The sequence below is a fragment of the Prevotella ihumii genome, assembly GCF_900155655.1.
GTDB lineage: Bacteria > Bacteroidota > Bacteroidia > Bacteroidales > Bacteroidaceae > Prevotella > Prevotella ihumii.
In genome coordinates, this window is record NZ_LT706987.1 from 1,141,836 (window position 1) to 1,199,506 (window position 57,671).

Annotated in this window: 43 protein-coding genes and 1 tRNA gene (1 of these 44 only partly in view); 29 read left to right on the forward strand and 15 right to left on the reverse strand. The window is 40.1% G+C overall.

Going from position 1 to position 57,671, the window contains the following annotated elements; all coding sequences use genetic code 11:
* Both CZ367_RS05435 and CZ367_RS05440 read left to right on the forward strand, forming a co-directional pair.
* Positions 1-14, forward strand: partial view of a 1-acyl-sn-glycerol-3-phosphate acyltransferase gene (locus tag CZ367_RS05435; protein WP_077195946.1) — the end only. The gene continues 547 nt to the left of window position 1, outside the view; only the last 14 of its 561 coding nucleotides appear in the window; its start codon lies beyond the left edge, outside the window; its stop codon occupies positions 12-14.
* Between the two features lie 293 nt (positions 15-307).
* Positions 308-2,596, forward strand: a complete 2,289-nt coding sequence (locus CZ367_RS05440) for a golvesin C-terminal-like domain-containing protein (protein ID WP_449421165.1) — start codon at positions 308-310, stop codon at positions 2,594-2,596.
* Between the two features lie 209 nt (positions 2,597-2,805).
* Here the strand turns inward: CZ367_RS05440 and CZ367_RS05450 are convergent, their stop codons facing one another.
* Positions 2,806-4,107 carry an IS1380 family transposase gene (locus CZ367_RS05450; protein WP_077195397.1) on the reverse strand — a complete coding sequence of 434 codons (1,302 nt, stop codon included), beginning with the start codon at positions 4,105-4,107 and terminating at the stop codon, positions 2,806-2,808.
* A 152-nt stretch (positions 4,108-4,259) separates the two neighbouring features.
* On the opposite strand from CZ367_RS05450, the gene CZ367_RS05460 reads away from it, so the two are divergent.
* The 3 genes from CZ367_RS05460 to CZ367_RS05470 all read left to right on the forward strand — a co-directional run bounded on the left by CZ367_RS05460 (position 4,260) and on the right by CZ367_RS05470 (position 7,209).
* Complete coding sequence (locus tag CZ367_RS05460; RefSeq protein ID WP_077197373.1) at positions 4,260-4,583, forward strand: hypothetical protein; 324 nt, start codon at positions 4,260-4,262, stop codon at positions 4,581-4,583.
* A gap of 201 nt (positions 4,584-4,784) precedes the next feature.
* The gene (locus tag CZ367_RS05465; protein ID WP_394334156.1) at positions 4,785-6,689 is read left to right on the forward strand and encodes a YgiQ family radical SAM protein; all 1,905 of its coding nucleotides are present in this window, start codon (positions 4,785-4,787) and stop codon (positions 6,687-6,689) included.
* Between the two features lie 136 nt (positions 6,690-6,825).
* Positions 6,826-7,209, forward strand: a complete 384-nt coding sequence (locus CZ367_RS05470) for a DUF1573 domain-containing protein (protein ID WP_077195949.1) — start codon at positions 6,826-6,828, stop codon at positions 7,207-7,209.
* Between the two features lie 84 nt (positions 7,210-7,293).
* Here the strand turns inward: CZ367_RS05470 and CZ367_RS05475 are convergent, their stop codons facing one another.
* Positions 7,294-7,626, reverse strand: coding sequence for a cupin domain-containing protein (locus tag CZ367_RS05475; protein ID WP_077195950.1), 333 nt, complete (start codon positions 7,624-7,626; stop codon positions 7,294-7,296).
* Positions 7,627-7,721: 95 nt separating this feature from the next.
* Positions 7,722-10,979 (reverse strand): TonB-dependent receptor, encoded by a 3,258-nt coding sequence (locus CZ367_RS05480; RefSeq protein ID WP_077195951.1) that lies wholly within the window; start codon positions 10,977-10,979, stop codon positions 7,722-7,724.
* Between the two features lie 581 nt (positions 10,980-11,560).
* On the opposite strand from CZ367_RS05480, the gene CZ367_RS05485 reads away from it, so the two are divergent.
* The 3 genes from CZ367_RS05485 to CZ367_RS05495 are packed head-to-tail and all read left to right on the forward strand — an operon-like array spanning position 11,561 to position 15,485.
* Entirely contained in the window at positions 11,561-13,348 is a 1,788-nt protein-coding gene (locus tag CZ367_RS05485) for a bifunctional metallophosphatase/5'-nucleotidase (RefSeq protein ID WP_077195952.1), read from the forward strand.
* 9 nt (positions 13,349-13,357) lie between these two features.
* Entirely contained in the window at positions 13,358-14,140 is a 783-nt protein-coding gene (gene nudC / locus CZ367_RS05490) for an NAD(+) diphosphatase (protein ID WP_077195953.1), read from the forward strand.
* Positions 14,141-14,183: 43 nt separating this feature from the next.
* Entirely contained in the window at positions 14,184-15,485 is a 1,302-nt protein-coding gene (locus tag CZ367_RS05495; protein ID WP_077195954.1) for an NCS2 family permease, read from the forward strand.
* A 333-nt stretch (positions 15,486-15,818) separates the two neighbouring features.
* Here the strand turns inward: CZ367_RS05495 and CZ367_RS05500 are convergent, their stop codons facing one another.
* Positions 15,819-17,363, reverse strand: coding sequence for a RapZ C-terminal domain-containing protein (locus CZ367_RS05500; RefSeq protein WP_077195955.1), 1,545 nt, complete (start codon positions 17,361-17,363; stop codon positions 15,819-15,821).
* Positions 17,364-17,383: 20 nt separating this feature from the next.
* A complete protein-coding gene (locus tag CZ367_RS05505; RefSeq protein ID WP_077195956.1) occupies positions 17,384-17,614 on the reverse strand; it encodes a hypothetical protein in 231 nt (76 codons plus the stop codon).
* A 558-nt stretch (positions 17,615-18,172) separates the two neighbouring features.
* Between CZ367_RS05505 and sppA the strand changes: the two genes are divergently transcribed.
* The 9 genes from sppA (at position 18,173) to CZ367_RS05550 (ending at position 29,576) form a co-directional block, all read left to right on the forward strand.
* The gene (sppA, locus tag CZ367_RS05510) at positions 18,173-19,945 is read left to right on the forward strand and encodes a signal peptide peptidase SppA (protein WP_077197374.1); all 1,773 of its coding nucleotides are present in this window, start codon (positions 18,173-18,175) and stop codon (positions 19,943-19,945) included.
* 51 nt (positions 19,946-19,996) lie between these two features.
* Positions 19,997-21,184: a tetraacyldisaccharide 4'-kinase gene (gene lpxK / locus CZ367_RS05515; RefSeq protein ID WP_077195957.1), complete on the forward strand. Its 1,188-nt coding sequence runs from the start codon at positions 19,997-19,999 to the stop codon at positions 21,182-21,184.
* Positions 21,069-21,878 carry a purine-nucleoside phosphorylase gene (locus CZ367_RS05520; protein WP_077195958.1) on the forward strand — a complete coding sequence of 270 codons (810 nt, stop codon included), beginning with the start codon at positions 21,069-21,071 and terminating at the stop codon, positions 21,876-21,878. Before lpxK ends, CZ367_RS05520 begins: the two co-directional genes overlap by 116 nt.
* A 128-nt stretch (positions 21,879-22,006) precedes the next feature.
* Complete coding sequence (locus tag CZ367_RS05525) at positions 22,007-23,113, forward strand: thiamine-phosphate kinase (RefSeq protein WP_077195959.1); 1,107 nt, start codon at positions 22,007-22,009, stop codon at positions 23,111-23,113.
* Positions 23,114-23,348: 235 nt separating this feature from the next.
* Positions 23,349-23,421 (forward strand) — tRNA-Phe (locus CZ367_RS05530).
* A gap of 468 nt (positions 23,422-23,889) precedes the next feature.
* Complete coding sequence (locus CZ367_RS05535; protein ID WP_077195960.1) at positions 23,890-25,467, forward strand: NAD(P)/FAD-dependent oxidoreductase; 1,578 nt, start codon at positions 23,890-23,892, stop codon at positions 25,465-25,467.
* Positions 25,468-25,827: 360 nt separating this feature from the next.
* Entirely contained in the window at positions 25,828-27,549 is a 1,722-nt protein-coding gene (locus CZ367_RS05540) for a glutamine--tRNA ligase/YqeY domain fusion protein (RefSeq protein ID WP_077195961.1), read from the forward strand.
* A 51-nt stretch (positions 27,550-27,600) separates the two neighbouring features.
* Positions 27,601-28,839, forward strand: coding sequence for a tetratricopeptide repeat protein (locus CZ367_RS05545; RefSeq protein ID WP_077195962.1), 1,239 nt, complete (start codon positions 27,601-27,603; stop codon positions 28,837-28,839).
* A 47-nt stretch (positions 28,840-28,886) separates the two neighbouring features.
* On the forward strand, positions 28,887-29,576 hold the full coding sequence (locus tag CZ367_RS05550) for a sigma-70 family RNA polymerase sigma factor (RefSeq protein ID WP_077195963.1): 690 nt from the start codon (positions 28,887-28,889) through the stop codon (positions 29,574-29,576).
* Positions 29,577-29,842: 266 nt separating this feature from the next.
* On the opposite strand, the gene rprY is transcribed toward CZ367_RS05550, so the two are convergent.
* The 3 genes from rprY to CZ367_RS05565 all read right to left on the reverse strand — a co-directional run bounded on the left by rprY (position 29,843) and on the right by CZ367_RS05565 (position 33,515).
* Complete coding sequence (gene rprY / locus CZ367_RS05555; RefSeq protein WP_077195964.1) at positions 29,843-30,550, reverse strand: response regulator transcription factor RprY; 708 nt, start codon at positions 30,548-30,550, stop codon at positions 29,843-29,845.
* Positions 30,551-30,598: 48 nt separating this feature from the next.
* Positions 30,599-32,143, reverse strand: coding sequence for a sensor histidine kinase (locus CZ367_RS05560; RefSeq protein ID WP_077195965.1), 1,545 nt, complete (start codon positions 32,141-32,143; stop codon positions 30,599-30,601).
* Positions 32,144-32,489: 346 nt separating this feature from the next.
* On the reverse strand, positions 32,490-33,515 hold the full coding sequence (locus tag CZ367_RS05565) for an IS110 family RNA-guided transposase (protein WP_077195509.1): 1,026 nt from the start codon (positions 33,513-33,515) through the stop codon (positions 32,490-32,492).
* Between the two features lie 963 nt (positions 33,516-34,478).
* On the opposite strand from CZ367_RS05565, the gene CZ367_RS05570 reads away from it, so the two are divergent.
* Genes CZ367_RS05570 through CZ367_RS05590 form a run of 5 tightly spaced genes read left to right on the forward strand, consistent with a single transcriptional unit; the run spans position 34,479 to position 41,058 of the window.
* Complete coding sequence (locus CZ367_RS05570; protein WP_077195966.1) at positions 34,479-35,258, forward strand: cell division ATP-binding protein FtsE; 780 nt, start codon at positions 34,479-34,481, stop codon at positions 35,256-35,258.
* An 18-nt stretch (positions 35,259-35,276) separates the two neighbouring features.
* Complete coding sequence (locus CZ367_RS05575; RefSeq protein ID WP_077195967.1) at positions 35,277-36,593, forward strand: aspartate kinase; 1,317 nt, start codon at positions 35,277-35,279, stop codon at positions 36,591-36,593.
* A gap of 36 nt (positions 36,594-36,629) precedes the next feature.
* Positions 36,630-37,847, forward strand: coding sequence for a glycosyltransferase (locus CZ367_RS05580; RefSeq protein WP_077195968.1), 1,218 nt, complete (start codon positions 36,630-36,632; stop codon positions 37,845-37,847).
* Positions 37,848-39,014 carry a glycosyltransferase gene (locus tag CZ367_RS05585; protein WP_077195969.1) on the forward strand — a complete coding sequence of 389 codons (1,167 nt, stop codon included), beginning with the start codon at positions 37,848-37,850 and terminating at the stop codon, positions 39,012-39,014.
* A gap of 28 nt (positions 39,015-39,042) precedes the next feature.
* Complete coding sequence (locus CZ367_RS05590) at positions 39,043-41,058, forward strand: fructose-1,6-bisphosphatase (RefSeq protein ID WP_077195970.1); 2,016 nt, start codon at positions 39,043-39,045, stop codon at positions 41,056-41,058.
* Between the two features lie 340 nt (positions 41,059-41,398).
* On the opposite strand, the gene CZ367_RS05595 is transcribed toward CZ367_RS05590, so the two are convergent.
* Positions 41,399-41,797 (reverse strand): DUF3127 domain-containing protein, encoded by a 399-nt coding sequence (locus tag CZ367_RS05595; protein WP_077195971.1) that lies wholly within the window; start codon positions 41,795-41,797, stop codon positions 41,399-41,401.
* A 217-nt stretch (positions 41,798-42,014) separates the two neighbouring features.
* Here CZ367_RS05595 and dnaN point away from each other — a divergent pair, with 217 nt between their 5' ends.
* The 6 genes from dnaN to CZ367_RS05625 all read left to right on the forward strand — a co-directional run bounded on the left by dnaN (position 42,015) and on the right by CZ367_RS05625 (position 49,542).
* A complete protein-coding gene (gene dnaN / locus CZ367_RS05600) occupies positions 42,015-43,139 on the forward strand; it encodes a DNA polymerase III subunit beta (RefSeq protein ID WP_077195972.1) in 1,125 nt (374 codons plus the stop codon).
* 125 nt (positions 43,140-43,264) lie between these two features.
* Positions 43,265-44,119, forward strand: a complete 855-nt coding sequence (locus CZ367_RS05605) for a 3'-5' exonuclease (protein WP_077195973.1) — start codon at positions 43,265-43,267, stop codon at positions 44,117-44,119.
* Between the two features lie 4 nt (positions 44,120-44,123).
* Positions 44,124-45,326, forward strand: coding sequence for a bifunctional phosphopantothenoylcysteine decarboxylase/phosphopantothenate--cysteine ligase CoaBC (gene coaBC / locus CZ367_RS05610; protein WP_077195974.1), 1,203 nt, complete (start codon positions 44,124-44,126; stop codon positions 45,324-45,326).
* Positions 45,304-46,188, forward strand: a complete 885-nt coding sequence (porD, locus tag CZ367_RS05615; protein WP_077195975.1) for a type IX secretion system protein PorD — start codon at positions 45,304-45,306, stop codon at positions 46,186-46,188. Before coaBC ends, porD begins: the two co-directional genes overlap by 23 nt.
* Positions 46,189-46,191: 3 nt before the next feature.
* Positions 46,192-47,850 (forward strand): DNA repair protein RecN, encoded by a 1,659-nt coding sequence (recN, locus tag CZ367_RS05620; protein ID WP_077195976.1) that lies wholly within the window; start codon positions 46,192-46,194, stop codon positions 47,848-47,850.
* Positions 47,851-47,877: 27 nt separating this feature from the next.
* Positions 47,878-49,542 (forward strand): tetratricopeptide repeat protein, encoded by a 1,665-nt coding sequence (locus CZ367_RS05625; RefSeq protein ID WP_077195977.1) that lies wholly within the window; start codon positions 47,878-47,880, stop codon positions 49,540-49,542.
* 402 nt (positions 49,543-49,944) lie between these two features.
* Here the strand turns inward: CZ367_RS05625 and CZ367_RS05630 are convergent, their stop codons facing one another.
* The gene (locus tag CZ367_RS05630) at positions 49,945-52,107 is read right to left on the reverse strand and encodes an elongation factor G (protein ID WP_077195978.1); all 2,163 of its coding nucleotides are present in this window, start codon (positions 52,105-52,107) and stop codon (positions 49,945-49,947) included.
* A gap of 208 nt (positions 52,108-52,315) precedes the next feature.
* Between CZ367_RS05630 and hemW the strand changes: the two genes are divergently transcribed.
* Complete coding sequence (hemW, locus tag CZ367_RS05635) at positions 52,316-53,506, forward strand: radical SAM family heme chaperone HemW (protein ID WP_077195979.1); 1,191 nt, start codon at positions 52,316-52,318, stop codon at positions 53,504-53,506.
* Between the two features lie 23 nt (positions 53,507-53,529).
* Here the strand turns inward: hemW and CZ367_RS15350 are convergent, their stop codons facing one another.
* From CZ367_RS15350 to dinB, 5 genes are all read right to left on the reverse strand, one after another.
* Complete coding sequence (locus CZ367_RS15350; protein WP_154669292.1) at positions 53,530-53,688, reverse strand: hypothetical protein; 159 nt, start codon at positions 53,686-53,688, stop codon at positions 53,530-53,532.
* Positions 53,689-53,735: 47 nt separating this feature from the next.
* On the reverse strand, positions 53,736-55,184 hold the full coding sequence (gene pyk / locus CZ367_RS05640; protein ID WP_077195980.1) for a pyruvate kinase: 1,449 nt from the start codon (positions 55,182-55,184) through the stop codon (positions 53,736-53,738).
* A 16-nt stretch (positions 55,185-55,200) separates the two neighbouring features.
* On the reverse strand, positions 55,201-55,500 hold the full coding sequence (locus tag CZ367_RS05645) for a hypothetical protein (protein WP_077195981.1): 300 nt from the start codon (positions 55,498-55,500) through the stop codon (positions 55,201-55,203).
* Between the two features lie 6 nt (positions 55,501-55,506).
* Positions 55,507-56,241, reverse strand: a complete 735-nt coding sequence (locus tag CZ367_RS05650; protein WP_077195982.1) for a hypothetical protein — start codon at positions 56,239-56,241, stop codon at positions 55,507-55,509.
* A 323-nt stretch (positions 56,242-56,564) separates the two neighbouring features.
* Positions 56,565-57,641, reverse strand: coding sequence for a DNA polymerase IV (dinB, locus tag CZ367_RS05655; RefSeq protein ID WP_077195983.1), 1,077 nt, complete (start codon positions 57,639-57,641; stop codon positions 56,565-56,567).
* Positions 57,642-57,671 lie beyond the last annotated feature (30 nt).

Consider the following 57,671-nt stretch of genomic DNA (forward strand, 5'->3'; position numbering starts at 1 on the left):
AGATTGAAGAATGACAAAAAAAATATGGACTTTTCTCTTAGCAAGCATCATTGTTGGCAACACGAGCGCACAAAAGAATAACTACTCGTGGGGAAAAGCAGAATATAAAGGAAAGGTGTGGGTGGAGAATACATCACGCCCCAATACTATATCAAACGGACTAAATGGTAGGCACTTATCTATTTGGGCATCGCACGGAAGATTTTATGACATTAATAAAGGAACGTGGAGATGGCAGCGACCAAACTTGTTTGGAACTACCGAAGATTTATTCACACAAACGATAGTTATACCCTACTTGTTTCCAATGTTGGAAAACGCAGGGGCTGTAGTGGTTTCACCACGAGAAAGAGATTGGCAAAAGAATGAAGTAATTGTCGATAATGATAATGCTAAAACATATTATAAAGAAACAAACGATAAGAAAAAATGGGAAAAAGCTGATGCGATAGGCTTTGCTTATCATAACGGCAACTATCAAGATGGTGAAAACCCATTCTCTGCAGGTACTACTCGAAAAATTAAAAGCAGAAAAAAAAGAAGCCGACTGAGTTTCATTTCTTATCAACCTGTTATACTTGAAGATGGTTCGTATGCAGTATATGTAAGCTATCCAACCGTGAAAAAGAGCGTAGACGATGCTGAATACATCGTCTTTCATAAAGGACAAGAAACACATTTTAGGGTAAATCAACAAATGGGAGGTGGAACTTGGGTTTACTTAGGTACATTTGAGTTCGACCGTGGGTGTAACATCTTCAACCGTGTAATCTTAACCAATCATAGCAAAAAGAAAGGTTTTGTTACCGCAGATGCTGTGCGTTTTGGCGGAGGAATGGGAAACATTGTGCGAGGCGGACGCAATAGTGGATTGCCAAGAACGCTTGAAGGCGCACGATACTATACGCAATGGGCTGGTGCACCTACAGAGGTGGTAAGCAAAAGCAATGGCACTAACGACTATAACGACGACATCAATACGCGCTCGCTCTATACCAATTGGCTTGCAGGTGGATCGTCTTACATTCCAAATAAAGATGGTAAGCGTGTACCTATCGAGCTTTCGATTGGTGTACATAGCGATGCTGGAGTAAAAAATGATGATTCCATAGTGGGAACATTGACTATTTGCACCACACAAAATGGAAATCCAACGCTCGGAACAGGACTTCCACGCTCGGTCTCATACACTTTTGCAAGTCAAATTTTGGCAAATGTGAAGCGAGACATCGAAAATACATTCAGAAAAGAATGGAATACGCGTGGTGTAAAAGACGCTAATTATAGCGAAACACGACTTCCTGAAGTGCCATCTGCCATTATAGAAACGCTTTCGCATCAAAACTTTGGCGATTTAAGATTAGCGCAAGACCCTAATTTCAAGTTTACGCTCGCTCGTTCTATCTATAAAAGTGTTTTACGCTTTACAGCTTTGATGCACAAGACATCATACTGTGTACAGCCATTAGCACCCAACAACTTTAGAATAGAATACATCTCAAAGGATAAAATACGATTAAAATGGAATGCTGTAAACGACCCATTAGAGTCCACAGCTAAACCTTCATCGTACAATGTATATATGGCGACGGGCACAAGTGGCTTTGACAATGGCACAAACGTGTCAAGCAACAAGTTTGAAATTACGTTAGAACCTAATGTTATTTACAATTTCAAAATTACAGCTTGCAACAGTGGTGGAGAAAGTTTCCCTACTGAAGTACTCTCAGCATATCGCAGCGAAGGCGCAAAACAAACCCTTCTTATCGCAAATGGCTTCCACCGCCTTACCTCACCTGAGATTATCAACAATATAAGTGAGCAAGGTTTCAATCTTGAGGCTGACCCAGGGATTAGCTATGGTGCAACTGCTGGTTGGTGTGGTAGACAGAGTAACTTTGATAAAACACAAGCGGGCAAAGAAGGACCTACAGCTTTGGGGTATTCGGGCGATGAATTGATAGGTAAATTTATAGCAGGAAACAACTTCAACTACGTAACAACACACGCTGAAGCATTAATTTCGTCAGGTAGATATAATGTTGTAAGCTGCTCAAGTGAAGCTATTGAAAATTCGCTCATCGACCTATCAAAGTATGCAATGGTAGACTTGGCACTTGGATTAGAGAAGAATGATGGCAGAAGTCTTGTTTATTACAAAGCTTTACGCCCACAAATGCAAAATAAACTTGCATCTTATCTTCGCAAAAATGGACGTCTTCTCATCTCAGGAGCCTACGTCGCATCTGATATGAACACAGAACAAGAACGTCAATGGCTATCAACCAACCTTAAAATAAAAGGTTTGGGAAGCAATCAAAACAACTATAGCTCGGTAATAACAGGCTTAGGGCTAAATTTTGATGTATATCGCACCATTAACGAACAACATTATGGAGCTTATTCACCTGATATGATACATCCTGTAGGTAGTGCTTTCAGTGCTATGACATACAGCGATAAATCGTGTGCTGCCGTGGCATACAAAGGTACAGACAATAGAACATTTACAATGGCTATACCTTTTGAATGTATAAAAGACAAGGCTTTGCAAAAGAAAATTATGAGGGGTATAGTATCATTCTTGCTCAAATAAGTCCAAAAGTTGTGAATATTACATTACAGAAATAGAAATACCTTAATTCCGCAGTATTTTTTCTTGTGAGAAAATTTTATATGTTGAGATGTCTTTTTGGGGCTCTATATGTTGATATGAGGTGCTTCGGTGTTTTTGGGGTCTTTTCTAAGCATAAAATCCCCCACCCAAACCAATGGGGAAGTATGAAAAACCACAAAAAATGATGTTTATTCAATAAAGACCTCAGCGTAGTAGTTTTTATTTGTATATAGGTTCAGAACGTTCTGCCTTCCAGTGCGCACCCATTTTGCTGGTACGTTGACAAAATGGAGGATAAAGGCTTTCAGCCTGCTTGTCTTTTTCAACGGCTTGACCTTATCGCTGATATGACGGACGAGATAGAGATAGAAGTTCTTCAGCATGGCGGTAACCATCATAAAAACCATATTCTCAGCCATAAAGGAAAAGGGCAGATGTGACCATCCGAAGTCATTGTTCTGTATGTCGAAGTTCTTTTCGCTTGCTCCACGCTCATTATAAAATGTAATGATGTCTTTCTCGGTAGACATCCAGTTATTGGTGAGGATACAGCGGTATGTGTATATTACTCCGAACATATCTGTCTGTTGCTTGCCATCCTTGTCTTTCAAAGGACTACGCTGTACGACAAGCCTGTATGACTTTCCTTCTATTAAGTTGTCTATGCTGACGGAGGTGACATCGCATCTCTCATAATCAACCTCAACACTCTTCCATTCTTTCAGCTGGCGGAAGTCCTCGTGTCGGCTGCCGCAGTTGGCAGCACGTATATAGAACGTGTTGCAGCGCTGCTCTACGGTTTGGATAATTTCCTTTGAGAACGATCCGCAATCAGCACGGAAACGCTCTATTACCACACCAAGTTCTGAGGTTACACGGTCCATAATGCGACGGAGCGTGTCTTCTTGATGGAATCTCACATTGGTGTTTCCGTCACGATTCTCACCTCCGACTATGATTCCCCCAATGGAAGCCCAACCAGGGAAATAGCCAAAATCCTGCTTGTAAGAATATTTTGCATCGAACTTGTGGGCTGGAATAAACTGGTGATCAAAGTCTAAGTCAACATGACTGCCCACCTTTATAAGCCCCATTCTTCGTATCATCCGTAAAAGTAAGGTATTCAACTTTTCTGCTGTGTTGAAACTATACGACTTGTCGGAGGTCTTGCTCTTATAGACAATATTTTTCTCGGTAAGCTCCTTTAGTCCGCGCCCCACAGTGTCGGCACCGGGTAACAGCGTATCAGGTCTTTGCTTGAACTGCCCAATAAGCGCATTGATGTCCTCAAGGCATTCTCCACCACAAAGGTAACTGAAGAAGAGAGATCCAAAAATACTTCCATAACAGAATGCTTTGCCGCTACTTCCACGTTTGCCCAATACAGATTCGGTAAGTTTTTCAAAGCCCAACTTTGAGAAAACGTCCATAATATGATAAATTCCACCGAAAGAAGTGATATTCTCGTTTTTAATTGCTACCTTTGCCATATCAGTTTTTTTTGCTTACTTGTTATGTTTACAGCACCAAGATAGGTGAAATTTCTGACATATCCAAGTGTTTTGAGAACTTTGTTTCTCAGGCACTTGGAGTTCTTACAAGAATTTATGCTGCGGAATTAAGGAAATATAAGGAGGTAGATATGTATAAAATTCAAGCAAACGCTTCAGGAACAAGAAGTATAAACATAACAAGTGAACATCTTGAAACCATCAAGAAATATGCTTTACTTACAAATCTTGAAAACTCAACAGGAGTTATTGACGAAGAAGTATTGCTCAAATTGAAACTCACCATACGTAGTTTACTTGAAACAGAGGCAGGAAGAGACAAAGCTCTCTTAGACCTTTGCTTGGATGTGGTATATCATCAAGATATGAAAGCTTTAGGATTGAAAAATCTTATCACACTCTATAAAGAGTATGCTCAAAATCATAACACAACAGAAGATGCTGAGTTGGAGTAACTTAACAATAAAATCTGAAGAAGAAAATTGAACTACAATAATAAAAAAGATAAGCGAACAGAGAATAAAAATCGTACATCTCAAACCAAAAACTCTCAACCAAGAGAGAAAAAAACAGGAGAAAAAAGACAAGAAAGACCCAATACTCAATCGGTATCACGATATAAACTCACCGACTTCTTACCAACTACAAAGAAAGAAGTGGAACTTAGAAAATGGGATGAGCTCGATATTATCCTATTTTCAGGTGATGCGTATATCGACCACCCCGCATTTGGAGCAGCTGTAATAGGGCGAACACTCGAAGCAGCGGGTTATAAAGTAGCTATCGTACCACAACCCGACTGGCACGGAGACTATAGAGATTTCAAGAAGTTGGGCAAACCCCGACTTTATTTTGGTATAGCTCCTGGCGCAATGGACTCGATGGTAAACAAATATACTGCCAATCGTCGTTTGCGTTCAGAAGATGCTTACTCCCCTGACGGTCGACACGACCTTCGACCAGAATACCCTACCATTGTTTATTCACAGATTTTGCGCAAGCTTTATCCCGATGTACCAATTGTCTTAGGAGGTATTGAGGCGTCATTACGTCGACTTACCCATTACGACTATTGGAAGGATAGCTTGCGCAAAAGTATTTTATGCGATTCAGGTGCCGACCTCATCATCTACGGAATGGGCGAAAAGCAAATCGTAGCTATTGCACAAGAACTTGAAAATGGAAAGAGTATAAAAGACATCAAAGATGTGCCACAAACGGTTTATCTATGCAAGGAAGCTGATATTCCCAACGGCATAACCGAAAACGATATAGTGTTGCACTCGCACGAGGAATGTTTGCATAACAAGAAAGCACAATCGGAGAATTTCAAGCACATCGAAGAGGAGTCAAACAAGAAGCACGCACAGCGCATACTTCAAGCAGTAGACAATGTGTACACTGTTGTAAATCCTCCCTACCCCACAATGAGCACCGCCGAAGTTGATGCTACATACGATTTACCTTACACACGTGAGCCTCATCCCAAATACAACGGAAAAGTGATACCTGCATACGAGATGATAAAGTTCAGCGTAAATATCCATCGCGGTTGCTTTGGTGGTTGCGCTTTTTGTACTATTTCGGCTCATCAAGGCAAGTTTATTGCTAGTCGTTCTAAGGAAAGTATTATAAAAGAAGTAAAACAAGTTACGCAAATGCCTGGCTTTAAGGGCTATTTATCCGACCTTGGCGGTCCATCTGCAAATATGTATGGTATGGAAGGACGAAATCTCAAAGCCTGCGAACGCTGCAAACGCCCAAGCTGTATCAATCCTGATATATGCCCCAACCTCAACACCGACCATTCTAAACTACTCGATATATACAGAAGTGTAGACGCATTGCCTGGAATAAAAAAGAGTTTTATAGGCTCTGGTGTGCGTTACGACTTACTATTGCATAAGAGTAAAGACGAAAAAGCAAACCAATCTACTCAAGAGTACACCCACGAACTGATAAAAAACCACGTAAGTGGACGCCTTAAGATAGCCCCTGAACACACCTCGGACCGTGTGCTAAAATTGATGCGAAAGCCATCTTTCCAACAATTTTATGCCTTCAAACGCATCTTCGACAAGATAAATAAGGAGGAAAATCTACGACAACAAATCATTCCATACTTCATTTCTTCACACCCTGGGTGCAAGGAAGAAGACATGGCAGAACTTGCTGTGATAACTAAGGGACTTGATTTCCACCTTGAACAGGTGCAAGATTTTACCCCTACCCCAATGACTGTAGCTACCGAAACTTGGTATTCTGGCTTTGAGCCTTACACTCTTGAGCCCATCTTCTCTGCCAAAACACCACGCGAGAAATTGGCTCAACGACAATTCTTTTTCTGGTATAAGAAAGAAGAACGTAAAAACATTGAGCGTGAACTAAAACGTATAGGAAGAGAAGATCTCATACCAAAGCTCTACGACAACAAGCCTTTTTATGGCAAAGTAACCTACGACCCTAAAGCTGTAGGCAGTAGCCCAACTGTAAAATCTCCCCAAAAGAAGCACAAAAACTCGCAGCGGAATGAGCCCAAACGCCCTAAACGCCGCCGATAGAGTTGATGCGATATGATAGGTTAATGGTAGTTAAAATAATATTAGAATTAACTAATAATTGTAAAATATTAGAATTTCAATAAACTTTATATATACTTTTGCATCTTAAAGATAACAAATTAAAAGTTAGAAACGTATGAAAAAGATTTTAATGCTAATACTTCTTTTTGTAGGAAGTCTTCATTTTGCAATGGCACAATCTGAAATAAAGTTCGATAAAGTAACCCATAATTTTGGTACTTTCTCAGAAAGCAACCCTGTGCATAAAGTGACATTTACTTTTACCAATGTAGGTACATCGCCATTGATTATCAATCAGGTTGTAGCAAGTTGTGGTTGTACCGTTCCACGCTTCGACAAGCGTCCTATTGCACCAGGTCAGAAAGGCACAATTGAGATTACTTACAATGGTCAAGGCAAATTCCCTGGGCACTTTAAGAAGACCATTACCGTACGAACCAATGGTAAAACAGAAATGACACGCCTATATGTAGAAGGTGTTATGGAAGAGAAGAAATAATTATTTTAGATAAGCATAATGTAAAGCGAGACACTGCCCAATAGGCAAAGTCTCGCTTTTTTCGTACCAACAGTTTGCAAAAAATTATCCTAACGTAGGAACTATAGCATAATAAATTACATCGTGGTCGGTCTTATTTTCAAACCAATGTTTGTGCCCATCAGGACAATAGTGCACCTGCCCCATCTTTATAACTTCCTCTACGCCATCGTAATGCACAGTTAGCTCACCGCTTACTACATACATTACCTCGAACGAGCCCTTGTGTTCGTGCTCTCCGCTGCGTGCGCCTGGTCGCAAGGTGGAATACATAATGCGTGCTTTATCGTCTACATAGCTGCGTGTATCCAACTTTCCTTCACCGCCTTTAAAGCCTTCAATATGTTCTTCGGCTATTTTCTCAAAATCTATTATCATAATGTCTTACGTTTTTAAAGATTAAGGCAAAGTTAATAAAAAAGGTGGAAATCTGCATCAGATTTCCACCTTTCTTTAGTGTGTATTGTAATTTGTTAGAATGTATAGCGCAATCCTAACTGACCACGCCAACGGCTGTTGTATGTATCGTAGTTGCGTGATACGTGTGTTGCATCAAACTTGAACTTGCCATTACCTTCATAGTTGAATGGGCTAAAGTAACGACCGAAGCCGTCACCATAGGTATGTCCCCAATCCTTATTAAGCAAGTTGCCAATGTTGATAACGTCAAAGCTCAACTCCAAAGAATTGATTTGATTTGCCACTTTGAAACTGAACTTCTGTGCAAAGTGAACATCAAAATGGTGTTCAAATGCAAGATTATCAGCATAACGATCAAAGTATTCACCGCGGTGGTTGCGCATATACGAGTCGTCAGCAATCCATTGCTTCAACAATGCACGCTGCTGTTCCTCAGTAAGCGTACCATTAAATCCTTTTCCAAGCACCTTTGTTATCAATGGATAAATGTCTTTGCTGTTGTTTACCTTAGCTGATGCAAAGTGCATTTGGTCAATTTGCGCATCGGTAGGAATAAACATAAGGTCGTTGCCACGTGCACCATCGCCATTCATATCGCCATACATCTCGATAACGTATGGTGAACCGCTACGTGCCTGATAGATAAGACCGATGGTTGTTTCCCATTGTTTCTTTGCGCCATAGCCAATGTGGTAGTAAGCACTTGCCTGCAAGCGGTGAGGCACATTGTAAGCACTGAACCCAAGTTCAGGCGCATTAGGATTAAGGTGAGTGGTATTGAACATCCAGTTGCTACTTGCCACTGACGATGAACCACTATTGATACTCATTGAGCGAGTCCAAGTATAGCTTGCCATCAAGTCGAGGCCAAAGTCGAAATGCTTTTCACCCTTCAATGAGAGACTCACTGTGTAACCCTTATTGGTGTTATAGAGCGCGTAAACATTTGCAAATGGTGTACCCTTTGTAGTACGTTCGTACATTGGGCGATTATCCCAAGTATAACCTGTCTCTTGTCCAAAGGTCTTTCCTGTAGCCTCAACAGCAAGGTTTTTATAATAAATATCGTTCAATGTCTTAGAATAGATAGCTTCTGCTGTCCAATCAATATCCAAAGCCTTGAAGTCGAAACCGAGGTTGAACTTCAAAGTTTGCGCAAACTTAAACTTATCGTCAAACACATTAATTTCCTGACTGCCCGATGCTTTCAAGTGTTCAGCGTTAGGCAATTGTCCATTAGGATTGAGGATAAGTTCCAAACCCTTTGGATTTTGCACATCATACTTCGACATCTGAATACCAGTGTTGGTAAAGTTGTTGCTAATCCATACGTATGGTATGCGACCTGTAAAGATACCTGCACCACCACGAAGAATATAACGGCGATCGTGATTTATATCCCAACGGAAGCCTACACGTGGACTCCACAAAGGTGTGCTTGAGAGCTTGTGATTGGTGCGAACACCCCAACCACGCTGTGCAGCATACGCATTGAATGGTGCGTTTTCGGTTGGTGTGTCAAAGAAGAGAGGAATTTCCATACGCAAACCGTATGTGAACTGCAATGAAGGAGTAGCATTCCACTTGTCTTGAACATAGAAACCCAACTGACCTGCTGAGAAAGGAGCTTTCCAACGTGGGTCGCCTGTCACTTTAGTATTAGCCATTCCGAAACGATACTGCTTGAAGTAAGCGTATGTAGGGTCAAGATTGCCTGCCATATAATCATTGTAGTACTTATTGAAATGGTCTAAGTCGGCAAAGTTGTAAGTACCGTTTGCATCTTGAATAAAGAGGTTGGCAAACTTATAAAACTCGTTATGTGTACCGAATGTATAGGTGTGGTTACCCTTATACCAAGTGAAGTTGTCTTCAAAGGTATAGATGTCTTGATCCAACGTGTTGGCCATTGACGAACGCTCGTTACCAATGTTCAGCGTACCACCCGTTACCTGCAACGAAACCATTGGGAAAGCTGAAGATACAGCACGTTGGTCGCGTACACGTACATAGCTTGCACGTGCCTCATTGCTCAATACAGGCGAGATGCGGCTCTGCAATTCGGCTGTGAAAGAGTGGGTTTTGCTTTCAAATGGATAATAGTAGTGGTTATCGTTCAATGATGATGCACCACTTACATTGTTCAACTGCTTTGCATCAACCAAACTCCAACGCAAAGAGAACTTGTTAAAGTCGTTGATATTCCAGTCTATCTTTGCACCATATTTCTTGCTCTTGGTATAAATATCAGGATTGCCAAAAGCACCTGTATAGTCGTATCCCTGCTTAGCAGCCATTTCCTTCACTTTAGCCAAAACGCCATCAGCCTCGTCTGCCAACACACGTGAACCATCTTGACGATAGCCATTTATATTAGGATATTTCTTGTTGGCATCTTCATAGTTGACAAAGAAGAAGAGTTTGTCTTTAATGATAGGGCCGCCAAGGGTCAAACCCCATTGGTATTCTTGCTGCTCTTGATACTTAGGCGCATAGCCTGTACCATCAGCAAATGGGTAGTGTGCGCCAATAAGGTTTTGGTTGTTGCCGAAGCCATACAAACTACCGTGGAACTTATTTGTTCCCGACTTGGTTATAGCATTGATAGCACCACCTGTGAAACCACTTTGGCGAACATCGAAAGGAGCTACGTTAATCTGGATTTGCTCAATAGTTTCCATCGAAACAGGCTGTGTACCAGCTTGTCCACCATTAGAACCATCGGCAGCAAGGCCGAACACGTCGTTGTTCATAGCACCATCTATCATAAACGAGTTGTAACGATTGCTTGTACCAGCAAACGACATTGCACCATTGCTTGATGTGGTAAGCTGTGGATTAAGACGAGCTACGTCGGCTATGCCGTGTGTAATACTTGGTATCTCGGCTATCTGGCGTGCATTCAAACTTTGTGCAGCACCATTCTTTGTGCCGTTCACACCAGCTTTGCCGCTTACTACAACCTCCTGAAGCTCTTTAGAGTCTTGCTCCATTGTACACGACAAATCCTCTACTTCGCCCAAACGAAGGGTAATGTTTTCCAACACTTTAGGGAGCTGTCCGATGTAATTGAACTCCACCTTGTATGGACCGCCTACACGCATACCCTGAATTGTAAAGCGACCATCAATGTTGGTCACTGCACGATAGATAGTACCCGAAGGTTGATGGGTGGCTGTTACGGTAGCACCAATTACGTCTTCGCCCATTGATGTAACCTTACCACTAATTCCTGATGTAGTAATCTGAGCCATAACAGAAGATGTTAGAGCTACCAACATTACTATCAGAAAGGACAATCTTTTCTGCATAATTGTAAAATTAGTATTAAATAACGTTATTAATTTTGCTGCAAATTTACTTAAAAAATCTGAAAGAGCGAGCATCTTACCCCTATTTTTTCATTCCACCTTATTATATATAGCACCTCTAACGAAAATACGCTTCGCACAATAATTCTATCTAACCTTTAACCCCAATCGGTCATTAGACGGGTCGGACGGGTCAGACGGGTCGGACGACCGATTTGGGTTTAATATCTGCAAAGGATTATTTGCCACTGTATAAAAGTTTGAATACAGAAAAACAGACCAATTCTTTCTTCAGATTAGCTCGCATAACCCAACACGATAAAGCATTGATTATAAACAACTTATAACTACGATACAAAACATATATGTTTCACTTTCCAAAACATATATGTTTTACACTGTCAAAGTTGAACTTTGGGACGGCTAAACATATATGTTTGGGATTGTCAAAGTTGATGTTTGGAAATCTTAAAGTTGGGAAGGGAAAAATAGAACAATCTATCTTTTTACTTTAATAAAAAATTAGTTCATCTCCATTTTTATTTGTACTTTTGCATATTACGTTTTCAACACAGAAATTTATGTACAGAATATTTATAGCACTTATGACGCTCATACTTAGCGGCTCAGTGGCAACAGCCAAGAGCAAAGACATTATTATAAAAATCGTAGAAACATCAGATGTTCACGGCTCGTTTTTTCCTTACGACTTCATTACTCGTAAGCCTAAAGCAGGTACAATGGCAAGAGTTTCTACATTTGTGAACCAACTCCGACGCAATCACGGCACACAAAATGTTTACTTATTAGACAATGGCGACATTCTACAAGGTCAACCCATTTCTTATTATTACAACTATTTGCAACCACAGAAGGAAAATATTGCAGCAAGTGTAGTAAACTATTTGAAATACGATGTGTCGGGAGTGGGCAACCACGATATTGAGACAGGGCACGCTGTTTACGACAAATGGATTAAAGAATTGCAGTGTCCTGTGGTGGCTGCAAACATTATTGACACAGAGAAAAATAGTCCGTACATATTGCCTTACTATACCATACGGAAAGAAAATGGCGTGAAAGTAGCCGTGATAGGTATGCTTACACCTGCCATTCCCAATTGGTTGGAAGAGGAATTGTGGAAGGGATTGCGCTTTGACGAAATGATTAACACAGCAAAGAAGGCTGTGGCAGAGGTAAAGACTAAAGAACAACCCGACGTTGTTGTAGGTTTGTTCCATTCGGGTTGGGACGGTGGCATTACCACCCCTACCTATATGGAGGACGCATCTAAGCGAGTAGCCGAAGAGGTTTCGGGCTTTGATGTAGTGTTCTTCGGTCACGACCATAAGCCACGCAATATTTCGGTTACTAACATTGATGGTAAAGAGGTGTTATGCTTAGACCCTGCCAACAATGCTCAATATGCTGCTGTAGCAACGCTTACGCTTCGCCCTTTGAAAAAGAAGGCTGCAAAGAACGGAAAACGTTATGAGATAATAGTAAAAGAGGGAACATTGGAAGATATGACGCCTTACGAAGTGGACGAAAAGTATATGGCACACTTTGAAAACCACATCAATGAGGTGAAAAACTGGGCTAATCGCAAAATAGGAAGTTTTAAGAATACTATTAGCACAAAGGATTGTTTCTTTGGTAGTTCGGCTTTCAACGACCTTATTCTTAATCTCGAACTTCAGATTACACACGCTGATATTGCTTTCAATGCGCCTTTAGGGTTTAATTCGTCTATTAAGGCTGGTGCTATTACGGTGGCTGATATGTTCAACCTCTATAAATACGAGAACCAACTTTATGTGATGAAACTCACAGGTAAAGAGATAAAAGACTATTTGGAAATGAGCTACAACTTATGGGTCAACACAATGCAGTCGGCTGACGACCATTTGTTGCTCTTACAAGAAGATACACGCGACGATTCTCAACGTATGGGCTTCAAAAACTTATCTTTCAATTTCGACTCTGCGGCAGGTATCGATTACGAAGTAGATGTAACAAAACCATACGGCGAAAAGGTTAGAATACTAAGAATGAGCAATGGCGAGCCTTTTGACGAAACCAAATGGTATGCAGTTGCAGTAAATAGTTATCGTGGCAATGGCGGAGGCGAACTGCTAACTAAGGGTGCAGGTATTCCACAAGATGAATTGAAGGGTCGCATTACGTGGAGAAGCGAGAAAGACCAACGTTTCTATCTTATGGAAGAGATAGAAAAGGCTGGCGAGCTCAATCCACAACCCAACAATAACTGGAAATTTGTACCTACCGAATGGACAGAAAAAGCCGCAAAACGTGATCGCAAAATATTGTTTGGTGAAGAAACACCCAACAATATTATAATAAGGTAAAGAGAAGATATGAAAAGTTATTGGTTCATTTTCTGCAAAACCGACCTTGTATTAGAGCTTACAAGTGAGGGATACTCCATACCTTTGGGCGAAGAATGTCCAGTGGAGCTGAAAGCGTGGTCGCAAGTAATGCAGGTTGCAGCGATGGAAGACGGCATAAAGGTAAAGGCGGTGAACATAGAAATGCCTGTAACCAATAATCCTAAATACGAAATGTGTGGCTTACGAAATAGTTATTACAAACTATCCACCGAACTTTACCTAAAGGCAGGTAAATGTCAAGAATTGCTTTATTGGAATAGAAACACGCAATTCTGCGGCGTATGTGGGTCTCCAATGAAGATGGACACCGAAATATCTAAACGTTGCACAAATTGTGGCAAAGAGGTTTGGCCACAACTTGCAACAGCTATCATCGTATTGGTGCATCGTGGAGACGAGGTACTGCTTGTTCGTGCACACAACTTTAAGGACAATCATTATGGATTGGTATCAGGTTTTGTAGAAACAGGCGAAACCTTAGAACAGACGGTACACTATGAAGTAATGGAAGAAACAGGTATCACAATTAATAACATTCGATATTTTGGCTCACAGCCTTGGCCCTATCCGTGCGGTATAATGATAGGCTTCAATGCCGATTATGTAGAAGGCGAAATCCATCTACAACGTAGCGAACTGTCAAAGGGCAGTTGGTTTACCAAAGACAATCTACCCCTTCTGCCTGAAAAACTATCTATCGCCCGAATGTTGATAGACGATTGGCTTGAACAAGAGCAAGACAAAAAATGAATAGACAAACCAATAAATACTAATAAAAACCAATTTATACACAATGAACTTCTTAGAAAAAGCCTTAGGGTTCAACCCTGAAACGATGAAGCTCCGCACCGAAATAGTGGCTGGAGTAACAACCTTTCTTACAATGAGCTACATCTTGGCGGTGAACCCTGCTATCTTGATGTCGACAGGTATGGACCAAGGTGCGCTATTTACCGCTACCGCACTTGCTTCAGCTATTGCTACGCTGCTTTTAGCATTTATGGCAAAGTTGCCATTTTCCCAAGCTCCCTCTATGGGATTGAATGCTTTCTTTGCTTATACATTGTGCCAAGCAATGGGATACTCGTGGCAAAACTCGCTCGCTATATTACTTATAGAAGGTATTGTTTTCATCTTAATAACCTTCTTCAATGTACGTGAAATGATTTTCAATGCCATTCCTAACAACCTTCGGTATGCTATTTCGGCTGGTATCGGTATGTTTATTGCTTTTATAGGATTGAAGAATGCAGAGATAATTGTCTCTAAAGAAGGTACATTCGTGGGCTTGGGAGCTTTCACCGCTCCTTGCTTGTTGGGTATATTTGCAACCCTGTTGAGCGGTGTATTGATGGCACGCAACATAAAGGGCGCACTCTTTTGGAGTATCATTGCTGCCACACTGATAGGAATTCCAATGGGCGTAACCAATTTCCCCGACCATTGGTTGCCCGTAGCTGCTCCACAGGATATTTCACCTATATTCTGTCAGTTTGATTTCACGGGCTTGCTCAGTTTAAAGACCATACTTGTAGTGTTCTCCCTCCTCATTATCAATATATTTGATACCATCGGAACGTTGATGGGATTGGCAGAAAAGACAGGCATTGTACGTGAAGACGGCAGTATTCCTCACGTTAGCGAAGCAATGATGAGCGATGCCATAGGTACAACCTGTGGGGCTATGCTTGGAAGCTCTACCATCTCTACATATATAGAGAGTGCAAGTGGTATTGCTGAAGGTGGTCGTTCGGGATTGACCTCATTTGTTGTTGGCGCAATGTTTATCCTTGCTTTGTTCCTCTCACCTATCTTCTTGCTCATTCCGAGTGCAGCTACAAGTGGTGCATTGATTATGGTAGGTGTGCTGATGCTCGACTCTGTAAAGAAGATTAATCTACAAGACATAACAGAAGCCTTCCCTGCATTCATAACAATGATTACAATGGTTTTGTGTTACTCTATTGCTGACGGCATCTGTTTAGGTATTCTTGCTTTCGTTATTATGAAACTTTGCACTCGTCGTTGGCAAGACCTCAACATTACACTCTGCGTCCTTTCGATACTCTTTATCCTCAATTTCATTTTAGGATAATAGATTAACCCAAATTGGTCATTAGCCCGCAAAGGCTTTTTAAAGCGTTTAGATGTTATGCTTTTCTTCGTCTTTGCACCTTATTTTGGCTCTTTTCGTTTGTTTTTCAGTTGTTTAGCTCGCTAAACGTCTTCAAAAACAACCAAAAATAGCTCAAAATAAGCTCGCAAATCTCGAAGATGTCTAACGACCGATTTGGGATTAACAAGCATAAAAACAACAATCCCTTCCAAACACTTAATCCTAAGTTGGTTTGGAAGGGATTGTGCTATTATTGCTAAAGGAGTTAGATGGTAATAACCAAAAGTCTAAGGCGTAAGCCTTTTCTTCTCCTTATATTTTGGCAGCTAACACTTGTTCAATGCCTTGTTCACGATGGGTAATGTGCACTTCAATGCCGTATTTCTTATTCAAATGTTCGGCTAAGTGTTGTGCGCTGTACACAGAACGATGCTGCCCACCCGTACATCCGAATGAGAACATAAGGTCGGTAAAGCCTCGCTGCATATAGCGTTCGACGTGATGTTCTGCCAAAGCATAGACAGGCTTTAGAAACTCTATTATCTCTCCATCGTCTTCTAAGAAGCGAATAACAGCTTCGTCAAGACCCGTAATCTTCTTATAAGGTTCGTAACGCCCAGGGTTGTGCGTGCTACGACAATCGAACACATAGCCTCCGCCATTACCTGATGTGTCTTCAGGAATACCTTTCTTGAACGAAAAACTAAACACACGCACCAACAAAGGACCGTTCCCATCGTATTTAGAGAATGTAGCAGGTCCATCTTGTGGATTGGCTACATATATATCTTTCTCTGCCACCTTATAACCATCGGTTCTATTCTTAGCAGCCTGTTCAATGTGTGTAAACTGCGGCAACTCGGTGAGACGGCGTAACATATCCATCATATAAGGATAAGGGAACACTCCTTCACCCAAAGCTAAGAGGTCTCTAAGATTTTGGATAGCAGCAGGAATAGACTGAATGAAGTGTTGCTTGCGTTCAAAATAACCACGGAAACCGTATGCACCCAACACTTGCATCAAGCGGAAGAGCACAAAGAGCGATAAACGATTGACAAAGTGACGCTTAGTAGGAACTTCGGTAAAGTGTTTAAGGCTGTTATAGTATTCTAACACCAATTCACGGCGCAACTTAAACGAATATTTTGCACTTGCTTGCCAAAGGAATGATGCCAAATCGTAATAAATAGGTCCTTTCCTACCTCCTTGAAAATCAATAAAATAAGGATTATCGTCCTTGTCAAGCATAATGTTGCGAGCCTGAAAATCACGATAAAGAAAGGCTTCCATAGGTTCGGCAGTAAGGTCGCGTGCAAACATACGGAAGTTGGCCTCCAACTTTAGTTCGTGGAAGTCGAGTTCGGTAGCTTTCAGAAAACAATACTTAAAGTAGTTGAGGTCGAACAAAACGCCCTCTTCATTAAATTCAGGTTGTGGGTAACAATGCGTGTAATCCAATCCACGTGCACCACGTATCTGAATATTAGGCAACTCACGAATAACCTTACGTAGAAGTTCTTGCTCGGCAAGGTTGTATCTTCCCCCTGCTTCACGTCCACCCCGAATAGCATCGAACAAAGACCTATTACCCAAGTCTATCTGTAGATAGCGGCTCTCGTCTTCAGATACAGCGAGCACCTTAGGCACAGGCAGTTGACGTTTGGTAAAATGGTCAGAAAGATAAATAAAGGCGTGGTTTTCTTCATTGCTTGTTCCCACAACTCCTATTACTGCTTCTCCCTCTTCGTTAGTCAGCCTATAATATGCCCTATTGCTACCTGCTACGGGCAGTTTTTCAATGTTTTTAGGTGTGCTGCCCGACCATTTCTTGTATAATTCGATGAGTTTTTCCATACTTTACGCTTGTTTTTAGCTTACTTTTCGTCCTTATCCAATTTTTCTTCGTCCCGATTGAGGCGTTCCAAAATGTCTTTTGCTTGCTGTTCACCTCGTTTTTTATTTTCGTATTCACGAAGAAATCCGTCGATAAGTAGCAATATGACCATAATTCCGCTCGTAATCAGCCAACTACGAGTGATGTAATACAGTCCTCCAATGATGATGAAGAACGCTGCATACATTTTCCAATTAATCTTTATCTTCATACGACAAAGTTATAAAAAAGATTGGAAATAAAGTCGGCAAAAACTATTTTTTATGTCTCTTCTATAGTCCTAAGGGGGTATTTATGTATTTAACCCAAATCCGTCATTAGTCCGCAAAGGCTTTTTAAAGCGTTTAGATGTTATGCTTTTCTTCGTCTTTGCACCTTATTTTGGCTCTTTTCGTTTGTTTTTTCAGTTGTTTAGCTCGCTAAACGTCTTCAAAAACAACCAAAAATAGCTCAAAATAAGCGCGCAAATCTCGAAGAAGTCTAACGACCGATTTGGGTTTAAAACAAATAGAAAAACGAAGAATAGGCAAAAATAAGATTGTTTATCATATCATAATTGAGTGAAAGTTTGTAATTAATATTTGCAATTTCAAGCATTTATAACTATCTTTGCAAAGATATAAGGAAAAAAGATGTCTTATTAGATTAGCCGAAGAGAATTATCTGACAAGTAGGGATAGCCGAACTTGTCTGATAAATGAATAGTTCGACCAAAGTAATTAGTATCAATTCTTACATTTATATAAAAGAAAAGGTAAATTCTATTTTTATGAGAGATTTCTTTAAATACGTGTTAGCAACAATCGTTGGATTGATTATTACAGGCGGCATAATGCTTGTTTTAGGCATTATCAGCTTGGTAGGAATGGTTGCTTCTACAAACAAAAAAGCAGATATAAAAGACAATTCGGTATTGGTTCTCAATCTTTCGGGAATGATGGAAGAGCGTGAGGAAAACAATTTTATAGCCAAACTAACAGGACAAGTTACTAAGAATATAGGCTTAGAGCAACTTGTTTCAGGACTAAAGAAAGCTAAAAACAACGATAAGATAAAAGGTGTCTACATTGAGGCGGGGGCTTTTGCTTCTAACTCGTATGCGTCTATGCAGGAAGCTCGTGAGGCTTTGATAGACTTTAAAAAGAGCGGAAAATGGATAGTAACCTACAGCGACACCTATACACAGGGTACTTACTACTTAGCATCAGTAGCCGATGAAATCTATTTGAACCCACAAGGACAATTGGATTGGCACGGACTCACTTCACAACATTACTATCTAAAAAATCTTATGGAGAAGTTTGGTGTGAAGATGCAAGTATCGAAAGTTGGTACATACAAAAGTGCAACAGAAACATTTACAGGCGATAAAATGAGCGACGCCGACCGTGAGCAAACTACAGCTTATCTCAACGGAATATGGAAACATATTGTGAAAGGAGTGAGCGAAAGCCGTAAAATATCGGAAGCTAAGCTCAATCAGTATGCCGACTCGATGATAACCCTTGCAGCTGCTACCGACTACGTAAAAATGGGACTTGTAGACAAGTTGCTCTATACAGACCAAGTAAAGATGGCTGTAAAGAAACGTATGGGAATAGCAGAGGACGAACATTTGAACCAAGTAACTTTGGCAGACATAAATGCAAATGAAGAGGACGATGATGAAGGTGAAGAAATAGCTGTGTATTACGCGGTTGGCGACATTGTAGATGGTGTTGCAGGCGGTATGATGCCAAGCAAGAGCGTAATAGATGCAGAAGTAGTATGCAAAGATATTGAAAAATTGATGCACGATGATGATGTAAAAGCCGTAGTACTTCGTATAAACTCAGGCGGTGGTTCGGCTTATGCTTCAGAACAGATGTGGCACTACATAATGGAACTGAAAAAGGTGAAACCTGTTGTGGTAAGTATGGGCGGATATGCAGCATCGGGCGGATACTATATTTCAGCTCCTGCCAATTGGATTGTGGCAGAACCTACTACCATCACAGGTTCTATTGGCATCTTCGGTATGTTCCCTGACTTCAGCGGTTTCTACACCGAGAAGTTGGGCGTAAAGTTTGACGAGGTAAACACCAACAAGAACTCTGGCTTTGGCACTATGGCTCGTCCATTCAATGCTGACGAACTTCGTATGCTACAAATATATATCGACCGTGGCTACAACACCTTTAAGAGCCGTGTGGCACAGGGCAGAAAACTATCTATGGCACAAGTGGAAGCATTGGCACAAGGTCACGTGTACACGGGTGAAGACGCAATGAAAATAAAATTGGTGGACGAACTCGGTGGATTAGATGCTGCCGTAAAGAAAGCTGCAACATTGGCAAAACTGAAAGCGTATCACGCCAAGAACTACCCTGTTCCAGCAGAATGGATAGAACAACTCTTCAATGAAAATCCTGCTGGCAGCTATCTTGACGAACAAATGCGTGCTACCCTTGGCACACTTTACGAACCTGTTATGCTGATGAAAAATATCAAAAATCAGTCGGTTATTCAGGCACGTATGCCCTACTTTATCAATATAAACTAAAGCAAAGAGCGTAAAAGAAAGCTATCAATAAGGCGCTATACCTATTAATATATGGAAGGCGATTTCATTAAAATACACAAATGGCTACTACCATTGAGTTGGCTCTATGGATTGGGGGTGCGTTTGCGCAATGAATGTTTCGAAATCGGAATATTGCGCAGTCGCAGCTTTAAGACCCCAGTTATCTCTGTGGGTAACATTACTGTGGGCGGTTCGGGCAAGACACCACACGTGGAGTATCTTGTCAATTTGCTCAAAGATGTTGCTCAGGTAGCTGTGCTATCACGTGGATATAAGCGAAAAAGCCGTGGATACGTATTGGCAAATAGTGATACCCAAATGAAAATGATAGGTGACGAGCCTTTCCAAATGAAGCACAAATTTCCGAATGTTTATGTGGCAGTGGACAGAGACAGATGTCACGGAATAGATAATTTGACACAGAACGAAGAAACCAAAGATACAGATGTTATCTTATTGGACGATGCTTTCCAACATCGCTATGTGAAACCTGGGGTAAACATACTGTTGGTAGACTATCATCGCCTCATTATCTATGACGAGCTGCTGCCTGCAGGGCGATTGCGCGAACCGCTATCGGGAAAAAATCGTGCCGATATTGTTATCGTAACGAAGTGTCCAAAGGAATTAAACCCTATCGATTATCGTGTGTTGAATAAGGCGATGAACCTATATCCGTTTCAAGACCTATTCTTTACAACCTTAGAATATTGCGATTTAGTTCCTGTATTTGATGGGGAGGCACAACAAGAAAGTATTCCACTCGAAGGTATAAAGCAAAATAATGTGCTACTACTCACAGGAATAGCACTACCAAAGCAACTGGAAGTAGACTTAAAGCCCTATACGGGTGAAAAAGAAATGGTTACGCTTACATTCCCCGACCATCATTCGTTTAAGTCAAAGGATATAGAACGCATTAATGCTACTTTTGCAACAATGGAAGAACCCAAAATAATTGTTACCACAGAGAAAGACAGAGCACGACTTTTAGACCTTGAGGGATTGGATAATGATGTACGGAAAAACATCTATGCCCTACCCATCAGAGTGAAGTTTATGCTTAATAATGAAGAAACGTTTAATGAAAAAATAATATCTTATGTACGAAAAAATTCAAGAAACAGCATCTTGGCTAAAGGAAAGAATGACCACAAGTCCAAAGACAGCCATCGTTCTGGGAACAGGCCTCGGACAATTAGCTTCAGAAATAACTGACACATACGAGTTCTCGTATAAGGACATTCCTAATTTTCCTGTATCAACCGTAGAAGGTCACGCAGGTTGCCTCATCTTTGGTAAACTTGGTGGCAAAGACATTGTGGCAATGAAAGGTCGTTTCCACTATTACGAAGGTTACAATATGCAACAAGTTACTTTCCCTATCCGTGTGATGCACGAATTGGGTATAGAAACCTTGTTTGTATCGAATGCTTCGGGAGGTATGAACCCTGAATTTAAGATTGGCGACTTGATGATTATCACAGACCACATCAACTTCTTCCCAGAGCACCCATTGCACGGTCCTAACTTCCCTACTGGTCCACGTTTCCCCGATATGCACGAACCATACGACCACAGTATGATTGAAACAGCCAATAAGATTGCAGCTGAAAAGGGTATTACTGTGAAACACGGTGTATATGTAGGTGTTCAAGGTCCTACATTCGAAACACCTGCAGAATATCGTATGTATCGCACCTTGGGTGGTGATGCAGTGGGTATGAGCACAGTGCCTGAAGTTATTGTAGCACGTCATAGCGGTATAAAGGTCTTTGGTGTGAGTGTTATCACCGACTTGGGCGGTTTCGATGTTCCTGTTGAAGTAAGTCACGAAGAGGTACAAGAGGCTGCTAATACGGCTCAACCATTGATGACAGAGATAATGCGCGAAATGATTAAGCGTGCATAAAGGCAAAGAAAAACAAGTTTTCACCTTATCATATATAAAGGGAGGATTGAAAAACAAAGACAGATGGAAGTGCGGACATACGATAAACGTATGTCCCTACTTTTTAAAATAAACGCAGAAGAAAGTATATGGAAATTAAAGAATTGGGCGAATTTGGACTTATTGAACGTCTCACAAAAGACATTACTCCTATTAACGCATCTACCATAAAAGGCGTTGGAGACGATGCTGCCGTACTTCGCAACGAAAATAAAGAAACGCTTGTTAGCACACATTTGTTTATGGAAGGTATTCAGTTTGACCTTACATACATAGATATGCAAACCTTAGCATATAAGTGTGCAATGATAACAATGAGCAATATCTTTGCAATGAACGGACAACCTAAGCAAATGATAGTTTCAATAGGTATGGGGAAGCGCATCAAGGTGACAGACCTCGACCAATTCTATGCAGGCTTGAAGGCAGCTTGCGCAAAGTGGAATATTGATATTGTGGGTGGAGACACAACATCGTCATACACAGGACTTGCCATCAACCTAACATGCATCGGCGAAGGCACAAAAGATGAAATTGTGTATCGCAATGGTGCAAAACCTACCGATATTATTTGCATCTCAGGCGATTTGGGTTCTGCCTATATGGGCTTGCAAATCTTAGAACGCGAAAAGACTGTTTACTACCAACAAGTAGAAGAGTTTAACAAGAAACTAAAAGCCGCACAAGAGAGCAACAATAAGGTACAACTTGAGAACCTTAAAATAGAACGCAATGCAATAGCTAATTTTCAACCCGACTTTGCAGGAAAAGAGTATCTCATAGACCGACAACTGAAACCCGAAGCACAAGGAGAAATATTACAGCAGTTGAAGGCCGTAGGTATTCAACCTACTGCAATGATTGATGTTTCGGACGGATTAGCAAGCGATTTGAAGCACATTTGTAAGCAAAGTGGTTGTGGCTGTCGTATCTATGAGGAGAAAATACCTATCGATTATCAAACTGCCGCTACTTGCGAAGAGTTTAATATGAACCTCACAACAGCTGCATTGAATGGCGGAGAGGATTATGAACTGCTCTTTACTATCCCTATTGGCGACCACGCCAAAATAGAAAAAATGGAAAATATTCGCCAAATAGGCTATATCACTGAAGCTAAGTTAGGCGAATATCTCATCTCAAGAGACGGAAATGAGTTCCAATTGAAGGCACAAGGTTGGATAGAAGAAGAATAAGAAAAAATGTTTTTCATCATTCATAATAGAATTGTGATGCAAGGCGGATAGAATTATCATTATCGTTATACCGCTTATTATCAGCCATTTATACAAAAATAAGGGTTTTGTTAATTTGTAAATAAATATTAAAATTGAAAATTTACCATCAAAACCCTTGGTGGGATAAAAAATAATAACTACCTTTGCATCGCAATTCAGAAATGATGCTTAATCATTAAAGAATTTACAGAATGGTGCCATAGCTCAGTTGGTAGAGCAAAGGACTGAAAATCCTTGTGTCCCCGGTTCGATTCCTGGTGGTACCACTCCTCCTTTCATTAGGCGGTTCTCTAAAGAGACCGCTTTTTTTATTTCTATATGCCTCAACCGCTTTATGCTGCACAGTATTGTATAACATTGTTATTGAAACGTTTGTTGTCGGCTATATAAAAGCAAAAGAGGTTGGTGCAGGAAGCTACCAACCTCGATAAAGAATTTAGAAAATTGCTAAATTCATGAAAAACACGTAGCAAATATATGTTTTATATCTAATACTGCCAAATTTTTGATAGATTAAAAACCTTTTTTAACTATCTATTTATAAATTTACAGGTTTTACTCTAAAATACAGAATTTGTCACGCTTGTATTTTCAAAGAGAGAAATCTAACAAACAAAAAGAAATTTGGAATATTCGGTTATTTTACCTACTTTTGTTCCAAAATACAATATTTCTTCGTTGCATTTTAAAAGCATAGGGAAATTAAAATATAATAGAATTAGAAACAACGATATATGATAAAAGAATTTCAACTTCGTGTTGCTCCACAAGTGGCTTATAACGAAGAAAATATAAAAGAATATCTTGCACGTGAAGAAGGTTTAGATGCAAGAACTCTCAATCAAGTAAGAGTTTTAAAACGCTCGATAGATGCGCGTCAACGCAACATCTTAGTAAACCTCAAAGTGCGTGCCTATATTAACGAAATACCGCACGACAACTCGTTTATTAAGACCGAATACCCAGATGTAAGTCATTCGCCCCGAGTAATTGTTGTAGGTGCTGGCCCTGGAGGTTTGTTTGCAGCCTTAAAATTAGTGGAATTAGGGCTCTGCCCTATCGTTCTTGAACGAGGAAAAGATGTACGAGAGCGCAAAAAAGATTTAGCACAAATAAGTAGAACACATAAGGTAGACGAAGAGTCGAACTACTGTTTTGGTGAAGGAGGAGCAGGGGCTTATTCTGATGGCAAGCTCTATACTCGCAGCAAGAAACGTGGTTCGGTGGATAAAATTCTAAATGTATTTTGTCAGCATGGGGCTTCTACAGCCATTCTTGCTGACGTTCACCCACATATAGGTACAGACAAATTGCCCAAAGTAATTGAAAATATGCGCAATACGATTATTAAGTCGGGAGGTGAGGTGCATTTTCATACCAAGATGACCTCATTGATACTTGACGGGAATAAAGTAGTAGGTGTTGAGGCGGTTTCAACTTTTGAAAGCAATACACCTATCGAAAAAACATTCCGAGGTCCCGTTATCCTTGCCACAGGTCACTCCGCACGTGATATTTATCGTTATTTGGCTGAGGCAGAGATAGAAATGGAAGCTAAAGGAATTGCAGTGGGTGTACGTTTAGAGCACCCCTCAGAACTGATAGACCAAATACAATATCACAACAAAAATGGTAGGGGAAAATATCTTCCTGCGGCCGAATATTCGTTTGTTACCCAAGTTGGAGGTCGTGGGGTTTACTCTTTTTGTATGTGCCCTGGTGGCTTTGTTATCCCTGCTGCCACAGGCCCTGCACAGATAGTCACAAATGGTATGAGCCCTGCAAATCGTGGTACAAAATGGTCGAATTCGGGTATGGTAGTTCAAATCAACCCTGAAGATATTGAAGGAGATAACCTATTGCGTATGATGACTTTCCAAGAGCAATTGGAACGTGATACGTGGCAACAGGGAAATATGAAGCAAACAGCCCCTGCACAACGTATGGCAGACTTTGTAAACAATCGCCTTTCATACGACTTGCCTTCAACCAGTTATGCACCAGGGCTTATATCAAGTCCGTTACACTTTTGGATGCCAAAATTCATTACAAGCAGATTGCAGTCGGCTTTCAAAACATTTGGCAAACAAGCACACGGCTTTTTAACCAACGAAGCTACTCTTATTGCTTCCGAAACACGTACAAGTTCGCCTGTACGCATACTCCGTGACCGTGAAACATTAATGCACGTTCGCTTGCAAGGACTATTCCCTTGCGCTGAAGGAGCTGGCTACTCGGGAGGAATTGTTAGTGCAGGTATTGATGGAGAAAGGTGTGCTGAAATGGCAAATGCCTATGTTAATAGTTTATAGACAAGATATTGAGAAACAAAAAATGCCCAACGCTTCGCAGCGACGGGCACTCAATCTCAATAGGTATTAGTCATTTAAGGTAAAAAGATTGTATTCAGGATAACGGGTGCAAAGATATATTAATTTTATTTACCCTCCAAACTTTTTATCAATTATTTTTCAAGTATTATTCATATTATCAATGTTTAAGTAAAATATTGAACTTTTAGAAACGATATACCCACATTAATAAACAATAAATATATTGCATAACGAGAAAAAATAGTTACCTTTGCAAAAGATATGGCCAAATTTGGCAACACGAAAGTGTATTTTCTTGTCTGCATTTGCAATATCTTTGCACTGAAAAATTAAAAACGTATGAATACAATAGACAATAACACAAACGAAGAGAAGCGCAGCTTGAGCTTTGTAGAACAATTGATAGAAGAGGATTTAGCTGAAGGTAAAAATGGTGGCAGGATACAAACACGCTTTCCGCCAGAACCTAATGGCTACCTACACATCGGACACGCAAAGGCTATTTGTATGGACTTTGGGGTGGCTGAAAAGTATAATGGCGTTTGCAACTTACGCTTTGACGACACCAACCCAAGCAAAGAAAAGAACGAATACGTAGAGAATATTCTTCACGACATCAGTTGGTTGGGCTTCAAATGGGGAAATATCTATTATGCCAGCGACTACTTTGAACGCCTTTGGGAGTTTGCAGTATGGATGATTAAGAAAGGTAAAGCGTATGTAGACGAACAAGATTCGGAAACAATTGCGAAACAAAAGGGTACACCAACTGAAGCTGGTGTAGCTTCGCCTTATCGTAATCGCCCAATAGAAGAAAGTTTGAAATTATTCGAACAGATGAATACGCTTGAGGCAGTAGAGGGAAGTATGGTGCTCCGTGCAAAAATAGATATGACAAATGCGAATATGCACTTCCGCGACCCTATTATGTATCGCATCATTCACACCCCACACCATCGCACAGGTACAAAGTGGAACTGCTATCCAATGTACGATTTCGCACACGGACAAAGCGATTACTTCGAAGGCGTAACCCACTCTATCTGTACACTTGAGTTTGTACCTCATCGTCCATTGTACGATTTGTTTATCGACTTCCTTAAAGAAAAAGACAATACAGCTGATATATTGAACGATAACCGTCCACGACAGATTGAGTTCAACCGATTGAACCTTACTTATACTGTAATGTCGAAACGTAAATTGCACACACTTGTTGACGAAAAGTTTGTTAATGGATGGGACGACCCTCGTATGCCTACAATTTGTGGTATGCGTCGTCGTGGCTATTCACCTGAATCTATCCGTGCGTTTATTCGCTCTATTGGTTATACAAAGTTTGATGCCTTGAACGACGTTGCACTCTTAGAAGCTGCAGTACGTGACGATTTAAACAAGAAAGCTACACGTGTAAGTGCTGTGCTTGACCCTGTAAAATTGGTAATAACCAACTATCCAGAAGGACAAACAGAAGAGATGGAGTCCATCAATAATCCTGAAAACGAGGCAGATGGTTCGCACACCATTACTTTCTCTAAGAATTTGTGGATAGAACGAGCCGACTTTATGGAAGATGCACCTAAAAAGTTCTTCCGTATGTCGCCAGGCAAAGAAGTGAGACTGAAGAGTGCATATATAGTAATGTGTACGGGTTGCACGAAAGATGCAGAAGGCAACATTATAGAAATTCAAGCAGAATACGACCCAACAAGCAAGAGTGGAATGGAAGGAGCAAACCGTAAGGTGAAAGGAACGCTTCATTGGGTAAGTGCAGACCACTGTTTGGAAGCTGAAGTGAGAGAATACGACCGCTTATTCTGCATAGAAAACCCTTCAGCAGATGAGCGTAACTTCCGTGAATTGCTCAATCCTGAAAGTCTCAAGGTACATAAGAATTGTTATGTAGAAAAATACCTTGCAGAGAAAAAGCCAGGTGATTACTTACAATTCCAACGCACAGGCTACTTTATGCTCGACCCTGATACAACATCGGATAAGCTTATCTTTAACAAGACGGTAGGCTTAAAGGACACTTGGGCTAAGGAGCAAAACAAGAAATAAAGGTAACAGAATTTTCTGATACCTATAATAAAAAATCTATCTTTTACACAATTGGATAGTTACTATAAATCAGAAAAGTTCCAAAAGATACTTCAACAATATGAAGCATCTAAAAACAACGACACCAGCAGTTTCCTCGATGCAGAGGAACTGACTGATGTCGCTGAATATTATCATCTTATAGGAAAAGAAGAAGAGGCATACGAAGTGGCTACCTATGCACTTAATATTTTCCCTGAAGCTACTTCTCCACTCGCTTTCAGTGCTCGCTTGGCATTATTCGTAGAAGATAACCCAAAGAAGGCTGAAAAGTTGGCAGAGCAGATCATTGATAAATCGGACTTTGAATATTTTTATCTCATAGCCGAAATACACATTGTGAAAGATCAAGCTGACCAAGCTTTCCTTCTTCTACAAGAACAAATGGCAAATATAGATGAAGATGAACGGAATAGTTTTGCACTTGATGCAGGTATCCTTTTTGCTGATTACGATGAAATAGATTATGCTGCTCAATTTTTAAAATACTGCAAAGACACTAATAACAATGATTATAAAGAGCTTAAAGGCAGAATTTTAAAAGGACAAGGCAAATATGAGGAAAGCGAAATAATATTCAATGAACTCTTAGACAACAACCCTTATTCGGGAATTTATTGGAATTACCTTGCCAATAATCAATTTCTACGCAACAAATTTGAAGAATCAATCACGTCAAGTGAATATTCTATTGCCATAAATCCTGAAGATGAGGAAGCATTGCTCAATAAAGCAAACGGACTTTTTAGTCTTGGCAATTACAAAGAAGCACTAAAATATTATCTAAGGTACAAGGAAGCAACAACCAGCAAGGATAATAATGTAATCTGTGTGACCATTGGCCACATTTATCTCTTGCTTAATGAAGTTCCAGAGGCATACAGATATTATAAAGAAGCTATACGTATTTCGCAAGATAAACCCACGACCTTAGTTCATATAGCGATGTCTGTATTCGATAATGGATATATGCAGTACGCCTATAATCTCTTTAGTACATATCTTCCACAAATGCCTTCCGAATGGAACCTTGGTTATGCTTACTTTGCACGATGCTGTTTTGAGCTTGGCAAAATGGACGAATACAAAGAAATATTGGTGATTGCATTGCATAAAAATATTGAAGAATGTACGGAAGTATTGGGAGAGTTGTATCCTTCTAATACACTTCCAAAAGATTTTCCAAAACTCACACCCATTGCAAAGCAACATCTAACACACAACAATGATGATTTGGAAATGCCTTTCTAATATTTAAAAATAGGAAAAATCATTATTCAACTAAACAAAACGAATATATGGCTGCAAACGAAAAATACATAGAAGAGATTGCTAACGAACGCATCTTAACTGATAAAGAAGAAGCAGAATTAGCTGAAAGAATAAAGATTGGCGATGCAAAAGCCTTAGAACAACTTACTAAAGCCAACCTCAAGTTTGTTGTATCATTAGCTCATCAGTATAAAAATCGTGGTATTGACGAAGACGACCTTATCTCCGAAGGGAATATCGGTATGATGTATGCCGCACAAAAGTTTGATGCAACCAAAGGTACACGCTTTGTTAGCTTTGCAGCAATCTACATTCGCCGTGCAATGGAAGAAGCTATTCGTGAAAACACACAAATATTTAAAGTTCCAACAGGTGAGCGCACAAAATCAACAGACCGTCAATCACGCCCAGTATCCATAGACCAGCCACGCCCAGTAGGCAGCAATAGCAGTTTTACGCTCCAAACCGTAATAGAAAACGAGAATGCTCCACACGCTGACGAAAGCCTTAACAAGCAGATACTTGGTGCTGAAATACTTCGTGGAATGGATATTCTTGATGCTCGTGAACGCAAGATTGTCACTTTAATTTATGGCTTACGTGAAGGCGAAGTACACACTATGGCTGAAATAGCAGAAATGATGGGCATTAAAAGAGAGAGAGTTCGCCAAATAAGAAATAAAGCTATAAGAAAGTTACACAAAAAATTGAAGTAATAAAAATAAATACTTCAGTGTTTAAATAAATAATTTTTCAAAATAGTTTATCGGACTATTATTGTATAAACCTATGCAGATATTAAATCAAAAGAACCGCTATGGAAAAATAAATCTTTTCCATAGCGGTTTTTTATGTTTATCTATTTAGCATTTATAATGGCAATTAAAAGCTACTGCAAATGAGCTATTGCCTATATTAATTTTAAGAGAGAGAGACTGCTAAATTGTATAAACTGAAATTATCAACCTATAATAACTAATTATTAATCTTCTTCAGGTACGATGAGTTTATAACCCTTACCGTGAATATTAATAATTTCGATATTTTCATCCAACTTCAAATGCTTACGGAGCTTAGTGATATAAACGTCCATAGAGCGAGCATTGAAATAGTTATCATCAATCCAAATGGTCTTCAAAGCATAGTCGCGTTGCAAGATTTCATTAGAGTGAGAGCAGAGCAATGCAAGCAGTTCATTCTCCTTAGTTGTAAGTTTTGTAGCTTGATTTGGGTCGTTATCCAATGTAAGCAACTGCTTTTGTGTATCGAATGTAAATCTACCAATTTGATAAAGAGTAGACTCTTTGCTCTTCTTGCCACGTACACGGCGAAGAATAGCCTCAATACGGAATACAAGTTCTTCCATTGAGAATGGCTTTGTAATATAGTCGTCAGCTCCAATTTTGAAACCAGCAAGAATATCCTCTTTCAATTGCTTAGCTGTCAAGAAGATAATTGGAATATCTGCGTTTGTTTGACGAATTTCTTGTGCAAGTGTAAAACCATCTTTCTTTGGCATCATCACGTCCAATACACATATATCAAACTTTTCGTGCAAGAACGCACGATAGCCAGCTTCTCCATCTGGGCAAAGTTCAGCGTGGTATTCCTTTGCCTGTAAATATTCACTCAATAGTGTTCCGAGATTCTCGTCGTCTTCACACAACAAGATTTTGAATTTTTCGTCCATAACTTTATAGTTTTTAAAATTTATTATTTTTGTTCTTATTTCTTTATTCTAATCCTCCAAGATGACGGGTAGAATGATTGTAAACTTTGTACCCTTTCCGTATTCACTATCTACCTTTATTTCGCCATCGTGCAGGTCTATCATTCGCTTTACATATGCCAATCCCAATCCAAATCCCTTAACATCGTGTCGGTTACCCGTATGTACACGATAGAATTTTTCAAAGATTTTCTTCAAGTTTTCTTTCTTTATACCCTGCCCCGTGTCACGTATTGTTAAGTAAAGGTGGTCATTTGTATTCCATGTTTTCAAATATACGTTGAGCGGTTGGTCGGGTTTAGCATATTTTACAGCATTGTCAAGCAAATTGAAGATAACGTTTTGGAAGTGCATTTCGTCTACATACATCTTCGAATCTATTGCTTCTATCTCTGTGTAAACCTTACCCCCCGTGTGCTCTACACGCAGTGTGAACGAATGTGCAATGGTCTCCACCATTTCGTTCAGGTCTACCGATTTCATTTTCAATACTGCTTTCTTCTGTTCGTACATACTCATTTGGAGTACTTTTTCCACCAAGAAGCGCAATCGTTTTGTTTCATCATTCACTACCCCACCTAAATGTTCCAACATTTTTGGCGACTTTGTTACGCTTTTATCATTCAGCATTTGTGCTGCCAACGAGATACTTGCAATAGGTGTTTTCAGTTCGTGTGTCATATTATTGATGAAATCGTTCTTTATTTCCGAGTAGCGTTTCTGTCTGAAGATTACTACTATCGTAAAGATAAATGTCACCAAAAGCACAATTGTGAAGATGATTGACGGAATCATAAATCTCACACTTGAGAAAATATAGGTATTCATTTCAGGGAAATGTACCTTCACCACCCCCATTCTATTAGGAGGGTCGTTGCGGAACAACACTTGCGAGTAGCTGCTTTCCTCTCCATCTTCCACATAGTCAGGACATCTATATACCTCGCGTCCGTCTTGTGTTTGCACCGAGAAATGATAAGGTATATTGATACCATTGTTCATCATTTCCGCTTTCAAGTCTTGGTCGAGCAACTTAAAGTTAATACGCTGTTTCAAAGGCTTTTCAGATGCTGAATATAGAATGTTATATACAACTTCTTCAAGCAATGCTTTTTGATACATATAACGGTTACGTACCATCTCTTCCATTCTGCGTCGAGTAGCCGAAATAGAGTTGCTATCGTTTCTCAATACCAAAGCTTTAGGGGTGAGCGATGGGTTGCTCTGTATCAATTTAGACTCAAAAGAAAGATACGAATCACTCGAACCATTGTCTGTCGGAACTTGATGCGTTACAGCCATTTTCTTTTGCTTTGCTGTATCGTTTTCTGCAGGTTTCAGTTCATTTGCATTTACATCGTGTTCTAAGTATCTCAATGTTTCGTTCAGCTCCATATTGCGTGAAGCCTGATAGAGTGCACGATTTACAGACTCATCAAACTGTTCCTTCTTCATCTCAGCCATTTCCTCAATATAATTGAGTTGCAAAAGAAGCAAGGCTAAAAACGACAGCCCCATTATTACTGCAATTGTCCAAATCGTTTTCTTGTTCATCTTACTTTCTTATCTATAGTAAAGTTGGAATTTCATTGTTTTACTTTTCCAAACTTATAGTCTCTGTTGTTTACGAAAGCAAAGATAGGATAAATTCTTAAATAATTAACAACTAAAAGTTAATAAAATGAGTATCATTTCACTTAGTTAACATATTTTCTTCATATAATTAATATTTATCAACTATAATGCTTTTGCCATCAAAAAAGAATTGTTCTTTGCTGCCACTATATATAAGAGGTGATGCGATTACCTCACTTAGATTTAGTCTTCCTTGCCTATTCTATTCTTGAACCCAAATCGCTTTCTATGTTAAAATCCAAATGTTTTGACCATTATTTTCAATTTATGCTGAGATTTTATAATCAGGGGTGAATGTTTGGCGGTTTCTAACCATTGCAGTGACCAAATGCACAAGTTTGTTCTTGACATTGTTCAATGCAACTTGCTTCTTCTTTCCTCGTTCCACGAGGCGCATATAGTACCTCGCCATAACGGGATTGAATTTGACGGCAGCCAGTGCAGCTTGTGTCAGCATGGCCTTTATCTGGCGGTTCGCCATATAATGTACATGCGGATCAGAATGCACACTGGTGCCAGAGTCTTTTCCGAATGGGGCTAAGCCGTAATAGCAGGCAATCTTGCGCGAGTCGTAGTTGAAACGACGGAAGTTGTCTGTATACACCATCAGACAGACAGCGTTCTGCGTTCCTATGCCAGGCACCGAGGTCACGATTGTGAACACCTCGGTGAGCTCTTCGTCCGACTTAATGAGCTCGGCGATTCGCTTGTCTATCTTCGCAACTTCCTTGTTGAGTTCTGACACGATATGCCTTCCGCTCTGCGAGATCATCGTCTTGATAGGCGATTTCTCCATGGTGAGCTTCTTCTCGCCTCTACGCACCTGAAAGCTGCATCTATGGCGTACCACCATTTGACGATACAGAAACAGCTCTCGTAGTTGTGCAAGTGACTCGCTAAGTGGCTCGTACATAACGGCTTTGTCGTGATTTCTCATAGCGTATTCTGCAATCATCGAGGCGTCGGCGCGGTCAGACTTCAATCGTCTGAGACCTGATGCGTCCTTGATGCTCTTGGCGTTCTCAAGCCACATGTCGTAGCCTTTGCCGTAGAGGAAGTTGCATAGTCCTTTGCTGTAGTCGCCAGTATTTTCACCGCAGAAGAGCCACAGGGAGGGGTCGATGCCGTAGGAATTCTTCTCCACCCACTTGACCAGTTGCTTGTAGCCAGACACTGTTGTCTTGAACTCGTTGAACACTCTTGGGGCCGTTTCTGTCAGACCGTCTGCAAAAATGATAGCCACATCAACTTTTTCTTTCGAAAAATCAACTCCGATAAATAAATTCTTCATATATTTGTACAATTTTATTAAGTAGAATTGGTCGATAGTTGTATGGACTGGAACTCTAAATAGGCTTCGTGTCGATAACTTTCTATCTGGTCTTTGCAACTATGTCGATGAGGTCCGAAACGATTTATAGCTTTTAGCTGGGTCATTAGCTGGTTTACCTCTTCGACAGACCGATTCTACCTTTTTACAACAAAGGTACGAAACTGTCTTTAGCAATCATAGTTTTACCTTGATTATTTAATGTTTATGCGACTGCGTCGCATTCTTCTGCAAACTTAGAGGTCGTTAGCCCGCAAAGGCTTTTTAAAGCGTTTAGATGTTATGCTTTTCTTCGTCTTTGCACCTTATTTTGGCTCTTTTCGTTTGTTTTTTCAGTTGTTTAGCTCGCTAAACGTCTTCAAAAACAACCAAAAATAGCTCAAAATAAGCTCGCAAATCTCGAAGAAGTCTAACGACCGATTTGGGTCAAACATTGGTTATATATCTTCAAAAAAATGCCCACAAAAAACTTTGAACGAATATCCGATCACAGAAAAATAGAACAATGTAGAAAACACCCAAGACTTATCAATAGACAAATATAAACATCTGATTAACAAGCATTTACAAATCCGTTCCAAAACATATATGTTTCACCACCCAATACATATATGTTTTACACTGTCAAAGTTGAACTTTGACAACCCCAAACATCAATGTTTTGCAATCAATAGGTCGATGTTTCATTATGCAAGAGCCAAACAAGGAAGAATAGAACAATAAAAGGTAGCCCTAAGATGTGAAAGTTAGCACTCAATTTGTTCGATAAAAATATCAACAAAAGTTAGTCTCCTCAAAGATTATACCTTTTATATTTAGCCTTAATGAAAAAGTTTTAGTATCTTTGCGAAAAATATACGAGTTGCTGAAAAAGGTTTCACAGCTCTTCAAAACTTGATAACGAAACAAACATATTTAGATAAGATGTTAATAGACTATTGCAAAGTTAATATATTTCAAGACGACAAGCAAATTCTGAAAGATGTAGACTTTCAGGTGGCAGAGGGTGAATTTATTTATATCATCGGTAAGGTGGGTTCGGGTAAGAGTTCGTTGCTCAAGACTTTTTATTGCGAACTTGATGTAGATAAAGAAGATGCACAAAAAGCCGAGATTTTAGGTATGTCTATTGCTGACATTAAGCGCAAACACATTCCTGCTTTGCGTCGCCAAATGGGTATTATCTTTCAGGATTTCCAACTCTTGCACGACCGCACCGTAAAGAAAAATCTTGAGTTTGTGCTAAAGGCTACCAATTGGAAAGACAGCGATGCGATACAAAAACGCATTCGTGAAGTATTAACTGATGTAGATATGCTTGACAAGGTTGATAAAATGCCAAGCGAACTTTCGGGAGGCGAACAGCAACGTATTGCCATAGCGCGTGCATTGCTCAACCAACCTAAGATAATCATAGCCGATGAGCCTACAGGAAACCTCGACCCTGAAACAGCTGCAATGATTGTACGCATATTAAAGAATGCAAGCGAATACGGTGCAGCCGTTATTATGTCAACCCACAATATTCACCTCTTAGAACAATTCCCAGGGAAAGTGTTCCGCTGCAAAGATGGCAATTTCCATCAAGTAACCAACGAGGAAGATACAAGCGACTTAGAAGATGACTCTGCAGAAATAGAAGCTATTGCTCGCCCACTCGACTTTGCAGACGATAGCAACGAAACGGCAACGGCAAACAACTAACATTTTAGAGAAAGACTTATGAAAGTAATGAAATTTGGCGGAACTTCCGTCGGCTCTCCTGAACGAATGAAGGAAGTAGCTTCGCTTGTTACAAAATCAGGCGAACCTACATTTATAGTCCTCTCGGCTATGAGTGGCACAACCAATAGTTTGGTAGAGATTTCAGATTATCTATACAAGAAAAATCAAGAAGGTGCAAACGAAGTTATAAACACCTTAGAACAAAAATATTATGCGCACGTAGACGAGCTCTACACCACCGACGAGTATAAGCAAAAGACCAACAAACTGATAGAAGACGAATTCAACTATCTGCGCTCGTTCACCAAAGATCTCTTTACATCATTTGAAGAGAAAAGCATTGTAGCACAAGGCGAAGTGCTTTCTACCAATATGGTGGTAAACTATCTGCTCGAAAAGGGTATCAAGGCAAAGCTACTGTCTGCACTCGACTTTATGCGCACCGATAAGAATGCAGAACCCGACTTACATTCTATAAAAGAGAAGCTCTCTGTCATAATGAAAGAGAATGGGGCCTATCAGATCTATATTACCCAAGGCTTTATCTGCAAGAATGCTTACGGAGAAGTGGACAATCTACAGCGTGGAGGGTCAGACTACACTGCATCGCTTATAGGTGCAGCCTTAGAAGCCGAAGAAATACAGATTTGGACAGATATAGACGGTATGCACAACAACGACCCACGTATTGTAGATAATACAGAGGCTGTGCGACAACTCAACTTTGAAGAAGCTTCAGAGTTGGCTTACTTTGGTGCAAAAATTCTTCACCCTACTTGCATACAACCTGCAAAATATGCCGATATTCCTGTTCGATTGAAAAATACAATGGAACCAGAGGCAGAAGGCACTATCATCAATAACGTTTTAATACCCAAGAAGATAAAGGCTATTTCGGCAAAAGACAATATTACAACCATAAAAGTGAAGTCGAGCCGTATGTTAGGTTCAACAAGTTTCTTGCGCAAGGTGTTCGAAATATTTGAAAGCTATCAAACCTCTATTGATATGATTTCTACCAGCGAGGTGGGTGTGTCAATGACTATTGAGGATAGCAGCCATTTAGAAGACATTGTTGACGAACTAAAAATGTACGGAATGGTTACTATTGACAAGGAGATGTGCATCGTTTGTGTAGTAGGCGATTTGGATTGGCACAACGTTGGTTTTGAGACCATAGCCACCAATGCCCTTAAAAACATTCCCGTACGTATGATAAGCTATGGAGGAAGCAACTTCAACATATCGTTCTTAATCAAGAGCGAAAACAAGAAGGAGGCTTTGCAATCGCTTTCAGCAGCTCTATTTAAATAAAACGAAAGGGGATAAAAAACTATCAAAGCATAATAGATGTTTGTAATTGATACATACACAATTATCATCGTATCAGTGTTGCTTGTAATGGCACTGCTTACACCTTTTATAAACCCTTTCTTCCGCAAACCAAAACTTTCAGCAGCAACTTATACAGCAGAGGAGGAAACCATTGAGGAAGAAGAAAGCGAAGCCATAAAAGCAGAGGAGGTTGCAGAAAACAAGATAGTGGACGAGAAAAAATGCACACCCATCTCCATTGTTTTCACACCCAATAACGATGCAGAGTCGCTTGCCCGAAACTTAGAAGCTTTCCTCACCCAAGACTACGCCGACTATCAAATTATTGTAGTTGCACCTAAAGGCGACTCGGAAACAGAGGATATACTGAAAAGATTTAGCAGCAATACACGCCTATACACCACCTTTATTCCCGAATCATCAAAATATATGAGTAGGAAAAAGTTGGCAATAACCCTTGGTGTAAAAGCTGCTAAACACAATTGGGTAATGATATGCGACATATTTTGCGCACCGCAATCCAAGGATTGGTTGGCGGCTTTAGCCCAAAACTGCACAGCAGAAAACAATCTCGTAGGCGGATTTACACAATACGATGAATTTGCATCAGACTTTTGGCGTTTTGAGCGTTTCCATACAGATTGCTATCTTATGCGTGAAGTGCAAAAGGGTACAGCCTATCGTTGGAATGGCAACGCCCTACTCTTTCGAAAGGACGAGTTTTTAAACGCCGAAGGCTTCCGTGGCAACTTGAAGTATGTACGTGGCGAGTTCGACTTTATAGTGAACAAATATGCCCGTAAAGGCTCAATGCGCATAGAGAATACACCCGAAGCTACACTGATAGAAGAAACACCAATAAAGAAGCATTGGCTCAACCACCACCTCTTCTATATGGAGAACCGACAACACCTACAACGGAGTTGGGCGCACCGTGCGTGGTTCAACGTAGACCAATGGGCAATGCACCTAAACTACCTAATGATAGTTGGCGCAATAACCTATGGGGTATTGACACAAAATTGGATAATAACCGCAGCTGCAGCCCTATCGCTCGTAATCACACTTGCATTGCGCATAAGTATGGGTAAAAAGGCACTTAATAGCTTCGATATAGATGTGCCAGCGTGGAAAATTATTCCACTTGAGATGCGACTGATTTGGCAAAACCTTAGCTATAAGATACGCTATTGGCGAGCTGACAAATACGATTTTATTTCTCATAAATTGTAAATGACGATATTACATTATACACACAAGTTTGAAAAAGGAGACCTCCTTTCCGACTACCTTAACACGCTGATTTCCAATCAACGGAAAGAAAACGTGGAAGTAAAGGTCGTAAGAGGGCGTGCCGACTTTAAACAGGCGATGTTGGACGCTAAGCCCAATATCGTCCACATTCATACTTGTTGGAACTATAATGCGTTTCTATGTGCCAAAGCAGCTAAAAAACAAGGCTGTGCAGTAGTGTTTTCGCCTCATTGGGGATTGTCTCCACTGATAATGAAGACCGAACAACCATTGCGCAAAAAGCTTCGCACGCTATGTTACCAACGCCAAATGATAACCCTTGTGGATAGCATCATTGTAACTACGCAAGAAGAAAAAGTCACACTAAAAGCCTTAGGGTGGAATAAACGCATTGATGTAGCTCCCGCAAGTATGCTCAATAGCAGTATTTCCAACGAGACGATGGTACGCCAAATGTTGCTCATCTACACCAAAGTGATAGACACGCGCTATCGCATTTATATGAGCGAGAACGAGGTGAAATGTCTTTTCAGTTTGCTTAGTGTAGGTTTACAACAAACCGATGGTAAACGCCCCTTGCTGCCAAGCGAAGCTATATTGCAACTTCGCAAACTTACACCCGTGGAATGGCAGCGTATTCTGTTGTGTGCCGATGATGAGTTTGTACGCGAATATATAGATACAGCTATAGAACGCCTTCAACTTGATGTACCCTATATCAATACGGCAGACATCATTCGCTACAACCCCAAGATGCCTAAAGCAGAAGGCGATATAGAACAAACAAAGTCGTTATCGACCAACTATTTCAGCCGAAGTCGCATAGAGGATGCAGCAAACAAGGAAGACAACTTGATGAAAGGGCTTACGCTAATGATAGCCAACGCCCAACAGCTGATAAAACAACAAAAAATAAGTCTACGCCACCTATCCAATATCTACACCCAAATGAGATATAAGGACTACGACGAAGACAAAATAGAAGAGGTATTGAAACAAATGCGACTGACCAAGTTTGCAAGAAGACTGCTCCACGTATTTGCTCAAAATCTCTACTTAGAAGAAGGCTATATGCCCTTTACGCCATTAAATGACAAAAAGACCAGACTATTCATCAATAAATTGATTAATAAAAATAGGTACTAAATCAAATAATTAGTAACAAATTAAAGCTATGACGAACAGACCTTACGATTTAAAAAAGGACGAACGCTACTTACAATTACTTTCGCAATCGTTCCCAACTATCGCTGAAGCAAGTACAGAAATCATTAACTTGCAAGCTATCTTAAATTTGCCAAAAGGTACAGAACACTTCTTGGCAGATATTCACGGCGAACACGAAGCGTTCCAACACGTGCTGAAAAATGCTTCAGGTAACATTAAAAGAAAGGTAAACGAGCTCTTTGGTGACACACTACGCGAGTCGGAGAAACGTGATCTCTGCACTCTCATCTACTATCCAGAGCAGAAATTGGAATTGGTGAAGCAGCAAGAAAAAGAATTAGAAGACTGGTATCACATTGCTATTCACCAATTGGTGCGTATCTGTCGTGATGTTTCAAGCAAATACACTCGCTCTAAGGTCCGCAAATCGTTGCCTGTAGATTTCCAATACATCATTCAAGAATTGTTGCACGAAAGCAGTTCGAATGATAAAGACAAGACCGACTATGTAAGTGCCATCATCTCTACCATTATTTCAACAGGTAGAGCAGACGACTTTATTATCGCTATTAGCAACGTTATTCAGCGTCTCACCATCGACCATCTACATATTCTTGGCGATATTTACGACCGTGGGCCGGGCGCACACGTCGTAATGGACATTCTAAAGAACTATCACACGTGGGACATCACTTGGGGTAATCACGACATTTTGTGGATGGGCGCTTGTGCAGGAAACAAACCTTGTATTTGTAATGTTATTCGTATTGCGTTGCGTTACGACAATATGGATACCATAGAGGACGGTTATGGAATTAACCTAATGCAGTTGGCAACATTTGCAATGGACGTATATGGCAAAGACCCTTGTAAGGAATTTATGCCAAAGGTTACACAGCCCGATTCAATAGACGACAAGAGTTTGCAGCTCATTGCACGTATGCACAAGGCTATCAGCATTATCCAATTCAAGTTGGAGGCTCAGATGATAAAGAAATATCCTCATTGGAAGATGGAAAATCGCTTGAGCTATGAAATGATAGACTACAAAAAAGGTACAATGAAGATTGGCGGAACAGAGTATAAACTCACCTCGTGCAATTTCCCTACAGTAGACCCTAAAAATCCTGAAGTGCTTACACCTGTAGAAGAGGCATTGATGGAGAAACTCCACCATTCGTTTACAGTAAGCGAAAAACTACGCAAACACATCTTACTGCAACTCCGTCACGGCTGTATGTACCAAGTTTGCAACAACAACTTGCTCTATCACGCTTCTATTCCATTGAACGAAGATGGTACATTGAAGGAAGTAGAAATCTGTCCAGGCAATTTTGCAAAGGGTAAAGACTTGCTGCACAAGGTGGGAATGATAATTCGTTGTGCCTTCCAACCTCAAATAGAGCCCGAAAAGATGAAGGAGAAAGAGTACGCAATAGACTACTTTATGTATCTTTGGTGTGGCCCTAATAGTCCACTGTTCGACAAGGCTATGATGACAACCTTTGAGCGTTACTTTATAAAAGAAAAAGAAACCCATCACGAAGAAAAAGGCTTCTACTTTAAGTTCCGTGACAAGGAAGAAACTGCAGATATGATTTTGAATGAGTTTGGATTAAGTTCTACCAATGGACACATCATTAATGGGCACGTGCCTGTACACGTAAACAAGGGAGAAAGTCCAATTAAGGGAGGTGGAAAACTGATGGTGATAGATGGTGGTTTCTCGCAAGCTTATCACAAGGAGACAGGTATTGCAGGTTACACCCTTGTATATCACTCACGTGGTTTTGAACTCGTACAACACGAGCCTTTTGCATCGCAAGAAGACGCTATAAAACGTGGTATTGACATTATGGGCACTACAAAGATTGTAGAGCTAAACCAACGCCGACTGAAGGTGGCAGATATGGATAAGGGTACTGAACTGAAACTTCAAATAGAAGCTTTAGAAGAGTTGCTTTATGCTTATCGTCACGGCTTTTTAACAGAACGTGAAAAGCAAAATCCTCCAAAGATGTAAACAAATTAAACCCAAATCGGTCGTTAGAATGAGAATGTATTTTTTGAGCTTATTTTGTGATTTATTTTGCATATATCAAAGGAGCATAGCGGGCTATGTAACTGCAGATATAAGCAAAATAAAGCCAAAATAAGGCAAAAAGACATCTCATAAGTTTCGGTAAATAGATAGACAAGCCCTAAACTGTTCTAATGACCGATTTGGGTTAAAGTAAAAATAAAAAAGTGTAACTTAGCACATTAAGTTGCACTTTTTTCTATTTCTAAATTATACAGATAAAAAAGAGGTGCGCCAATTGCTTGATACACCTCTAAAGTTATGTTCTACTTTTCCTATTCTTTTAGAATGGTAAATCGTCAGCAGCTTCCTCTGTTGCAGGAGGGAATGGGGCTTGACTGCCTGCGCTTGGAGTAGCAGGAGCAGGCTGTGGAGCAGCAGTTGGAATAGGACTACCCGCTGCAGCTGCAGCAGCGTCAACACGCTGAATATTCCACGCACGAACATTATTAAACCAACGACCATTGTATTCGTGGGCATCAATATCGAAGCTTACCAAAATTTCTTCACCAGCCTTAATAGCAAACTGGTCGATACGATCAGCACCAAAGATATTGAATACCATCTTCTTTGGATATTGGTCGTGGGTTTCGATTACATACTCCTGTGATTTCCACGGACCACGAGCCGATGTACCTTCACGTGGTTCTAACACTGCAATAACTCTTCCTTGTAAATCCATATTACGTTTATATAACTATAATTTATATATTGTTTTTCTAATACTTTTGCGAAATTACTAAAATAGTTCTAAAAACAAAAACTTTTACTCTTAATTTTTGTTTTTCACACGGCTTTTTTGTATTTTTGTACGTCAATGAGTAGAACTTGTATAAGATACGTCTTAACACGCAAGTTTTCATAAAAATGAATAATAACTAAAATAAAATAGGATACTAATGAGATTTACAATTTCAAGCACTGCTTTGAGCAGTAGATTACTATCGCTTTCACGCGTAATTAACAGCAAGAACTCTCTGCAAATATTGGATTGCTTCCTTTTTGAGATTAAAAATGGACAGCTTGTTGTAACTGCATCGGATAGCGAAAACGTGATGCAAACTACGCTCAACCTTGATAATGCTGAAGGCGAAGGCGCATTTGCTGTGAACAATCATAACATCCTTGATGCTGTAAAGGAATTGCCTGAACAACCATTAACGATGGATGTAAACTTAGATGAACACAAGATTTATGTCTCATACCAAAACGGTTCGTTCAATTTTCCTATTGTAAATGCTGAAGAATATCCTAAGACACAGCCTGTTAGCGACAATGCCACAACCATTACAATAGCATCAGACATATTGGCTGAAAGTATTTCACGTTCGATTTTTGCGACTGCACAAGATGAGCTTCGTCCAGTAATGAATGGTATCTATTTCGACCTCACAACCGACCACTTGGCTATTGTTGCTACCGACGGACATAAGCTGGTGAGAAATCGCAATTATGCTATCAAGAGCGAAGTTCCTTCAGCATTTATTCTTCCTAAGAAGCCTGCAACATTGTTGAAAGGTGCATTAGCAAAGGATGGTAGCGATGTGGTAATTCGTTTCGATAATCGTTCGACTGAAATTTCATTCGCTGAAGGCAACATCGTTTGCCGCTTGATTGAAGGTAAATTCCCTAACTATAACAGTGTAATTCCTGAAAACAATCCAAACCAAATTACAATCGATAGAAAGTCGCTCATCGGTTCTATACGCCGTGTATTACCTTTTGCAAGCGACTCTTCACAACTCATTCGTTTCCGTGTAGACAATGGATTGTTGGAACTCAATGCAGAAGATTTAGACTTCTCTACAAGCGCCAAAGAAAGTACTATCTGTGGCTACGAAGGCAACCCTATGAGCATTGGTTTCAAGGGCTCAAGTATGTTGGAGATATTAAATAATCTTCAGAGCGATGAGGTAAACATTCAGTTGGCAGACCCATCACGTGCTGGTATCATCATACCAATGGAGCAGCCTGAAAATGAGCAAATATTGATGCTTATTATGCCAATGCTTTTGAACGATTAAGCCAATATTATTTTATTTAAATATGGTAGAGACGATGCGTGCATCGTCTCTACTTTGTAAAATAATCAATGTATCACAGAGGTACAAAAATATAAATATCTGACTTTTTAATACGCTTAGGATAAATGCAATTAAATCTTACAAAACCTCTCGTAATCTTCGATCTTGAAACAACAGGGCTTGACCTTGTGAAAGACCGTATCATACAAATTTCATATATAAAAGTGAATACGGACGGTAAAGAAGAAAGAGGCAATTTTTTTATAGACCCTGAAAAGGAAATTCCACAGGAAGTAGAAGAGCTTACAGGCATTACCAACGATGATGTGGCAAATGCACCTACTTTCAAAGAAAAAGCAAAGGAATTAGCAGAGATATTTACTGGTTGCGACTTTGCAGGCTTCAATTCTAATCGTTTTGATGTGCCTATGTTAGCAGAAGAATTTTTACGTGCAGGTGTAGACTTTGATTTTGCCAAAAGCAAACTCATTGATGCACAGAATATTTTCCACAAAATGGAAAAACGTAATCTTGCTGCTGCATACGAGTTTTATTGTGGACGAAAAATGGAAGATGATTTCACAGCACACAAGGCAGATGAAGACACAGAAGCAACGTGGAGAGTCCTGCAAGGACAAATAGCAATGTACTCGGAAGATAATCAAAACGACCCTGAAAGAGTACTGAAAAATGATATTGCCGAATTAGCAGAGTTTTCGAAAATGAACGACTTTGTAGATTTTGCAGGTCGTATCATTTGGAAAAATCTTACAGACAAGGAAGGCAATGTGCTCTTAGATGAGGATAATAAGCCTCGCCGTCACGAGGTGTTCAACTTTGGTAAATATAAAGGGTGGGATGTGGCAGAAGTATTGCGCAAAGACCCAGGCTTCTATAGTTGGATACTCTCTAACGACTTTACATACAATACAAAACAAGTGCTTACACGTATTCGTCTACGCGAATTTAATAACCGATAATAATATGCTCAAAGGAAAGAAAATCGTTCTTGGCATTACAGGCTCTATTGCTGCATATAAAAGTTGCTTTATCATTCGTCAACTTATTAAGCACGGAGCTGAAGTTCAGGTGGTAATAACCCCTGCTGGTAAGGAATTTATCACGCCTATTACACTCTCTGCACTAACGCACAAGCCTGTAATAAGCGATTTCTTTTCACAACGTGACGGCACGTGGCACTCACACGTTGACCTCGGACTTTGGGCAGATGCTATGCTTATTGCGCCTTGTACAGCTGCAAGTTTGGGAAAGATGTGTCACGGCATAGCCGATAATATGCTTATCACAACTTACTTGTCGATGAAAGCACCTGTATTTATTGCACCTGCAATGGACTTAGATATGTACAAGCACGCTTCTACACAAGAAAATCTTGAAACCCTAAAGAAGAGGGGAAATCATATCATAGAGCCTACAAGCGGGTTCTTAGCAAGTGGTCTTGATGGTAAAGGGCGTATGGAAGAGCCTGAAAACATTGTGGCTGCATTAGAACAGTTCTTCGGCGAAAATACATCAAAAAGAAACGACTTAGAAGGTAAAAAAGTATTAATAACTGCTGGTCCTACATACGAAAAGATAGACCCTGTACGTTTTATAGGCAACTATTCGTCAGGCAAGATGGGGTTTGCATTGGCAGAAGAATGTTATAAAAGAGGTGCTGAGGTAACATTAGTTGCAGGTCCTGTACACTTAAATTGCTCTGAAGGCATCAAACGTATTAATGTAGAAAGTTGCCAACAGATGTACGATGCCGCTACAACAGCCTTTCCATCTACCGATGCAACAATACTTTGCGCTGCAGTGGCTGATTTTAAACCACAAGAATATTCAGACACAAAGATTAAAAGAGGAAAAGACAACCTCGTTATTGACTTGCAGCCAACGCAAGATATTGCAGCTACATTGGGCAAAACAAAACAGCCAAATCAAAGAATAGTAGCCTTTGCATTGGAAACAAATGATGAAGAAAGCAATGCAAAACATAAATTAGAAAAAAAGAATGCCGATTTTATTGTACTCAATTCTACAAGAGTGCAAGGAACGACATTCCAATCTGACGACAATCAGATTAGTATTATTTCAAAGAAAGGAAAGAAGGATTATGAGAAGAAAAACAAATGCGAAGTGGCTCGTGACATTATTGATGAGCTGGCTGCTATTCTTTAGCAATGAATGTATTGCGCAAGAATTGCAAGCAAAAATAAAAATTAATCATAATCAAATTCAAGGCACAGATAATTCCGTCTTTGAAAATCTTGAACAGACTTTACAACAGTTTGTTAATGAGAAGCAATGGACTAACTTGAAGTTCCAAAAGAATGAACGCATTGTTTGTAATTTTAATATTACAGTAAAGCAATACGACCCAAGCAATAACGCATTTACGTGTACAGCATTGATACAGGCTAATCGACCTGTATATAACGCTGCTTATACCACCACATTATACAATAATCAGGACAACGACTTCAACTTCATGTTCGCACAGTTCGACCAATTGGAGTTTAACGAAGAAAATATTGATAATCAACTCACAGCTCTCTTTGGTTATTATGCCTATCTCATCATTGGCTTAGACTTAGATTCATTTGCTCCAATGGGAGGAGAAGACATTCTGCAACGTTGTATGAACCTTACCAACAGTGCGCAAAACCTTAACTTCACAGGTTGGAAAGCATTTGAAAACTCTAAGAATAGATTTGCCATCATCAATGATTACTTAGACGGAGCTATGAAGCCTTTTCGCCAATTGCAATATGATTATTATCGCACAGGGTTGGACGAGATGGCAAATAGTCCTGAACGAGGTAGAACTAACATTACAACAGCCTTGGAAACCCATCTAAAGAAGGCACACCAAGACAAGCCATTGAGTATGCTGCCACAAATCTGGACAGACTATAAAAAAGACGAACTGGCTAATATATATTATAAGAAAGGTACACAAAAAGAAAAAGAAACCGTGTACGACATTCTTTTTAATATCAATGCAAGTCAAAATAACTCGTGGGATAAAATCAAACAATAACCTATGCTAAAGCATCTTTATATCAAGAACTTCACACTGATTGATAAGTTAGACATCGATTTTCACAAAGGCTTTTCGGTAATTAGCGGTGAAACAGGTGCAGGTAAGAGTATCATTCTTGGTGCTATCGGCTTGCTATTGGGCAACAGAGCTGATAGCAAACAGATAAAACAAGGCGAAAAGAAATGCATAATCGAAGCCAAGTTCAACCTTGCAAAGTATGATTTTGAGAACTTTTTTACTGAAAATAATATTGATTTTGATGCCGAAGAAACCATACTTCGCCGTGAGATAAGCGATAATGGCAAATCGAGAGCATTTATCAACGACACGCCTGTATCGCTCACACAGATGCGAACTTTAGGCGAACAATTAGTGGATATACACTCGCAGCATCAAAACTTATTGCTTCAAAAAGAAGATTTTCAGCTCAATGTAATTGATATTATTGCTCAAAACAGCAAAGAGTTATCCGCTTATAGAAAGGCTTACAATACTTATAAAAACACAGAGAAAAAGCTTGAAACACGCAAGAAGCAAATCGCAGAGAATATTCAGAATGAAGAGTTTATGCGTTTTCAGTTTGATGAGTTGTCAAATGCTAATCTTCAAGAAAACCAACAAGAAGAATTAGAGGCAGAAAGCAAAACTTTATCACACGCAGAGGATATAAAGTCTTCATTGTTTGACGCTGATAATGCCCTGAATGATGAAGATGCAGGAGTGGTTAGACGACTCAAAATAGCTTCAGAAACATTGTCAAACATCGCCCCACTCTATCCTAAAGCAGCTGAAGTAAGCGAAAGACTAAACTCTGCCTATATAGAAATAAAAGATATAGCAGAAGAAGTAAGTGCTGCAACAGCAGATATAGAATTTGATCCTAACCGCTTAGACCGCATCAACGAGCAATTAGACAAAATATATCATTTAGAACAAAAGTTCCACATAACAAGTATCACTGAATTATTAGATATTCAAGAGCAGTTGAAAAAGCAACTTCAAAGCATTGACAATAGCGATGAGGAGGTAAAAGAACTTGAAGCAGAATTGGCTAAACACTTGGAAGAATGTAAAAAACAAGCAGATATACTTACGAAGACACGTACAAAATCTGCAAAGAAAATCCAAGAAGAAATACACCAACGCTTAGTTCCGATGGGTATTCCCAATGTTCAATTTGATGTACAATTCATTGAAAAGCCTTTTGCGATAGACGGTAATAATAAGGTACAATTCCTTTTCTCAGCAAATAAGAATAGCCCTGTACAACCTATTGCACAAGTGGCATCAGGCGGTGAAATAGCTCGCGTAATGCTTTCGCTCAAGGCTATGATAAGCTGTACTGTAAAATTGCCAACCATCATTTTTGACGAAATAGACACAGGTGTAAGCGGAAAAATTGCAGAACAGATGGCTCGCATTATGCAAGAAATGGGAGAAAACAATCGACAAGTCATTTCCATTACCCACCTCCCACAGATTGCAGCTTTGGGAACATCGCATTACAAGGTTGAAAAACGTGATACCGAAAGCGGCACAACAAGCCAGTTGCGTGAGCTTACGCAAAACGAACGCATTACCGAAATTGCACAAATGCTCTCAGGCTCAGATATATCAGATGCAGCTTTGCAAAACGCTCGTGAACTTTTAAAGGTTTAATTATCAAAGACATAACAAGCAACAAAGATGAAAAAGACTATCCAAATCATATTTACACTTGCCTTATTCTTAAATGCAACTGCAATTTTTGCACAGTCGGCAGCAGTTAAAAAGGCAGTCAATGCTACCTTTACATTGACAACTTTCAAAGCCGATGGCAGTATTCTTGCAACTTCCAATGGAGCATTCATCAGCAACAATGGCGTAGGAGTAACCACTTGGAAACCATTTGTTGGAGCTGACCGTGCCGTAATCATTGACAATAAGGGGCAAAAATACGAAGTAGAAGCTATCTTAGGTGCAAACGAGATATACGACATTGCAAAGTTAAAAATCAACACTGCAACATCTTCACTTCCTTTTGCAACTACCATAACCCCCGATTCGCCTTCGTGGATTATAACACCTGCAAAAACAAATGCACCTATTCAGGCTACTACAAGCAAGGTAGAAAAATTTATGAACCAATACAATTATTGCGTTCTGTCGTCTTCGGCTACCGAGAAACAAGTAGGAGCAGCCGTTGTAAATAATAAAGGGCAACTCATTGGTATCTACAACATTGCAGGAACACTGCAAAGTAGCACCGACGCGGCTTATAGCAAGGAGTTTAAGCTTACAGGACTTTCACAAAACGACCTTACACTTCGACAAACAAATATTCGTATAGGATTGCCCGACAACATAGACGAGGCATTAATTGCACTGATGCTATCAAACGATAAGACCGAAAAGATACATCAAGGAACGATAAACGAGTTTATAACAAAGTTCCCAAAAGATAACAATGGATACAACGCCCTTGCCAATGCTTACATTGCAAAAGGCGATTTAGCCGCAGCCGACAAGACCTTAAAAGAGGCTATCAGTAAGGTAGATAAGAAAGATATGGCATACTACAATTATGCGCGCACAATCTACTTATCAAGTCTTAATCCTTCTTTAAACGACAAGGCAAAAGCCTTAGACTGGTCATTAGACAAGGCGATGAGTATAGCAGAACAGGCATATAATACAAAGCCTGAAAACATTTACAAGCACCTCCAAGCTCAGATTGTTTATTCAAAGGGTGAATACCAAAAGGCTTACGACAGCTTTGAGGCACTGACCAAAACCGATATGAAGAACCCTGAACTATATCTTGAAATGGCTCAAAGTCTTCAACAGCTTAACCGCAGTGATGAAGAAATATTAGAAAAACTTAACCAAAGTATTGCCTTGTGCGACACACCATACGTGCAAACTTCCGCTCCTTACTTCCTTGCCCGTGCGCAACAGCTTGACAAGATGGGGCAATACCGCAAGGCAATGCAAGATTACTATACTTACGAATACTTTAATCTTGGACGCTTAGATGCAAACTTTTATTATATGCGTGAACAATGCGAAGTAAAAGGAAAACTATGGCAACAAGCACTACAAGACATCCTTATTGCCTCACGCCTTGCCCCTAATGAGCCAATGTATTGTGCCGAAGCAGGTAGTCTATTGTTAAGAGTAAACAAGTTTGATGAAGCTATGACCGCTGCAACTCAAGCTATTATCTTAAAACCTGACTATGCTGAAGCCTACCTCATCTTAGGTATAGCACAATGTCAAAGCAATCGAAAAACAGAGGGGATAAAGAGTATAACCAAAGCAAAAGAACTTGGCAATACCCAAGCCGACTCTTTTCTTGAGAAATTCAAGTAAATCACAAACAATAGTTCAGCAGTCGAACAAATATCTGAAAACACAGAAAGAAGTCTCCTTATTCAAATCATTTTTTGAATAAGGAGACTTTTTCTTTCATATAAACAAATTACAACTATCTCTTTAATACATATAACTCATTAGAATGCAATGCCTTTTATAACCATTTAACCCAAATTGGTCATTAGCCCGCAAAGGCTTTTTAAAGCGTTCAGATGTTATGTTTTTCTCCGTCGTTGCAGCTGATTTGGGCTTAATAACCACCAGAAAATGTAAACAAAAAACGAAGATGCAACACCTTTGTTACATCTTCGTTGAATTTTGCTTTCTTTCCGTATGTACCTTTGTAAAGATTGCCTAAGAGAGCGGAAATAATACTCCCTATAGGCAATCATCAATACCCTATTCTTCCTCCTCCTTAGCTTCAGCCTCGTGGTCAGCAATAAGCTGTTGTTGAAGGTCGTTAGGTACGAGTTCGTAGCTTGCAAACTTAGTTGTGAAGCTTGCACGTCCACCTGTTAGTGAGCTAAGTGCAATGCTATAATTAGAAAGTTCCTTCAATGGAATCTTAGCTTGCAATTTTTGATAACCAGCTTCAGAGTCCATACCCATAATCATTGCACGGCGACCCTGCAAATCGCTCATTACATCGCCAAGGTAATCATCAGGGACATAAACTTCCAAGTCGTAAATAGGTTCCAAAATCTTAGGACCAGCCTGCTTAAAGGCATCTGCAAAAGCGTGACGGGCAGCAAGTGTGAACGAAAGTTCATTAGAGTCTACAGGGTGCATCTTACCATCGTAAACGATAACACGCACATCACGTGCATAACTTCCTGTTAATGGTCCACGCTCCATACAATCCATCACACCTTTCAAGATTGCAGGCATAAAGCGAGTATCGATAGCACCACCTACTACAGAATTGATAAAGACGAGTTTACCACCCCAAGGCATATCTTTCTCTTCTTTGCCCTTGATGTTCATCTTAAACTCCTGACCATTAAACTTATAGGTTGTAGGATCGGGCATTCCCTCTGCGTATGGCTCAATGATGAGATGTACTTCACCAAACTGACCAGCACCTCCACTCTGCTTCTTATGACGATATTCAGCCTTTGCTTGCTTTGTAATGGTTTCACGATAAGGTATGCGAGCTTCCTTATAGTTGGTCTGAAGTTTTTCGTTGTTTTCCAATCTCCATTTCAAAGTGCGTAGGTGGAATTCTCCCTGTCCGTGGACAATAGTCTGGCGGAGTTCCTTACTCTGCTCTACTACCCACGTTGGGTCTTCTTGGCGCATCTTCAATAAAGCCGCCATCAACTTTTCTGTCTCACCAGAGTTTACTGCCTCTATAGCACGTGTATATTTTGAGTTAGGATATTTTATGAAATCGAAGTGCTGCTCTACACCCTTTCCATTCAACGTATTACCTGTTTTTACATCCTTTAGTTTCACAGTACAACCTATATCGCCTGCGTTCAATTGGTCTACAGGAATGCGATTAGCTCCTGCACAAGCAAAGAGTTGTCCGATACGTTCCTTCGAACCACGATCAGCATTGGTAAGGTCGTCGCCCACCTTCACACTACCGCTCATTACTTTGAAATAGCTCACTTCGCCAATGTGAGGCTCAACAGCCGTCTTAAAGAAATAAACAGATTGTGGGCCATTTGCATCAGGCTGTACTTCTTCGCCACGTGTATTGTGCACCTTATCCATTTCGTCAACGAAAGGAACTACATTACCCAAAAACTCCATCAAGCGACGCACACCCATATCCTTACCTGCACAAACACAGAATACAGGGAAAATATTACGAGCCACAAGCCCCTTGCGAATACCTTCACGCATCTCGTCTTCAGAGAGTGTCTCCGACTCGAAGAACTTCTCCATCAATGTTTCATCGTTTTCGGCTGCTGCTTCCACCAAAATCTTGTGCAATTCCATTGCTTTATCCATTTCTTCAGCAGGAATATCCTCAATGGTTGGCACACCACCTTCAGGTTTCCACGTATATTTCTTCATCAACAAAACGTCAATCAAGCTGTTAAATTCAGGACCTGTTGCAATAGGATATTGTATCTGAACACATTTAGAGCCGTATATTTCCTTCATACTGCTCATAAGGTTATCAAAGTCGCACTTTTCAGAGTCTAATTGATTGACCAAGAAGATTACAGGTTTCTTCAATTTTTGAGTGTATCTAAAATTGTTTTGCGTACCTACTTCAGGGCCATACTGTCCATTGATGAGCAACACAGCTTGGTCTGTCACGTTCAAAGCCGTAATAGCACCACCCACAAAGTCATCACTTCCCGGGCAATCAATGATATTTAATTTCTTATTATTCCACTCCACATGAAAAATAGTAGAGAATACTGAGTAGCCGTATTCGTGTTCTACTGGGAAATAGTCACTAACGGTATTTTTAGCTTCTACGCTTCCGCGACGCTTGATAATACCAGCTTCAAATAACATACTTTCGGCAAGAGTAGTCTTGCCACTACCCGCACTGCCAACAAGGGCAATGTTCTTAATTTCGTTTGTTTGATATACTCTCATACCACGATAGATTTAAGTTGTTAGTATTCAATGTTTCTATTTCATGGCGATAAGGCTTAGCTTACCACTTCTTGACGTCTAAGTTAGTTATTTTTATACAAATCGCCAAAAGAAAATGGAAGAAAAAACAATTATTTTAAAAGAAATTAGTACTTTTGTGTTAGATTTATACAATATTACACGATACACATTATATATATAAGAGCAAATGTCAGGAATTTACATGCATATACCTTTCTGTGAAAGTAGATGCATTTATTGCGGTTTTTATTCCACTTTGACGCCCAAAAGGGGGAATGAAAAAGCGAATAAAAGCATTATTGACCGCTACACAGATGCTATCTGCAAAGAGTTAGAACTGCAAAAAGGATATTTATTCAACAATAGCACGCCGCGAAAAGAGAATATTAATACCATTTATTTTGGAGGAGGTACGCCTTCTCAATTATCGATAGAACATATCAAGCAGGTATTCTGTCAGATTTCAACCACCTATGCTGACCATATCACCACAATGGACAAAATGGAAATATCGTTTGAATGTAACCCTGACGACATCACTGAAGCGTTCGTAAACCATCTAAAGTCGCTCCCCATTAATCGCATATCTATGGGGGCGCAAACTTTCGATAACGAACGGCTAAAGTTTTTAAGACGGAGACACAAGGCCGAGGATATAAAAACAGCAGTAGAACGACTCAGAAGCGTGGGTATCAACAATATATCTATAGACCTTATGTTTGGCTTTCCTAACGAAACCATCGAAGAATGGAGAAAGGATATAGATCGAGTTTTGGAACTAAACGTTGAGCATATTTCAGCTTATAGTCTGATGTATGAGGAGGGAACTCCGCTCTATCGGCTATTAGAAGAAGACAAGGTGGCAGATATGGACGAAGAAACCTACAGGGCTATGTACAACGAACTTATTGATAAGCTAACAGCAGCGGGATACGAACAATACGAAATAAGCAATTTTGCACGATTAGACCATCATACGAAGTCGCCTTATCGCTCACGCCACAACAGTGCTTATTGGCAAAACAAGCCTTACTTGGGCATTGGTGCATCGGCACACAGCTACAATCTGAAAACAAGGCAATGGAACGTTTCTAATCTGACGAAATACATTGAAGGAATAGAAAACGGAACGCCCAACTTTGAAACTGAAGAAATAGATGCACGGACACACTATAACGACCTCATAACAACGGCATTAAGAACCTGTGAGGGCATCAATATTGAAAGGTTGTCCTCACACTATAAAATGCATATAATGAGTTGTGCAGCATCTTTTATTGCCAAAAGACAACTTGCTTTAGATGGCAATTATCTTAGGTTTACACGTGAGGGAATATATATTAGCGATAGCATTATGAGCGATTTAATGGATATATAAAAATAAATCGGTCAAATCTTTATTTATAACAACAACCGATTTAACCCAACTCGGTCGTCAGACCAGTCAGACCAGTCGGACAAGTCAGACCAGTCGGACCAGTCAGACTTGTCCGACTGGTCTGACTGGTCTGACGACCGAGTTGGGTTTAAGATAAAAAGAAGTTCTACATAAATAGACAACCATCTATTTATGTAGAACTTTCTCTTTATTTGTTATCCGCTATTCCTTACTCTTCTACATTATTAGGCAAGTGGAATTGGTAACTCTTAGCAAATACTTCGCTCACCTTATTAATTTCAAGGAAGGTTGTACCACCACCCTCTCCCAACGAGCCAGAGAGGTAAGCTATCTTATCGTCTAAGCCAATATGTCCCTTTTGGCGAAGCATACGCAACGCAGCTGTAAACATATATTGGTTAGACACTTGTGCCTGCTGATAGATTGGAATAATGCCATAACTAAGGTTCAACCAACGTTGCAACTTTTCTTTGTAACAGATAGCCAACACAGGGTTGGGCCCTCTGTACGCTGCAAGGTTACGAGCCGTTTGTCCAGTAGCACTATCGGTAATAATACCCTTCACACCTAAAAACTCTGTAGCTTGGATAGCACTCTTTGCCAAGAACTCGCGTTGGTCTTTCGAGTTTTCCATTGGAATTTTCAAGAAGCCTTCTCTATGTGCGTCTTTCTCTGCACGTTCAGCAATTGTAGCCATTGTCTGACAAGCCTCAACAGGATACTTTCCACTTGCGGTTTCACCACTAAGCATCAACGCATCTGTATATCCATAGATGGCATTTGCAATGTCGGTTACTTCAGCACGTGTAGGACGAGGATTGTTAATCATAGTGTGCAACATCTGTGTTGCCACGATTACAGGCTTCTTGTACTTTATACACTTACGAATGATGCTACGCTGAATACCAGGAATACGCTCTATTGGAACTTCGATTCCCAAGTCGCCACGGGCAATCATAATGCCATACGACTCACGAATAATCTCTTCAATATTGTCAACACCCTCTTGATTTTCTATTTTAGAGATAATCTTTATATCCGAATTATGCTCGTCCAAAATCTTCTGAACAGCCTTAACATCTTCAGCCGAACGCACAAACGAGTGGGCAATGAAATCAATATCAAGTTCGATAGCCAACTTTATGTTCTGAATATCTTTCTCAGTCAATGCAGGCAAGTCGATGTGTTCACCTGGTACGTTGACACTCTTGCGCGACCCCAACTCGCCATCGTTCTCCACCTTAGCTATAAGCATAGGACCTTCGTTCTCGATAATGACCATATCCAATGCGCCATCGTCGAACAAGAGATGGTCGCCTACTTTCACATCTTTTGCTATATCCTTGTACGAAAGATTGATTATGCTATGAGTAGTCTCCACATCAGGGCGTCCAAACACTTTTACAATGTCGCCCGTCTTAAACTTTATAGGTTCGCTCACAGCTGTTGAACGAATTTCAGGGCCTTTGGTGTCAATCAAGAGCGCAATGTGTTGAGACACCGCACGAGTGTTTTTTACCACTTTGCGGATACCCTCTTCAGATGCGTGTGCTGTATTCATACGCACCACATTCATACCTGAGAAGAACAACTTGCGAAGAAAATCTACCTCGCATCTATAATCACTAATCGAACATACAATCTTTGTTTGCTTCATATCGTGTGCTATTTGTTTAATTTGACATAGCTGTAAACACAGCATATAATAATGTAGAAATAAGAAGAAGACCAAGGGCAATAATAACAAAACCTATGATAACACACCGAGCGATATTGTCGCCCGTCTTGCGCTTACCTATTTGTTGATTAGGTTGTTGCGCTTTAGTTTGGTTTTGCTGCATCAAGGGTATGGCAACCGTAGTTTCGCTGCCACAAAACGGACAATTACATTTTACTGTAGCACCTGCCTCAGCCTTCACGCTGAAAGCACGATGGCACTGTTTGCACGTAACTTGAAAATAGCCCTGTTCCATTGCTCACTATCTTATATCGTCAATTAATATTTTCTTGTTATCTATTTTTATTTTGATGAGTTTAAATTCTGTTTCTCCGTCTTGCGACAAACGCACCTTGTACCAATCTGCATCGTTGTACGTGATGCGCAAATTGCGAACGAGTGTCTCTTTGTTTTTAAGTCCTGAAATAGAACCAAAAGCACCCCACCACACAGCCTTTCTGTCCATATCTACTTGATTTTCGATATTGCCAAAGACTATTTTTCTACAATTTTCGGTAAGGTAATGCTCGTAATATTCGGGTTCGGCATCGGACAAGACTGCATTGGTATAGAACGAGCGCAAGAACTGTTCCACCAAGATATGCTTCTTTTCCAATTCTTTTTCTGCCTTAGCTTTCGCCTCAATAGCTGCTCTCACTTGCATTACAGAGTCGCGGTGTAACTGCCGAGCACGAAGTTCGTTGGTTTTAACTGTGGCTTGATAATCGTTCCAAAACCATAATGCTGCACCCAAAAGAGAAAGACAGAGTACGAAAAAGAGCAGTTTGCCTACTACCCCACTTTTCTTTTTAGGTTGCACCACAGCAGGTTTTACCTCATAAGCTTCCATAACAGGGGGAACTTGCGCAATGGTTTGAGGAATGACAACAGACAATTTCTGTCCACAATATGGACAAATTGAGGATATTCTTCGCACATTATCTACCGAGAGTTGAAATTTACCTCCGCACTGCTTACAAGTTACCTGATACTGCATTCGCAATTTTTCTGCAAAATTACTGCTTTTATTTCAATTTAGAGAATAATACAAGTATAAAATAAAGACAATGTTCTATTTTTCCTCAACCTCGCTTTTAAAAATGAAACATTAAACTATGAAAAGCAAAACATATATGTTTGACGTTCCCAAAGTTCAACTTTGACAGGGTAAAACATATATGTATTGGAGTGTCAAACATATATGTTTTACAACTCATTTGCAAACATCTCATTACCAACACATTACAACAACAAGAATAACCCCTTAGATTTATCTCGACATTGGTCTATTTTTCCTTTATCAAAACAAAACGATATGCGTTAATCCTTAAAGTCTAACTCTCCTTCTACCCATTCGGCAAAGCGGTCGCCTTCAGTGCGATGATTGGTAACCGATAAGCCCAAAAGGCGTATGGGACGAGTGCGATATTCTGTTTCGTGCAACAAGTATTTGGCTAAGGGTAAAATTTGGTCTTTTGTTCTTAATATTTTCTCAGAAGTAATGCTACGTGTAATTTGGTTGCGTGCATCCCATTTTATCTTCAAAACCAAAGTATGCCCCTCAAAGTTGTTCTTTGCTAAACGCTTAACCAATTCTAAAATGATGTGATAGAGCCTTATTACAATTTGGGCTTCGGTATGTACATCTTCTACAAACGTTTCTTCACACCCCACCGACTTACGTTCGCGATAAGGTTCTACGGGTCTATTGTCTATCCCACGTGCAAAAGAATAATAGATTTCGCCTGCCTTACCAAACACTTGCTTTAAATGAGCGAGCGAAACGGCACGTAGATGCTCGCCTGTAAATATTCCCATACGGTGCATACGTTCTGCCGTCTTAGGCCCTACACCCCAAAAATTTTCTATTGGGAGTCGAGCTATAAAATCTAAAGCTTTGTCTGGGTGTACGGTAAAGATGCCATTCGGTTTGCGAATATCTGAAGCTATCTTTGCCAAAAACTTGTTATAACTTATTCCTGCCGAGGCTGTTAGTCCCGTTTGTTCAAGTATTTTTTGTTTTATTTCTTTCGCTATATCTATGGCCAAGGATATGTCTTTTTTATTGTCGGTAACATCAAGAAAAGCCTCATCTAAGGAGATAGGTTCTACTAAGTCGGTATATTCGTGAAACACGCTGTGTATTTGTGCCGAAACCTCTTTATATCTGTAGAAATGAGGTTCAACAATAACAATATGTGGGCAGCGTTTTTTGGCTTGAGCAATGGGCATAGCAGAATGCACACCAAAAGGGCGAGCCTCGTAACTGGCTGTAGTAACCACACTTCGTGGTTGGTCGTAACTCACCACAATAGGCAAGCCACGCAACTCTGGATTGTCTCTTTGTTCCACCGAAGCAAAGAAAGCGTCCATATCTATATGGATTATTTTTCGCACAGATTTGAAATAATATTTGCAAAGGTAGAA

Excerpts from the sequence above, each read along its gene's own strand:
- CZ367_RS05440 (WP_449421165.1), top strand. The coding sequence starts at position 308 with ATGTTGGAAAACGCAGGGGCTGTAGTGGTTTCACCACGAGAAAGAGAT.
- CZ367_RS05450 (WP_077195397.1), bottom strand. The coding sequence starts at position 4,107 with ATGGCAAAGGTAGCAATTAAAAACGAGAATATCACTTCTTTCGGTGGA.
- CZ367_RS05460 (WP_077197373.1), top strand. The coding sequence starts at position 4,260 with ATGTATAAAATTCAAGCAAACGCTTCAGGAACAAGAAGTATAAACATA.
- CZ367_RS05470 (WP_077195949.1), top strand. The coding sequence starts at position 6,826 with ATGAAAAAGATTTTAATGCTAATACTTCTTTTTGTAGGAAGTCTTCAT.
- CZ367_RS05475 (WP_077195950.1), bottom strand. The coding sequence starts at position 7,626 with ATGATAATAGATTTTGAGAAAATAGCCGAAGAACATATTGAAGGCTTT.
- CZ367_RS05480 (WP_077195951.1), bottom strand. The coding sequence starts at position 10,979 with ATGCAGAAAAGATTGTCCTTTCTGATAGTAATGTTGGTAGCTCTAACA.
- CZ367_RS05485 (WP_077195952.1), top strand. The coding sequence starts at position 11,561 with ATGTACAGAATATTTATAGCACTTATGACGCTCATACTTAGCGGCTCA.
- nudC (WP_077195953.1), top strand. The coding sequence starts at position 13,358 with ATGAAAAGTTATTGGTTCATTTTCTGCAAAACCGACCTTGTATTAGAG.
- CZ367_RS05495 (WP_077195954.1), top strand. The coding sequence starts at position 14,184 with ATGAACTTCTTAGAAAAAGCCTTAGGGTTCAACCCTGAAACGATGAAG.
- CZ367_RS05500 (WP_077195955.1), bottom strand. The coding sequence starts at position 17,363 with ATGGAAAAACTCATCGAATTATACAAGAAATGGTCGGGCAGCACACCT.
- CZ367_RS05505 (WP_077195956.1), bottom strand. The coding sequence starts at position 17,614 with ATGAAGATAAAGATTAATTGGAAAATGTATGCAGCGTTCTTCATCATC.
- sppA (WP_077197374.1), top strand. The coding sequence starts at position 18,173 with ATGAGAGATTTCTTTAAATACGTGTTAGCAACAATCGTTGGATTGATT.
- lpxK (WP_077195957.1), top strand. The coding sequence starts at position 19,997 with ATGGAAGGCGATTTCATTAAAATACACAAATGGCTACTACCATTGAGT.
- CZ367_RS05520 (WP_077195958.1), top strand. The coding sequence starts at position 21,069 with ATGTACGAAAAAATTCAAGAAACAGCATCTTGGCTAAAGGAAAGAATG.
- CZ367_RS05525 (WP_077195959.1), top strand. The coding sequence starts at position 22,007 with ATGGAAATTAAAGAATTGGGCGAATTTGGACTTATTGAACGTCTCACA.
- CZ367_RS05535 (WP_077195960.1), top strand. The coding sequence starts at position 23,890 with ATGATAAAAGAATTTCAACTTCGTGTTGCTCCACAAGTGGCTTATAAC.
- CZ367_RS05540 (WP_077195961.1), top strand. The coding sequence starts at position 25,828 with ATGAATACAATAGACAATAACACAAACGAAGAGAAGCGCAGCTTGAGC.
- CZ367_RS05550 (WP_077195963.1), top strand. The coding sequence starts at position 28,887 with ATGGCTGCAAACGAAAAATACATAGAAGAGATTGCTAACGAACGCATC.
- rprY (WP_077195964.1), bottom strand. The coding sequence starts at position 30,550 with ATGGACGAAAAATTCAAAATCTTGTTGTGTGAAGACGACGAGAATCTC.
- CZ367_RS05560 (WP_077195965.1), bottom strand. The coding sequence starts at position 32,143 with ATGAACAAGAAAACGATTTGGACAATTGCAGTAATAATGGGGCTGTCG.
- CZ367_RS05565 (WP_077195509.1), bottom strand. The coding sequence starts at position 33,515 with ATGAAGAATTTATTTATCGGAGTTGATTTTTCGAAAGAAAAAGTTGAT.
- CZ367_RS05570 (WP_077195966.1), top strand. The coding sequence starts at position 34,479 with ATGTTAATAGACTATTGCAAAGTTAATATATTTCAAGACGACAAGCAA.
- CZ367_RS05575 (WP_077195967.1), top strand. The coding sequence starts at position 35,277 with ATGAAAGTAATGAAATTTGGCGGAACTTCCGTCGGCTCTCCTGAACGA.
- CZ367_RS05580 (WP_077195968.1), top strand. The coding sequence starts at position 36,630 with ATGTTTGTAATTGATACATACACAATTATCATCGTATCAGTGTTGCTT.
- CZ367_RS05585 (WP_077195969.1), top strand. The coding sequence starts at position 37,848 with ATGACGATATTACATTATACACACAAGTTTGAAAAAGGAGACCTCCTT.
- CZ367_RS05590 (WP_077195970.1), top strand. The coding sequence starts at position 39,043 with ATGACGAACAGACCTTACGATTTAAAAAAGGACGAACGCTACTTACAA.
- CZ367_RS05595 (WP_077195971.1), bottom strand. The coding sequence starts at position 41,797 with ATGGATTTACAAGGAAGAGTTATTGCAGTGTTAGAACCACGTGAAGGT.
- dnaN (WP_077195972.1), top strand. The coding sequence starts at position 42,015 with ATGAGATTTACAATTTCAAGCACTGCTTTGAGCAGTAGATTACTATCG.
- CZ367_RS05605 (WP_077195973.1), top strand. The coding sequence starts at position 43,265 with ATGCAATTAAATCTTACAAAACCTCTCGTAATCTTCGATCTTGAAACA.
- coaBC (WP_077195974.1), top strand. The coding sequence starts at position 44,124 with ATGCTCAAAGGAAAGAAAATCGTTCTTGGCATTACAGGCTCTATTGCT.
- porD (WP_077195975.1), top strand. The coding sequence starts at position 45,304 with ATGAGCTGGCTGCTATTCTTTAGCAATGAATGTATTGCGCAAGAATTG.
- recN (WP_077195976.1), top strand. The coding sequence starts at position 46,192 with ATGCTAAAGCATCTTTATATCAAGAACTTCACACTGATTGATAAGTTA.
- CZ367_RS05625 (WP_077195977.1), top strand. The coding sequence starts at position 47,878 with ATGAAAAAGACTATCCAAATCATATTTACACTTGCCTTATTCTTAAAT.
- CZ367_RS05630 (WP_077195978.1), bottom strand. The coding sequence starts at position 52,107 with ATGAGAGTATATCAAACAAACGAAATTAAGAACATTGCCCTTGTTGGC.
- hemW (WP_077195979.1), top strand. The coding sequence starts at position 52,316 with ATGTCAGGAATTTACATGCATATACCTTTCTGTGAAAGTAGATGCATT.
- pyk (WP_077195980.1), bottom strand. The coding sequence starts at position 55,184 with ATGAAGCAAACAAAGATTGTATGTTCGATTAGTGATTATAGATGCGAG.
- CZ367_RS05645 (WP_077195981.1), bottom strand. The coding sequence starts at position 55,500 with ATGGAACAGGGCTATTTTCAAGTTACGTGCAAACAGTGCCATCGTGCT.
- CZ367_RS05650 (WP_077195982.1), bottom strand. The coding sequence starts at position 56,241 with ATGCAGTATCAGGTAACTTGTAAGCAGTGCGGAGGTAAATTTCAACTC.